The organism is Lysobacter antibioticus (assembly GCF_001442535.1).
Taxonomy (GTDB): domain Bacteria; phylum Pseudomonadota; class Gammaproteobacteria; order Xanthomonadales; family Xanthomonadaceae; genus Lysobacter; species Lysobacter antibioticus.
The window spans coordinates 3,543,028-3,599,978 of the sequence record NZ_CP013141.1 but is presented as its reverse complement, the minus strand read 5'-3'; the positions used below and the strand labels follow the sequence as shown (position 1 = coordinate 3,599,978).

The 56,951-nt window shown below is 68.5% G+C and carries 47 protein-coding genes (2 of these 47 only partly in view); 19 read left to right on the top strand and 28 right to left on the bottom strand.

All coding sequences use genetic code 11. The features are described 5' to 3' along the window. The 4 genes from GLA29479_RS14520 to GLA29479_RS14505 all read left to right on the top strand — a co-directional run. Positions 1-370, top strand: partial view of an AraC family transcriptional regulator gene (locus tag GLA29479_RS14520; RefSeq protein ID WP_144436530.1) — the end only. It extends 668 nt beyond the left edge of the window; only the last 370 of its 1,038 coding nucleotides appear in the window; its start codon lies off the left edge, out of view; its stop codon occupies positions 368-370. 109 nt (positions 371-479) lie between these two features. After that, positions 480-1,373: a type 1 glutamine amidotransferase domain-containing protein gene (locus tag GLA29479_RS14515; RefSeq protein ID WP_057972019.1), complete on the top strand. Its 894-nt coding sequence runs from the start codon at positions 480-482 to the stop codon at positions 1,371-1,373. A 79-nt stretch (positions 1,374-1,452) separates the two neighbouring features. After that, positions 1,453-1,896 carry a nuclear transport factor 2 family protein gene (locus tag GLA29479_RS14510; protein ID WP_082638691.1) on the top strand — a complete coding sequence of 148 codons (444 nt, stop codon included), beginning with the start codon at positions 1,453-1,455 and terminating at the stop codon, positions 1,894-1,896. Positions 1,897-2,167: 271 nt separating this feature from the next. After that, positions 2,168-2,821 carry a glutathione S-transferase family protein gene (locus tag GLA29479_RS14505; protein WP_057972017.1) on the top strand — a complete coding sequence of 218 codons (654 nt, stop codon included), beginning with the start codon at positions 2,168-2,170 and terminating at the stop codon, positions 2,819-2,821. Between the two features lie 335 nt (positions 2,822-3,156). On the opposite strand, the gene GLA29479_RS14500 is transcribed toward GLA29479_RS14505, so the two are convergent. After that, positions 3,157-3,561 (bottom strand): hypothetical protein, encoded by a 405-nt coding sequence (locus GLA29479_RS14500; protein WP_057972016.1) that lies wholly within the window; start codon positions 3,559-3,561, stop codon positions 3,157-3,159. A 57-nt stretch (positions 3,562-3,618) separates the two neighbouring features. Further along, positions 3,619-4,473, bottom strand: coding sequence for a sigma-70 family RNA polymerase sigma factor (locus GLA29479_RS14495; protein WP_057972015.1), 855 nt, complete (start codon positions 4,471-4,473; stop codon positions 3,619-3,621). 202 nt (positions 4,474-4,675) lie between these two features. Here GLA29479_RS14495 and GLA29479_RS14490 point away from each other — a divergent pair, with 202 nt between their 5' ends. Further along, complete coding sequence (locus GLA29479_RS14490; RefSeq protein ID WP_057972014.1) at positions 4,676-5,068, top strand: VOC family protein; 393 nt, start codon at positions 4,676-4,678, stop codon at positions 5,066-5,068. A gap of 291 nt (positions 5,069-5,359) precedes the next feature. Here GLA29479_RS14490 and GLA29479_RS23755 read toward each other — a convergent pair whose 3' ends face one another. The 3 genes from GLA29479_RS23755 to GLA29479_RS14470 all read right to left on the bottom strand — a co-directional run bounded on the left by GLA29479_RS23755 (position 5,360) and on the right by GLA29479_RS14470 (position 8,890). Then, a complete protein-coding gene (locus GLA29479_RS23755) occupies positions 5,360-6,913 on the bottom strand; it encodes an amidase (protein WP_144436529.1) in 1,554 nt (517 codons plus the stop codon). 238 nt (positions 6,914-7,151) lie between these two features. Further along, the gene (locus GLA29479_RS14475; protein ID WP_057972011.1) at positions 7,152-7,793 is read right to left on the bottom strand and encodes a GNAT family N-acetyltransferase; all 642 of its coding nucleotides are present in this window, start codon (positions 7,791-7,793) and stop codon (positions 7,152-7,154) included. A gap of 206 nt (positions 7,794-7,999) precedes the next feature. Continuing rightward, on the bottom strand, positions 8,000-8,890 hold the full coding sequence (locus GLA29479_RS14470) for an AraC family transcriptional regulator (RefSeq protein ID WP_057972010.1): 891 nt from the start codon (positions 8,888-8,890) through the stop codon (positions 8,000-8,002). 137 nt (positions 8,891-9,027) lie between these two features. Here GLA29479_RS14470 and GLA29479_RS14465 point away from each other — a divergent pair, with 137 nt between their 5' ends. After that, the gene (locus tag GLA29479_RS14465; protein ID WP_057972009.1) at positions 9,028-9,783 is read left to right on the top strand and encodes an SDR family NAD(P)-dependent oxidoreductase; all 756 of its coding nucleotides are present in this window, start codon (positions 9,028-9,030) and stop codon (positions 9,781-9,783) included. Here GLA29479_RS14465 and GLA29479_RS14460 read toward each other — a convergent pair. After that, positions 9,771-13,280 carry a PAS domain-containing hybrid sensor histidine kinase/response regulator gene (locus GLA29479_RS14460; protein WP_057972008.1) on the bottom strand — a complete coding sequence of 1,170 codons (3,510 nt, stop codon included), beginning with the start codon at positions 13,278-13,280 and terminating at the stop codon, positions 9,771-9,773. The two genes, GLA29479_RS14465 and GLA29479_RS14460, sit on opposite strands and share 13 nt — an antisense overlap. Before the next feature lie 364 nt (positions 13,281-13,644). On the opposite strand from GLA29479_RS14460, the gene GLA29479_RS25590 reads away from it, so the two are divergent. Both GLA29479_RS25590 and GLA29479_RS14450 read left to right on the top strand, forming a co-directional pair. Continuing rightward, positions 13,645-15,231, top strand: a complete 1,587-nt coding sequence (locus GLA29479_RS25590; protein WP_057972007.1) for a proprotein convertase P-domain-containing protein — start codon at positions 13,645-13,647, stop codon at positions 15,229-15,231. Between the two features lie 413 nt (positions 15,232-15,644). Beyond that, a complete protein-coding gene (locus GLA29479_RS14450) occupies positions 15,645-16,883 on the top strand; it encodes a trypsin-like serine peptidase (protein WP_057972006.1) in 1,239 nt (412 codons plus the stop codon). A 463-nt stretch (positions 16,884-17,346) separates the two neighbouring features. Here GLA29479_RS14450 and rpmG read toward each other — a convergent pair whose 3' ends face one another. The 11 genes from rpmG to GLA29479_RS14395 form a co-directional block, all read right to left on the bottom strand. Next, complete coding sequence (gene rpmG, locus GLA29479_RS14445; protein WP_031370656.1) at positions 17,347-17,511, bottom strand: 50S ribosomal protein L33; 165 nt, start codon at positions 17,509-17,511, stop codon at positions 17,347-17,349. A gap of 13 nt (positions 17,512-17,524) precedes the next feature. Next, a complete protein-coding gene (rpmB, locus tag GLA29479_RS14440) occupies positions 17,525-17,761 on the bottom strand; it encodes a 50S ribosomal protein L28 (protein ID WP_057916198.1) in 237 nt (78 codons plus the stop codon). 447 nt (positions 17,762-18,208) lie between these two features. After that, entirely contained in the window at positions 18,209-18,544 is a 336-nt protein-coding gene (locus GLA29479_RS14435) for a lipid-A-disaccharide synthase N-terminal domain-containing protein (RefSeq protein WP_057916199.1), read from the bottom strand. 8 nt (positions 18,545-18,552) lie between these two features. Beyond that, entirely contained in the window at positions 18,553-19,293 is a 741-nt protein-coding gene (locus GLA29479_RS14430) for a glycosyltransferase family 2 protein (protein ID WP_057972005.1), read from the bottom strand. Positions 19,294-19,629: 336 nt separating this feature from the next. After that, a complete protein-coding gene (locus GLA29479_RS14425; RefSeq protein WP_057972004.1) occupies positions 19,630-20,595 on the bottom strand; it encodes an NAD-dependent epimerase/dehydratase family protein in 966 nt (321 codons plus the stop codon). Beyond that, positions 20,592-21,053 (bottom strand): hypothetical protein, encoded by a 462-nt coding sequence (locus GLA29479_RS14420; protein ID WP_057972003.1) that lies wholly within the window; start codon positions 21,051-21,053, stop codon positions 20,592-20,594. Before GLA29479_RS14420 ends, GLA29479_RS14425 begins: the two co-directional genes overlap by 4 nt. Before the next feature lie 108 nt (positions 21,054-21,161). Continuing rightward, the gene (locus GLA29479_RS14415; protein ID WP_057972002.1) at positions 21,162-21,593 is read right to left on the bottom strand and encodes a hypothetical protein; all 432 of its coding nucleotides are present in this window, start codon (positions 21,591-21,593) and stop codon (positions 21,162-21,164) included. Between the two features lie 350 nt (positions 21,594-21,943). Further along, the gene (locus GLA29479_RS14410) at positions 21,944-22,861 is read right to left on the bottom strand and encodes a ParB/RepB/Spo0J family partition protein (RefSeq protein WP_057916203.1); all 918 of its coding nucleotides are present in this window, start codon (positions 22,859-22,861) and stop codon (positions 21,944-21,946) included. Further along, positions 22,858-23,676, bottom strand: a complete 819-nt coding sequence (locus GLA29479_RS14405) for a ParA family protein (RefSeq protein WP_057916204.1) — start codon at positions 23,674-23,676, stop codon at positions 22,858-22,860. The genes GLA29479_RS14410 and GLA29479_RS14405 overlap by 4 nt, the downstream gene beginning before the upstream one ends. Positions 23,677-23,748: 72 nt before the next feature. Next, positions 23,749-24,462 (bottom strand): 16S rRNA (guanine(527)-N(7))-methyltransferase RsmG, encoded by a 714-nt coding sequence (gene rsmG / locus GLA29479_RS14400; RefSeq protein WP_057972001.1) that lies wholly within the window; start codon positions 24,460-24,462, stop codon positions 23,749-23,751. A gap of 185 nt (positions 24,463-24,647) precedes the next feature. Beyond that, a complete protein-coding gene (locus GLA29479_RS14395) occupies positions 24,648-25,259 on the bottom strand; it encodes a 4'-phosphopantetheinyl transferase family protein (RefSeq protein WP_082638687.1) in 612 nt (203 codons plus the stop codon). Positions 25,260-25,541: 282 nt separating this feature from the next. On the opposite strand from GLA29479_RS14395, the gene GLA29479_RS14390 reads away from it, so the two are divergent. Further along, entirely contained in the window at positions 25,542-26,852 is a 1,311-nt protein-coding gene (locus GLA29479_RS14390; protein ID WP_057973209.1) for an AMP-binding protein, read from the top strand. Between the two features lie 337 nt (positions 26,853-27,189). Continuing rightward, positions 27,190-27,465 carry a GlsB/YeaQ/YmgE family stress response membrane protein gene (locus tag GLA29479_RS14385; protein ID WP_031370668.1) on the top strand — a complete coding sequence of 92 codons (276 nt, stop codon included), beginning with the start codon at positions 27,190-27,192 and terminating at the stop codon, positions 27,463-27,465. Positions 27,466-27,806: 341 nt separating this feature from the next. On the opposite strand, the gene xth is transcribed toward GLA29479_RS14385, so the two are convergent. From xth to GLA29479_RS14370, 3 genes are read right to left on the bottom strand one after another with little or no spacing between them, the layout of a single operon-like run. Next, positions 27,807-28,574: an exodeoxyribonuclease III gene (xth, locus tag GLA29479_RS14380; protein WP_057971999.1), complete on the bottom strand. Its 768-nt coding sequence runs from the start codon at positions 28,572-28,574 to the stop codon at positions 27,807-27,809. 16 nt (positions 28,575-28,590) lie between these two features. Then, positions 28,591-29,928: a hypothetical protein gene (locus GLA29479_RS14375; protein WP_144436528.1), complete on the bottom strand. Its 1,338-nt coding sequence runs from the start codon at positions 29,926-29,928 to the stop codon at positions 28,591-28,593. A 52-nt stretch (positions 29,929-29,980) separates the two neighbouring features. Next, positions 29,981-31,408, bottom strand: a complete 1,428-nt coding sequence (locus GLA29479_RS14370) for a coniferyl aldehyde dehydrogenase (protein ID WP_057971997.1) — start codon at positions 31,406-31,408, stop codon at positions 29,981-29,983. 199 nt (positions 31,409-31,607) lie between these two features. On the opposite strand from GLA29479_RS14370, the gene GLA29479_RS14365 reads away from it, so the two are divergent. From GLA29479_RS14365 to GLA29479_RS14330, 8 genes are all read left to right on the top strand, one after another. Continuing rightward, positions 31,608-32,150, top strand: coding sequence for a gamma carbonic anhydrase family protein (locus GLA29479_RS14365; RefSeq protein WP_057916209.1), 543 nt, complete (start codon positions 31,608-31,610; stop codon positions 32,148-32,150). 65 nt (positions 32,151-32,215) lie between these two features. After that, positions 32,216-32,719: an RDD family protein gene (locus GLA29479_RS14360; protein ID WP_057971996.1), complete on the top strand. Its 504-nt coding sequence runs from the start codon at positions 32,216-32,218 to the stop codon at positions 32,717-32,719. After that, positions 32,719-33,402: an RDD family protein gene (locus GLA29479_RS14355; protein ID WP_057971995.1), complete on the top strand. Its 684-nt coding sequence runs from the start codon at positions 32,719-32,721 to the stop codon at positions 33,400-33,402. Before GLA29479_RS14360 ends, GLA29479_RS14355 begins: the two co-directional genes overlap by 1 nt. Then, positions 33,399-34,415 carry a stage II sporulation protein M gene (locus GLA29479_RS14350; protein WP_057971994.1) on the top strand — a complete coding sequence of 339 codons (1,017 nt, stop codon included), beginning with the start codon at positions 33,399-33,401 and terminating at the stop codon, positions 34,413-34,415. Before GLA29479_RS14355 ends, GLA29479_RS14350 begins: the two co-directional genes overlap by 4 nt. Next, entirely contained in the window at positions 34,412-36,106 is a 1,695-nt protein-coding gene (locus GLA29479_RS14345; protein ID WP_057971993.1) for a DUF4129 domain-containing protein, read from the top strand. The genes GLA29479_RS14350 and GLA29479_RS14345 overlap by 4 nt, the downstream gene beginning before the upstream one ends. Further along, positions 36,103-37,329, top strand: a complete 1,227-nt coding sequence (locus GLA29479_RS14340; protein ID WP_144436527.1) for a DUF4350 domain-containing protein — start codon at positions 36,103-36,105, stop codon at positions 37,327-37,329. Before GLA29479_RS14345 ends, GLA29479_RS14340 begins: the two co-directional genes overlap by 4 nt. Continuing rightward, on the top strand, positions 37,326-38,315 hold the full coding sequence (locus GLA29479_RS14335; protein ID WP_036147966.1) for an AAA family ATPase: 990 nt from the start codon (positions 37,326-37,328) through the stop codon (positions 38,313-38,315). Before GLA29479_RS14340 ends, GLA29479_RS14335 begins: the two co-directional genes overlap by 4 nt. Further along, on the top strand, positions 38,312-39,703 hold the full coding sequence (locus GLA29479_RS14330) for a DUF58 domain-containing protein (RefSeq protein ID WP_082638684.1): 1,392 nt from the start codon (positions 38,312-38,314) through the stop codon (positions 39,701-39,703). The genes GLA29479_RS14335 and GLA29479_RS14330 overlap by 4 nt, the downstream gene beginning before the upstream one ends. 224 nt (positions 39,704-39,927) lie before the next feature. Here GLA29479_RS14330 and GLA29479_RS14325 read toward each other — a convergent pair whose 3' ends face one another. From GLA29479_RS14325 to aroE, 3 genes are read right to left on the bottom strand one after another with little or no spacing between them, the layout of a single operon-like run. Further along, positions 39,928-40,191: a YkgJ family cysteine cluster protein gene (locus GLA29479_RS14325; RefSeq protein ID WP_057971991.1), complete on the bottom strand. Its 264-nt coding sequence runs from the start codon at positions 40,189-40,191 to the stop codon at positions 39,928-39,930. Further along, a complete protein-coding gene (locus GLA29479_RS14320) occupies positions 40,188-40,628 on the bottom strand; it encodes a DUF952 domain-containing protein (protein WP_082638682.1) in 441 nt (146 codons plus the stop codon). The genes GLA29479_RS14325 and GLA29479_RS14320 overlap by 4 nt, the downstream gene beginning before the upstream one ends. Positions 40,629-40,635: 7 nt before the next feature. Continuing rightward, entirely contained in the window at positions 40,636-41,505 is an 870-nt protein-coding gene (aroE, locus tag GLA29479_RS14315) for a shikimate dehydrogenase (protein ID WP_057916215.1), read from the bottom strand. Positions 41,506-41,552: 47 nt separating this feature from the next. On the opposite strand from aroE, the gene GLA29479_RS14310 reads away from it, so the two are divergent. Further along, a complete protein-coding gene (locus GLA29479_RS14310; RefSeq protein WP_057971990.1) occupies positions 41,553-42,467 on the top strand; it encodes a TolB family protein in 915 nt (304 codons plus the stop codon). Between the two features lie 102 nt (positions 42,468-42,569). Here the strand turns inward: GLA29479_RS14310 and hemB are convergent, their stop codons facing one another. The 5 genes from hemB to GLA29479_RS14285 form a co-directional block, all read right to left on the bottom strand. Beyond that, entirely contained in the window at positions 42,570-43,562 is a 993-nt protein-coding gene (gene hemB, locus GLA29479_RS14305; RefSeq protein ID WP_057971989.1) for a porphobilinogen synthase, read from the bottom strand. A 236-nt stretch (positions 43,563-43,798) separates the two neighbouring features. After that, positions 43,799-44,842, bottom strand: a complete 1,044-nt coding sequence (locus GLA29479_RS14300) for a sulfate/molybdate ABC transporter ATP-binding protein (RefSeq protein WP_057971988.1) — start codon at positions 44,840-44,842, stop codon at positions 43,799-43,801. A 20-nt stretch (positions 44,843-44,862) separates the two neighbouring features. Further along, the gene (cysW, locus tag GLA29479_RS14295) at positions 44,863-45,723 is read right to left on the bottom strand and encodes a sulfate ABC transporter permease subunit CysW (RefSeq protein WP_057971987.1); all 861 of its coding nucleotides are present in this window, start codon (positions 45,721-45,723) and stop codon (positions 44,863-44,865) included. Further along, on the bottom strand, positions 45,716-46,582 hold the full coding sequence (gene cysT, locus GLA29479_RS14290) for a sulfate ABC transporter permease subunit CysT (RefSeq protein ID WP_057971986.1): 867 nt from the start codon (positions 46,580-46,582) through the stop codon (positions 45,716-45,718). The genes cysW and cysT overlap by 8 nt, the downstream gene beginning before the upstream one ends. Before the next feature lie 246 nt (positions 46,583-46,828). Further along, on the bottom strand, positions 46,829-56,951 hold the 3' portion of the coding sequence (locus GLA29479_RS14285; RefSeq protein WP_057971985.1) for a non-ribosomal peptide synthetase. Its footprint extends 8 nt past the window's final position; the window shows 10,123 of its 10,131 coding nt (coding positions 9-10,131); the start codon falls outside the window, past its right edge; its stop codon occupies positions 46,829-46,831.

Below are 56,951 nucleotides of genomic sequence, written 5' to 3'. Positions count from 1 at the left end.
GGAGTCCGAGGCGGCCGTGCAACTGCAGGCCCTGGCCGAGTTGATGACGCGCGAGCGGTTGTACCTGGACCCCGCATTGACGCTGCCTCGCCTGGCTCGCCGGCTCGGCGTGCCGCAGACCCGGTTGTCGCAGCTGCTGAACGACAACAACCAGACCACCTTCAAGCAGTACCTGGCGCAACTGCGCGTGGGTGAGGCGAAGGCGCTGCTGCGGCAGCTCCCCCCGAAGCCGCTCGAGGTCGTCGCCGAAGAAGCAGGCTTCCAATCGATGTCGACCTTCCACAGCGCATTCAAAAAGCTGGAGGGGGTCACGCCGGCGGCGTTCCGCGCGACCAAAGCCGACTCCGAAAATCGATTCCAGCACTCCTGAAGCATATTGCAAGACATTGATTTGAAAGCGATTGGGTAGTGTGCAGGCTCCTCCCCGCGAGCTTGCGCTCATGCACCTACCTCGCTTCATCCCATGCGTCTTGATACTCATGTTGTCTGCCTCGCTGGGCGGCGTTTCCAGCGCCCAGGCGGCCCATGCCTTCACCACCGGGCAGGCCCTCACCGGTCAGGCGGTCGTCGACCGTTCGCCGACGGTGGTGCCCACAGAGGGAACGGGCAGGGCCCCGTCCGTCGCGAAGACCGGCCTCCCGGAGCCCGCCCGTGGCAGCCAAGGGCGCATCCTCTTCATCCTCGCCAGCAGCAAGGTCCACGGGGCGTCGTCCCTGCCGGCCAGCATCAGCTTCGGCGAGGTCGTGCATGCGTGGGATACGTTCCAGGCCGCGGGCTATTCCGTCGACTTCGTCTCGCCCGACGGCGGGGCGGTGCCGATCCTCGACCGTTATGTCAGCAAGGATATGGAGCCCCGTTTGAAGGACGGGCGCATCATGGACGGGCTGCGGAACACCGCCAAACCCGCGCAGGTCGACCCGGCCCGATACCGCGCCGTGTACTACGTCGGGGGCAGCAATGCCATCTACGGCGTGCCGGAGCATCCGGTCCTGCAGAACATCGCCATGCATGTTTACGAGCGCAACGGCGGGGTGGTCTCGGCCGTCTGTCATGGCACGGCTGGAATCGTCAACCTCAAGCTCTCCAACGGCCAGGCCTTGGTCGCAGGCAAACGCATCACCGGCTTTCCCGAAGAACACGAAGATCAGGGCGCTGCCTACTTCAAGGAGTTCCCTTTCCTGATCCGGAAAACGGTCGAAGCCCGCGGCGGCTCGTTCCATGCGCTCGATGGCGACCAGCCTTACGCCGAAGTCGACGGCAGGGTGGTGACAGGCCAGAACTACGCGTCCGCGAAGCCCGTGGCGGAAGCCGTGGTCGAGGTACTTCGCAAACTGGCCGATCGACAGCCAGGCCGCGGCGCGGCGAAAAACTGATCTTAACGCTGATCTTTCCGAGCCTCGCCGTCGCCGAGGTCGGACGACTTCCACGCACTCGATACCTCTCAGGACAACCATGAACCTCTCGATCCGGTCGTTCGTTTTCGCACTAGCTTTCCTCCTCGTTCTTCCCACCTCCGTCATGGCGCGAAACAGCGAGCATGACGCGGTGGACCAAGCCATGAAAAAGATGATGCGCGCCTTCGAAACCGGCGACGCCAATCTGGCTTTCGAAGTGCTCAGAAAAGACGGTGCGGTGCTCGGCTACTCGACCTCCAGAGGCCAGGTGGTCACCCAAACCACGGAAGAATGGGCGAAGGGATTCCAGGGCAAGCCGGCCGACGACGAGGCCCAGCGCAAACGCAGCTACGAAATCGTGGATGTGACCGAACACGCCGCGGTCGTCAAATTGACGCTGGATTATCCCGCGTGGAAGGGGCTGGATTATCTTGCGTTGTCGAAGATCGACGGGAAATGGATGATCGTGAGCAAATCGTGGAGCGGTCAACGCAAACCGTAGACACCGCAGGGCGGCTCTCCAACTCACCGCTTCGCGTGCAGGGCGACGCGAAGCGGTAGCCTGTTGCCGGCGTATCCTCTGCGCGACGGCGGGCGGAATGCCTGCCCCGAGTGAAACCGAATCGGGTCCACTCCAGCCGTGTCCGCTCTGGGTCGGAAGCGGACACGCGCTCATGCGCATGCTGCCGACATCGGTCGAATTCCGGTCCGGCCGTTCGCCGTAATGGTGCAGCGGGCAAGCCGCAGCCGGAGTTCACCAGGAGCGCATCACCATGACCATCATCATTACCGCCTTTGAACGGTCGCCCGACGGCGGCAAGGGGCTGGCGCGCGATACGCGCGTGCGTTGGGCGCTGGAAGAAGTGGGCCGACCCTATGAGACCCGCCTGGTTTCGTTCGCCGCGATGAAGGAGCCCGCGCACCTGCGTCTGCATCCCTTCGGCCAGATTCCCACCTACGAGGAAGGCGATCTCGTCCTGTTCGAAACGGGCGCGATCGTCCTGCATCTCGCGCAAAGCCATCCGGGTCTGTTGCCGGACGACGCCGATGCGCGGGCGCGGGCCATCGCCTGGATGTTCGCCGCGCTCAACACCGTGGAGCCGCCGATCCTCGACCTGGTCGTCGCCAAGTTCCAGGAAGGCGACCGCCCCTGGGCCAAGGAGCGCCTGCCTCTGGTCGAAGATCGTATCCGCCATCGGCTGATGCAGCTTGCGACCCGTCTGGGCGATGCCGACTGGCTGGACGGTGCGTTCAGCGCGGGCGACCTGATGATGGTGTCGGTGCTCCTCAGATTGAGGCCGTCGGGCATCCTGGACGAATTCCCGCGCCTGGCCGCCTACGTTGCCCGCGGCGAAGCGCGGCCCGCCTACCAGCGTGCCTTCGCCGCCCAATGGGCGGTCAACGCCGCCAAGCCGCAAGCCGGCTGAGGGTTTCGTTGCTGGCAGGAACTGCGACCCGGAGGGGCGGCGGGCTTTGGGCCAGCAACGGATATCGAAGGCAACCGCGAATGCGCCACGCTTGCAGCTTGAGTACCACCCGATCCAGCGCCGCCACCGCGCTGGTGTCCCAGAAGTGCGTCACCCAAGCAAGGTTGCCGTCGGCCTAAAGCGGCCATTCGGATTGCCGTGTCGCTCGTCGCGGCCAGGCCCAGGGATGTACGCGACTGCATCTACGCTTCGAGTTAGCGTTCTAGCCAGGCGTCGAGGGTGAAGTCGAGCCATAGCCGGCCTGCTCGGCAAGCCGGACGACCGCCGCTGCGGGCTCATGCATAGCGCGCCGCCGCCATGCAAATCACAGTGATCGCCAACAGGCCGGCAGCTAGGCGGGCGACCAGGGTCGCGCGCGTCTGCGCGACCGCTTCTGGTAACGTTCCTTGCGCGAGTTGCCAGCGAGTACGCACGTCGACGCCGACCTGCACAGTGAAGGCCAACAGGGCGCAGGCGATGCCGAAAGCGAGAACCGTTTCCGGCCCACCGAAGGCCGCGCCGTGCACGACGCGCCAGAGATAGCCGCCGGTGAGAATGGTGACGATCGCGGCCCCAAACATCGGCGCGCGCAAGCGCGGACCGCCGACGCCGTGGAGGCGCGCGAGAACGAAGGTGCCCCCGGCCCAGAGCACCGCGGCCAGAATGTGCAAGGACAAGACTATGATCAAAATCGTCTGCATCGACTGCTCCTGACTATCGAGAATCAGTTATGGACGTCGTCGCGACACGCGACCGCGCTAACCCTCCAGGACGGTCAGATCCAGTTGGTTGAGCCGCTCAGGGTCACGCACGATGTTGATCTCGGTAATCTTCCCGCCGCTGACGGTGAAAGCCATGATCGCGAACGGCTTTCCTTCGAGCATGGCGACGAGGCCTGCGGCGCCATTGACGAGCACCGGGCACCTGAGCAGGCCAAGGCGCGAGAAAGTCTGCGCTTGGCGAGCCACTTGCTCCGCACCGCGTACCTCGGTGGACGCAACGTCGGCTCGAAGAAGTACCTCCGGGTCGAGGATGGCGACAAGCCTGCGGAAGTCGCCGTCTTGCGCAGCCGCGATGAAGGCGTCGACAAGGTTTCGTTGAAGCCGCATGTCGGCATCGGGAGCGGCGTTCCTCGCCTGGAGCCGGCGGCGTCCGCGGCTGGCAAGTTGGCGAGCTGCAGCGGGGGTACGCTCGACGATCGGTGCGATTTCCTCGAATGGCATGTCGAAGATGTCGTGCAGCACAAAAGCAACGCGCTCCGCCGGTGCGAGGGTCTCGAGCACCACCAGCAATGCAAGGCCGATACCGTCCGCCAGCAGTACCCCGTGCTCAGGACTCGCTCCATCGGCGCGGTCGATGATCAGATCCGGTAAGTGGGTCTCGCCTCGCGTCTTGCGCGAGCGGAGAATGTTCAGCGAGATGCGTGCGACGACGGTCGTCAACCACGCGCGAAGATCGTCGACCTCTCGGTAGGCTGTTTCGCTGAGCCGGAGCCAAGCTTCTTGGACAGCATCCTCGGCCTCGCTCAGCGAGCCAAGCATGCGGTATGCGACGGCCCGCAGACGGGGCCGCTGCTCCTCGAATCTTTCCCCAAGCCATTCGTGCTTATCCATCGCTCACGTTCCTCTGCTGTGCGGTGCCATGCATGTAAGACCCGCGACGCACGACTGATGTGACGGCAGGCGTCGCCGAAGATGTGACGAGCCATCGATTCGTCACATCCCTAGCTCGCCGCGTGTCTTATGGGTGCCACGCCTTTGACGGCTCGGCACGAGCAAACAAACCGATGCCATCGCGAACGAAGGAGAAAGAACAATGCTAGAAAAAATCGTATACACAACGGTGTTCGTCAGCGACCAGGACAGAGCCCTCGACTTCTACACGAACATCCTCGGCTTCAAGAAGCGGGCTGACAACCCGACTGCGGACAACTCGACACCCGATAGCCCGCGATTCCTGGCCGTTGGGGTGAAGGATCAGGATTTCCTGCTGGTCCTGTGGCCGGGAACGCCCGGACAGGGCCATCCGGTACAAGGCCGTATTCCGGCGGCGTACACAATCGAGACGCGCGATTGCCGGGGTGCGTTCGAGGCGCTGGTCTCGCGCGGCGTACAGTTCGAGACAGGAGTGCTTGAGTATCCGTGGGGATACGTTGCGGTATTCCAGGATCCCGATGGCAACCGGCTGCAACTTCGAGAAAGTCGCTAGCGCGGCGGCCCTCATCCAATCCTGGTTGCAGAAACCTGATGCAGGCGATATTCGTCCCGGTCCAGCCCGAGCAATCGTACGATGCCCTGTATGCGCTGCGGTCTCTGCCCTGTCGCCAGTGGCGAGCGTAAGTGCAAGTAGTTGGAAACTATCGATTGATGTCGCGTCTGGCCACGGTGCCGATGACTTCGTCGAATAGTTGTGCGTGGCGAGCTGCAGCGCCAGTCGGAGTGCCGCGTTGGGTCTGCGAGTGTTCGCTTCCGGGGAAATGTAGACGCTCGGCCGTGGGCGTCAAGCCCCGAAACCAGGCGGTGCTTGAAAACCGCCAAGCTCTTGTGCGATCAGTCGGGCCACCTCAATGGTGGTCCGATCGCCATATTCCGGGCCGATGATCTGCAGGCCGATCGGCAGCCCATCGTTCGACAATCCGCAGGGAAAAGCAGTGCTCGGCAAATAGGCGAGGGTCGCAAGGCCTATCCAGAAGTAATGCTCGTAATGCGAAGTCGGTACCGTGTCGACCGCGAGAACTCTTTCCAGCTTGGGCCGATGATCGTGTCCGTAGGCCGCGGTTGCGGAAATCGGGCAGATCACCACATCCCAATCGTCGAAGAAGGCGCGCCAGCGTAGTCGGTAGTTGGTGCGCGCTTCATCGTGATCGGACCAGCTTCGATGATCCAGTACGCGGGCACGCGTAACTACCGCTAACGGCGAATCATCGTTCGCATCGAACTGTGCAGCCGCCGCTTGAGCAACGGAATAGTATTCATCGGGAAGGTTGACCAGTCCTGTCGACGCCAGCAGGTTCAAATAGGTGCTGTGCGCTTGCCGTGGAGAGATTTCAGGGCGCGCCCGATCGGAGATTACCGCGCCCGTCTGAGCCAGAATTTCTCCGACCTGCTGCACGCGATCCGATATCTCGACAGAGGTAGGAACGAACTCTTCCTTCGGCCAAATCGCAACGCGCAAGCCGCGTAAAGTGCGCGCCTTCGGTGGTGGAAGCACCAGTCTCCAGCCCGGTGACCGGAACCGGTCAGGGCCCGCAACGACATCCAGAGCCAGCTCCAAATCTTCCGCGCTTCGCCCCATTGGCCCGACGACATTCAGATCCGGCGCAGATACGACGCCGAGAGGATTGTGGCCAAGCGTTGGAACGATGCCATAAGTGGGCTTGTGTCCATACACGCCACAGAAGTGAGACGGATTTCGTATCGACCCGGCGATATCGGAGGCAAATTCCAGGCCGGTCAAACCGGCCGCTAGCGCGGCGGCCGACCCGCCGGAAGATCCGCCCGGCGACCTCTCCCTATTCCAGGGGTTGTTGGTCGGTCCGTAAATGTCGTTGTAGCTCTGCCAGTCCGCGAGTCGCAGCGCGACGTTCGTTTTCCCCATGAAATGGGCGCCAGCTGCCTTCAGGTGTTCGACAACCGTTGCGTCGTTCTGGGCGAGGTTGTCGCGTTGCTCCGGCACGCCCCACGTAGTGGGCAATCCAGAAACATCGAAGGCTTCCTTGATCGTCATCGGGACGCCGTGCAGCGATCCCAATCGGTGTCCGCGAGCAAGAGACGCATCGGCCGACTTCGCCGCTTCCAGTGCGCGTTCGAAATCCCGCACCACGACAGCATTCAACAGTTTATCGAACTGCTCGATACGTTCGATGTAGTACTGGGTGAGTTCGAACGAGCTGACTTGTTTTCGCTGGATCAGCTGCGCCAGGTCGGCCGCTGATGAAAAAGCCAGCTCTCCCGATGCGAAGCCGCTGTGCGCAGATGTAATGGAAGGGCCGCAGGATGAGACTGAAGTGCCGCCTGGCGCCCCAGGAAGGTCAGGCCTGGAAATCGGATTCATGATGGCCCTGTCTGTAGGTGGGCGGTCTTCAATCAAGGGTGTTTAAGCCCCTGATTTCTACTTGCTTGTCCTGCAAGGCCCGAATTCTAGCGGAAACAGGTGGCCGCAACGGGCCGGAAGCGGTCGTTTCGGGCTTGCTGCAAGGGGGTAATGGCCTTGCCTGGGCGGGGCACGGTAAGCCCGATATTTCTACCGGGACCAAGCATGGCCAGACTGCAAGATCAGCCCGCCCGTAGCTTCAACCTTCCGGAATGGTCGCGGCAGCGAACGGTGCCAGCACGGTCCAGCCCAGGTTCGCATACAGGCCGCGGCCGTCTTCGGTCGCGACCAACAGTGGTTGGCTTGCAAGGGATCTCTTCGCGGCGCCAAGCGCGCTCATCACCGCGACGCCCAGTCCTTTGCGGCGGTGATCCTGCGCGGTTTCGATTCGATCATAGATGAAGGCGTCTGCGGTTTCCGCCGCGCATCCGGTTGCGGCCAGGTCGCCATTCGGCGCGATGACGCTGGCCCGGGTGACGGGCCCGGCACGATGCAGCTCCATCCTGTACCCGATCGGCAGGGGCTTCGTGTCGAGGTCGGCTACGGACGTCGTCATCAGATAGTTCGCTGGTTGAATCTCCCAGCGGGCGGGCAGTGCGCTTCGCAGTTCCTCGTCGGTGCCGCACAGCTTCAAGTAGTGCCGTGGCGCGGTAATGTCGTCGGCGATTTCGCGCAAGCCATCGCATAGTGCCGGGAACACCCAGCGTTTCACTTCTTTTTCCGAGTGGGTGTCCACACGAAAGCCGCCGCGGTCGTGCACGGGAACCGGGGAGCCGCGGGCGACGGAATGCGCGGCTTGCCAGGCGAACAGGAGCTTTGGGTCGATGTGGGATGCGGTCATGGCGGACGTCGATGATGCTCGGAGGGTGGAGGGACATTCTCCGACGACCGCAGGTGCTGCGCCATCGGCTCTCGGCGATAAGGTCCCGGTGACTTCGCACTAGATCATCGCCCTGTCGCAGGAACTAAGACGACGGCGATAGGGCAGGACGAAAGGCCAGAACGAAGGTCGGGCAAATAGCCCGCACAACGCAGACGCGCCGCAACTCACTGCAGCGTCCGCGCCTTATTCTTCGCCGACTGCGTGTCCCGCACCGGCGGCAGGCCGAATACGCGGCCGTATTCGCGGGTGAACTGCGGGACGCTTTCGTAGCCGACCGCGAACGCGGCGCTGCTCGCGCTGACGCCTTCCGACAGCATCAGTCGCCGGGCTTCGATCAGGCGCAGCTGTTTCTGGAATTGCAGCGGCGACAGCGAGGTCACCTCGCGGAAGTGTTGGTAGAACGACGAGGCGCTCATGCCGGCGGCCGCGGCGAGACGTTCGACCGGCAGCGGTTGGGCGAATTCGGCGCGCAGCACGGTCACCGCCCGCGCGACGCGTTGGGCGTTGCTGTTGGGCCAGCCCAGGCGGCGGATCGCGGCGCCGTGCCGGCCGAGCAGCAGCCAGTAGTGCAGTTCGCGCAGCAATTGGGTTTGCAGCACCGGCATCGCGGCGGGGCGGTCGAGCAGGCGCATCAGGCGCAGCGCCGCATCGGCGACTTCGCTGTCGGTCGGCTCGATCTGCACCGGGAAATGCTCGGCCGTCGGCGCCGCCTGCATTTCCGTCGCCAGGTTGGCGATGACGGCGGCATCGAGCTCCATCACGAAGGAGAGGTAAGGCGCGGCGGCGCTGGCCTGGGTGATCTGGCTGACCGTCGGCACGTCGGCGGCGATCAGCAACGAGTCGCCGGCGCCGAAGGCGAAAGTCTGCGTGCCCATCGTGACCTGCTTGCTGCCCTGCAGGACCAGGCAAACCAGCGGCCGCGAGATTTCGTGCAGCAGGCCGCTGGGTGCGGTGGCGCGGATCGCGGCGAGGCCGGGGATCGGGGTGCGGGCCAAGCCGGCCGGGTCGGCATGGGCCTGGGCGTAATGGCCGACGGTATCGAGAAGAGTGGTCACGGGGCGAGCCTACTCCGTCGCTGCGGCGGCACGGGCCAGCCTGGAGGATCAGGCAAACAACGCCGAGATTCCAGCAACCGGCGGCGAGTCGCCGGTCCGATAGTGGCGCCCTCCTCACTCCACCCAGGTTCCAGACCATGAGCAAGATCGCCCTCGTCACCGGCGCCAGCCGCGGGCTCGGCCGCAACACCGCGCTCAACATCGCCCGCCAGGGCGGCGATGTCGTGCTCACCTACCAACGCCGGGCCGAAGACGCGGCCGCCGTCGTCGTCGAGATCGAGGCGATGGGACGCAAGGCGATCGCCTTGCCGCTCGATACCGGCGAGGTCGCCGCGTTCGCGCTGTTCGTGCAGAAGCTGCGGACCGCGCTGCAGGACACGTGGCAGCGCGAGACCTTCGATCATCTCGTCAACAATGCCGGCCACGGCGATAACGCGCCGTTCGAGCAGACCAGCGAGGCGCAGTTCGACCGTCTGGTCGACGTCCACTTCAAGGGCGTGTTCTTCCTGACCCAGGCGTTGCTGCCCCTGATCGCCGACGGCGGCCGCATCGTCAATCTGTCGACCGGCCTGACCCGTTTCTCGGCGCCGGGCTGGTCGGCGTATGCGGCGGCGAAGGGCGCGATCGAGGTGCTGACGGTGTATCTGGCGAAGGAACTCGGCAGCCGCGGCATCGCCGTCAACACGGTGGCGCCGGGGGCGATCGAGACCGATTTCTTCGGCGGCGCGGTCCGCGACACGCCCGAGTTCAACCGCCACTTCGCCGACATGACCGCGCTCGGCCGGGTCGGTTTGCCCGAGGACATCGGGCCGATGATCGCCAACCTGCTGTCCGAGCAGAACCGCTGGATCAACGCGCAACGGATCGAAGTGTCGGGCGGTCAGGCGATCTGAGGCGGCGGCCGCAGCCTGACCTGCGCCGCCTGTTTCTGCGCCGCCAGGAACGCGCGCAGCGAAGCCGGCTTGATCGGTTTGGTCAGCACCCGGCAGCCGCGCTCGCGGGCGGCGAGCTTGAGCGCGTCGCTGCCGTCGCCGGTCAGCAATGCGGCCGGCAACGCGATGCCGAGGCGTTCGCGCAGGGCATCGATGGTGGCGAGGCCGTCGAGCCGGTCGTGCAGGTGGTAGTCGACCAGGGCGACGTCGGGGTTCTGATCGAGCAAGGCCAGCGCATCGTCGACGGTCGCGGCGAGCAACGCGGTCGCGCCCCATCGGTCGAGCAGGGCGCGCATGCCGTCGAGGATCTCGCGGTCGTTGTCGATGCACAGCACGCGCAGGCCGGACAGCGAGTCGGCCGCCGACGAGTTCGCCGGTTCGACGACGGGTTGGGTGTGCAGCGCCTGCCCGCGCGGCACGAAGATCGAGAACACGCTGCCGCGGCGGATCTGCGAGCGCACGCGCAGCGGGTGGTCGAGGGTGCGGGCGATGCGCTGGCAGATCGACAGGCCCAGGCCGAGGCCGCGTTCGCCGCCGCTGCCGGGCTGATCGAAGCGGCGGAACTCGTCGAAGATCTGTTCCAGGTGGTGCTCGGGAATGCCGGGGCCGGTGTCCCAGACCTGCAGTTCGATGCGGCCCGGCTGCGAGGGATCGTGATGCGGGCGCAGGCGCGCGGCCATCAGCACGCCGCCTTCGCGGGTGTAGCGCAGGGCGTTGGCGAGGAAGTTCTGCAACGCGCGGCGCAACAGGCGACGATCGCTGCGCACCGGCATCGAGGCCTGGGCCAGGCGCACGCGCAGTTCCAGGCCGCGCCCGGCCGCGCTCGGCGCGTACTGCGCGGCGAGTTCGCGCAGCAGTTCGCCGGCGTCGAAGTCGGTCAGCTCGGGGCGCAGCGCGCCGGCGTCCAGGCGCGAGATGTCGAGCAGGCCGTCGAGCAGGTCTTCGGCGGCGCGCAACGAGGCATCGACGCGCTCGGCCAGGCGCCGCTGTTCGCCGATGTCGTCGCTCTCGCGCAAGGCGGTGGTGAACAGGCGCGCGGCGTTGAGCGGTTGCAACACGTCGTGGCTGACCGCGGCGAGGAAGCGGGTCTTGGACTGCTGCGCCGATTCGGCTTCCTGGGTGCGTTGTTCGACCCGTTGTTCGAGGTTCTCGTTGGCTTCGCGCAGCGCTTGCTCGGCGCGCTTGTAGTCGGTGACGTCGCTGTAGCTGGTGACGTAGCCGCCGCCGATCAGCGGGCGGCCGACCATCTCGATGACCTGGCCGTTGGCGCGCACGCGCTCGAACACGTGCGGGGCGCCGGCGCGCAGGTGGGCGAGGCGGCGGCTGACCAGTTCGTCGATGGCGCGTTCGTCGAGCGGGCCGGTGCCCATCTCGCCGCGCTCGGCGTTCCAGCGCAGCAGGTCGCCGACCGGCCGGCCGACGTAGAGCATGCCGTCGGGATAGTCGAACAGTTCCTGATAGCGCCGGTTCCACGCGACCAGGCGCATTTCCGGGTCGACCACGCTGACGCCCTGGCTGATGTTCTCCAGCGTGGTCGACAGCACCTGGCGATTGAAGCGCAGCTCCTGGTTGGCCTCGTCGAGCAGGGCCACCACTTCGCCGAGTTCCATGCCCGAGCCGCGCAGCGCGCTGGTCAGGGTGAGGCGCGCCGAGGCGGCGCCGATGGCCGAGGCGAGTAGGCGTTCGGTGAACTGGGCCAGGGCGCGGTCGGCCGGTTGCAGCGGCTGCCATTCGCGGCCTTGCTGGTGGGCGTAGTCCTCGAAGGCGCGGCGCGCATGGCGTTCGCCGACGATGCGTTCGGCCAGGGTGAGCAGTTCGCCGCTGCGCACGCTGCCGGCCCAGCCGCCGGGGCCGAGCGCGGGGCGGCGCACGTAGGGATCGAGGAAGGGTGCGGCGAGCAACTGGTCCTGCAAGCGCGGACGTTGCCGCACCGAGATGAACAGGAAGGCGCCGATGTTGAACAGCAGCGACCAGAAGGTGCCGTGGGTCAGCGGGTCCCAACCGACCAGGCCGAACAGTTGCTCCGGGCGCAGCCAGACGATGTCGAGCGGGCCGGTCGCGAGCCAACCGTCGGCGATCCAGCCGCCGCGCGCGAGTGCCGGCAACAGCAGGGTGTAGATCCACAGCACGGTGCCGGCGAACAGGCCCGAGAAGGCGCCCGAACGGCTGGCGCCGCGCCAATACAGACCGCCGATCAGCGCCGGGGCGAATTGCGCGACCGCGGCGAAGGCGAGCAGGCCGTGTTGGGCCAAGCCGTTCGCGCCGAGCGAGCCGCGGTGATACGCGTAGGCCATCAGCGCCAGCATGACGATGGTGATGCGTCGCACCCACAACACCTGGCGGTCGATGCCCTGGCTTTCGTTCAAGGCGCCGCTGCGCAGCAGCAGCGGCACCACCAGGTCGTTGCTGACCATGGTCGACAGCGCGACGCTGGAGACGATGACCATGCCGGTCGCGGCGGAGAAGCCGCCGATGTAGACCATCAACGCCAGCGCCTGCTGGTCGAACTGCAGCGGCAGCGCGAGCACGTAGGTGTCGGGCGAGATGCCGCTGCCGGCGAGCACGGCCTGGCCGGTCAGGGTGATAGGCACCACCAGCACGGTGATCAGCGCCAGATAACCGCCGAACAGCCAGCGCGCCGCACGCAGATCGTTCGGGTCCTGGCACTCGACCACGGCGACGTGGAACTGGCGCGGCAGGCAGATGATCGCGGTGAAGGCGAGCAGGGTCTGGGTGACGAACCCGGCCGGCAGACCGGGCTGGATCACCACCTGCGCGGCCTGCTGGATGCGCTGCGGGAAATTGCCGAGGCCGGGCAGGTGCAGCAGGGCGAACACGCCGATGGCGATGAAGGCGATCAGCTTGACCAGCGACTCCAGCGCGACCGCGAGCACCATGCCGTGATGGTGTTCGGTGGCGTCGATCTGGCGCGTGCCGAACAGGATCGCGAACACCGCCAGCATCATCGCCACGTAGAACGCCGGGTCGGCGAGCAGGCCGCCGTCGGACGGCACCCCGGCCAGCACTTCCACGCTCATCGCCACCGCCTTGAACTGCAGGGCGACGTAGGGCACCGCAGCGGTCAGCGCGACCGCGGCGACCAGGGCGGCCAGGCCCGGTGCGCGGCCGTAGCGCGAGGACAGGAAGTCGGCGATCGAGACGATCCGGTGCTCGCCGGAGATCAGCACCAGGCGTTCGAGGATGCGCCAGCCGAACGCCAGCATCAGCAGCGGGCCGAGATAGATCGGCAGGAAGCCCAGGCCGGTGCGCGCGGCGGTGCCGACCGCGCCGTAGAAAGTCCACGACGAGCAATAGACGGCGAGCGCGAGCGAGTACACCGCGGTGCGCAGCCAGCGCGCGCGCGGCGTGCGTTCGCGCTGGTCGCCGTAATAGGCGACCGCGAACAGCAGGCCGACGTAGCCGGCCGATACCAGCAGCAGAATCCAGCCTGGGATCAAGGGCGCGGGTTCGGAATCGGTGAAGTCGGACGAGTGTACGGCCTGGGCGCGCGGGCCGGACCGGCGCCGGGCTTCGACTTTGGCCGCGGGTCGGGCCAGGCCGGCGGGAACCGGCGCTGGGCCGCCGGCACGCTCGCGCTGAGGCCGCGGTCAAGATTTGGCGATACGGGCGCGGAGGGAACCACTGCGATCACGGTTTCGGCCGGGGCGATCTGAGAGCGTGCTGCGGCGCCGGCCCGTCGCCGTGCGCTCCGACTCATCACCCCCGGCGTCTGCACCGCGACGCTGCGCCGCCGTCCGCACGGCGGCCGACCGCCGTTGCGACTGCTTTGTGCGCCATCGCCGCTCCAGGAGGGAAACCGCAATGAAGTCCGGAACCACGAAATTCTTCGCGCCCACGCTGCTCGCCATCGCCCTGACTTCGGGCCTGGCCTTGTCCTTTGCCCCCGAAGCCGTCGCCGCCGATCCCGCGCCGGCACCGCTCAAGATCGCCGAGCAGCGCAGCACCGATCTGCGCCTCGGCGCCGGCGGCAAGGCCGCATTCGAGCCAGTCGAGATCCGTACGCCCGACGCCGCCTTCATCAAGGTGCATTTCGAGCGCTTGTCGCTGCCCGAAGGCGTGATGCTCGAAGTCGCCAGCCCCGACGGCCGCGAGGTCTATCGCTACGGCAACACCCAGCGCGACCGTTACACCGTCGCCAAGGACCTCGGCCAGGACGGCCGCCTGAGCTTCTCGGCGATGTCGATCGGCGGCCCGGTCGCGGTGTTGCGCCTGGTCGGCACGCCGCGCGAGCCGTGGAATTCCGGACACGGCGTGGTGGTGACGCGTTATCTGGAAGGCTATCCCGAAGCGATGCTCGGCGAATTGCAGGACGCCAGCCTGCTCGGCGGCCAGGTCGGCACCAAGTCGATCTGCGGCGTCGACGACAAGAAGGCCGCGGCCTGTTATGCCAGCAGCGACGCCGCCGCCTTCGATCGTTCGCGCCCGGTCGCGCGCATGCTCAGCAGCGGCGGCAGCCTGTGCACCGCGTGGCGCGTCGGTCCCGACAACCGCATGTTCACCAACAACCACTGCATCAACACCGCCGCGGCGGTGGCTGGCGCCGAGTTCTGGTTCAACTATCAGCTCAGCAGTTGCGGCGGCGCGCAGGGCACGGTGACCAAGGTCGCCGGCGACCAGATGCTGCGCACCGACGCCACGCTCGACTACACGCTGTTCACGGTCAAGAACTTCGCGACCATCTCCAGCTTCGGTTATCTCGGTCTGGACGTGCGCGCGGCGACCGCGGGCGAAGGCTTGTTCATTTCCGGCCACCCGGGCGGACGCCTGAAGGAACTCAGCGTCGTCGACGACCGCAACGGCGGCGGCAGCTGCCGCGTCGATTCGGCCAACGTCAACGGCAACGGCACGAATACCGACATCGGTTATTACTGCGACACCGAAGGCGGCAGCTCGGGCTCGCCGGTGATCGCGCGCTCCACGCGCAAGGCCATCGCCCTGCATCACTTCGGCGGCTGCCTGAACTCGGGCGCGAAGTTCTCCTTGATCTGGCCGCAGGTGTCGACCCACTTCGGCGGCGTGGTGCCGGACGGCGACGACGGTGGCGGTACCCCGGCGCCGCGTTTCGAGAACACCACCGACTATGCGATCAACGACAACGCCACCGTCGACAGCCCGGTCACGGTCAGCGGCATCAGTGGCACCGTGTTGTCGGTGAGAGTCGAGGTGGCGATCGTGCACACCTACCAAGGCGATCTGAAGGTCGACCTGGTCGCGCCCGACGGCACTCTCTACAACCTGCACAACCGCACCGGCGGCAGTGCCGACAACATCAACAAGGTCTATACCGTGCCCGTCAGCGAGCTCGCCAACGGTGTGTGGAAGCTGCGCGTCAACGATAACGCCGCGCAGGACGTCGGCAAGATCGACCGTTGGGCCTTGCAGTTCTGAGCCCACGAAGTAAGTCTGAAACGACGTGAGAGGCGCGGCCCGCCTGCGGGCCGCGCTTCGCGTCTTACGTTTCATCTGTAGGAGCGGCGTGAGCCGCGCCACGGGGCTTGCAGTCGCGTCGTGTCTGGAGGTGACGCGGTCGCGGCTCGCGCCGCTCCTACCCTGAAAGCACTGCACGAAATTCGACGCCATCCGCCACCGCGCCGCGTTCAGCTCATGCGCACACCCGCGATGCGCGTTCGATCCAAGTTCCGAACATCCGCCAATCGAATCCGATCGCGGTCACGTTTGCGCGCGATTTCCGCGTCGTGCGATGCCTCCGTGCAGCGCCGCCGCTGTGCAAGCTCATGCACGGCGCATGCGTGCCGTTCGCAGTCGCGTAGAGAGCGCCGGATCGCAATCCAGGAGACGACATGACTATCGCAAGGATTTCGCCGCAGGCGTTCGGCCTGCTGATCGGCGCCTGCCTGTTGACCGGCACGGCCTTCGCCGCCGACCCTCGCCCGGCGCCGCTCACCGCCGGCCAGACCCGCGCCGCCGACCTGCGCCTGGGGCCGCATCTGGGGCTGTCCAAATCGGCATGGTCGCAGCCGGTGCGGATCAGCACGCCCGATGCGGCCTTCATCAAGGTCCACTTCGAACACTTCGACTTACCGGCAGGCGTGACCCTGCAGGTGTCGAATCCGCAGGGCACCGAGGTCTATCGCTATCGCCAGGGCGACCTGGGTCGCCATACGGTCGATGCCGCGCTCGGCGAGGACGGCAAGACCCGTTTCGGCGCGATGTCGATCGCCGGCAACACTGCGGTGCTGCGCCTGGTCGGCACGCCGACCGAGCCGTGGGCGCCGCGGCACGGAGTGCGCGTGAGCCGTTACGACGAGGGCTTGCCGCAAGAATTGATGGGCGAGTTGAGCGAGGCCGGCCTGCTCGGCGGCGACGTCTCGGGCAAGTCGATCTGCGGCGTCAAGGACAGCCGCCCGGTCGCCTGCTATGCCGGCACCGACGCCACCGCGGTCGCGCGCTCCAAGCCGGTCGCGTTGATCCTGCTCAACGGCACCAAGTGGTGCACGGCCTGGCGCGTGGGCGCCGACAACCGCATCTTCACCAACAACCACTGCCTCGACAGCGCCGCCGACGTGGCCGCGTCCGAGTACTGGTTCAACTACCAGGCCACCACCTGCACCGGCACCACCAGCGGCACCTTGACCAAGGTCGCCGGCGACAAGTTGCTCAAGACCGACCAGACCCTGGACTACAGCCTGCTGACGGTGAAGAACTTCGCCGCCATCTCCAGCTTCGGTTACCTCAGCCTGGAGGTGCGCAAGCCGGTGCTCGGCGAGGAGATCTACATCAGCGGCCATCCCGCCACGCGCATGAAGGAGTTGTCGGTGGTCAGCGATCGCGAGGGCGGTGGGCGCTGCAAGGTCATCGACGCCGATGCCGACGGTTACGGCACCAATACCGACGCCGGTTATTACTGCGATACCGAAGGCGGCAACTCCGGCTCGCCGGTGCTGGCGCGTTCCTCGCACAAGGTCGTCGCGCTGCATCACTTCGGCGGCAACTGCAATCTGCAGGCGCCGAACCGCGGGGTGAAGATGCAGTTGATCTGGCCGCAGGTGAAGTCGTTCTTCAACAACGTGGTGCCCTGAGCCGCGTCTGACCGTACAGCCGTGCGGATCGCCGCACGGCTGTGCGCGAGCGGCTGCGGCGGTTGGAAGAGTTACTGCGTCATCCACCTACCGTCGCTCCCGCGAAGGCGGGCTCCGCTTTACTTGGGCGAAGCCGAACACGCAGGGGTATTGCGCTGAACGCCCTGGCGTTCATGGATGCGCGAGCCACTGGCTCGCGCATCCATGCACTCCGCCTGCGCGGGGATGACGGCCGAGAGCGTTGGTCTCGACGGCGCGCGTGAGAATCACCGATTCCCGATTCCCGATTCCCGATTCCCGATTCCCGATTCCCGATTCCCGATTCCCGATTCCCGATTCCCGATTCCGGCCAAAAGAAAACCCGCCACGTGGGCGGGTTCTCTTCTGAAGGCCTTGATCCCCGCCTACGCGGGGATGAGGCAATGGCACAAGCGTTCGCGCTAAGCGCGGACGCGCCATTGCATCACTTGATCTTGCCTTCCTTGTAGATCACGTGCTTGCGAACGACGGGGTCGTACTTCTTGACCTCCATCTTCGCCGGGGTGTTCTTCTTGTTCTTGTCGGTCGTGTAGAAGTGACCGGTGTTCGCCGTCGAGATCAGGCGGATCTTGTCGCGCTTGGAAGCCATGGGTCAGTCCTCCTCAGATCTTTTCGCCGCGGGCGCGGAGCTCGGCGAGAACGGAGTCGATGCCGTTCTTGTCGATGGTGCGCAGGGCATGGGCGGAAACACGCAGCTTCACCCAACGGTTCTCACTGGCGACCCAGAAACGGCGCTCGTGCAGGTTGGGGAGGAAACGGCGGCGGGTCTTGTTCATGGCATGCGAGACGTTGTTACCAGTCGTCGTTCGCTTGCCCGTTACTTGGCATACGCGGGACATTACGCACCTCGAAAAGGTCTGTGCTTCCCTTGGCCAGGGAGGCGGCGGCCCCGATGCCGGCATTCGATCGAATGCGCGCACCACGCGACACGGGTCAGGATTGAAAACCGCTGCACCATGGCGGGCCGGAATCGCGTTTCCGGGTCCGCCCGGTCGCCCCTAGGGGCAAGCCGGACGCAGCGAGCCGCGCATTATGCCGGCAAATGCAAGCCGGAACAAGCACTTGGGGGGCGGGGATGAGCGAAACCGCCGGCCAGCTCCCTGGGTAGGAGCGGCGCGAGCCGCGACCGCGGGCTGGCAGATCGCGGCGGAGGGGCCCGTTGGAGGTTCCAAGGGCGGATGGAGCCGCAGGCTAGGAGTGGGGACGCGGTGGTCGGGGTGGCGTTGTCGCGGCTTGCGCCGCTCCTACCCTTGAAAACCCGCGTGTCGCACGAAGGCTTGAGACGCCTAGTGGCCGTTGCGGTCGCGGTGCCAGCCGCGGTGCTTGATGTCCAGGTACAGGCTGTAGGCGGCGGTGAAGGCCGGGAACAGGTTCTGGATCACCCCGACCGAGTCCTGCTTCTGCGAGAACACGAAGTAGCTCAGGGTCATCACGCTGCCGACCAGGCTCATGTACCAGAACGCGCGCGGGATCACCGGCTTGCCGTGGCGCTTGCTGGCGACGAACTGGACCAGCCAGCGGCCGCCGAACATGAAGGCGCCGACCAGGCCGATCAGTTTCCACGGCGACATGTGCAGGCCGGTCCAGGCCAACCACGTAATCGGGGAGTTCATGAAGTCCATGCCCGGCCTCAGCGTTCGACGATGGCGGTGACCTTGGCCCGGCGGATCAGCCAGGCGACGCCGCGCAGGTCGGCGATGCCGACCAGGGCGCGGTTGAGGTTGTTGTACTTGGATACGCCGGTGCTGCGGGCGCGGTGGTTGACCGGCACGCTGACGGTCTTCCAGCCGGCGCGCTGCATCAGCGCCGGCAGGTAGCGGTGCATGTGGTTGAAGTACGGCAGTTCGAGGAAGGCGGCACGCTCGAACAGCTTGATGCCGCAGCCGGTGTCGGGGGTGTCGTCGCGCAGCATGCGGCTGCGGATCGCGTTGGCCCATTTGGAGGCCCAGCGCTTGCTGCCGGAGTCCTGGCGGTTGACCCGCCAGCCCGCGAACAGCTTCACTTCGGCGGCGGACTCGGCGCGCTTGGCGAGCAGCTTGGGGATGTCGGCCGGGTCGTTCTGGCCGTCGCCGTCGAGGGTCGCGATCCAGGCGCCGCGCGCGGCCTTGACCCCGTTGCGCACCGCCGTGCTCTGCCCGCTCTGGGTGACGTGGTGCAGCACGCGCAGCTCGGGCACGCCGGCCTTCAGCGCTTCCAGCGCGGCCAGGGTGCCGTCGCGCGAGTGGTCGTCGACATAGACGATCTCGAAATCGCCGCCGTCGGACGGCGCGCGGCCGCGCAGCGCGGTGGTGATTTCCTGGATCAGCGGGGCGACGTTGTCCTGTTCGTTGAACACCGGTACGACGACGGACAGTTGTGGGCTTTGCGTCATTGCTTGGAACTCGCGATGGATTCGATGCGATTGCGCCCTGGAGCGGACAGGCAGGGGCGGGCGCGATGCGGGCGAGTGCATACGCGGCCGCCGGTACGCGACGGCAGCTCGCTCCCCGATACGGCGGAGCGGCCGGGCGCCCGGTCTTTCGGGCTGCCTCCCCCGAGGGGAAGGGAACTGCAGAGGGGTTGAGTTTTACTGCCGGACCCGACCGCGGCTGCGATGGGGCCCGGGTAGTGTGTCATCGCGGCGGCGAGCCGGATCTTCACATCGTCACGGTGCCGCCGGGAAGCGCCGGTCCGGCCGGCCGCGGCCGCGCCACAACCGGCGATGGGCTCAGGCGCGGTCGCCGAAATAGCTGCGGCACCAGTCGACCACCCGCGGCAGGCCGAGCTCGATCGCGGTGCTCGGCTTGAAGCCGAACGCCGCCTGGGCGCGGCGGGTGTCGGCCATGGTTTCGATCATGTCACCCGGCTGCATCGGCTTGTAGACCTTCTCGGCGTTGCGGCCGGCGGCTTCCTCGATAACCGCGATGAAGCGTTCGAGTTCGACCGGGGTGTGGTTGCCCAGATTGAACACCCGATGCGGCGGGTCCTGCTCGGAGGGGTGTGCGAGCGCGCCGAGTACGCCGGCGACGATGTCGTCGATGTAGGTGAAGTCGCGGCGCATCTTGCCGTGGTTGAACACCTCGATCGGGCTCCCGACCAGGACCGCGCGCGAGAACAGCAACGGCGCCATGTCGGGGCGGCCCCAAGGGCCGTAGACGGTGAAGAAGCGCAGGCCGGTCGCGTGCAGGCCGTACAGGTGGGCGTAGGTATGCGCCATCAACTCGTTGGCGGCCTTGGTCGCCGCGTACAGCGAGCGCGGCTGGTCGATGCGCTGGTCTTCGGAGAACGGCGGCGTCGCCGAATCGCCGTACACCGAGGAGGAGCTGGCGTAGACCAGATGGCGCACGTCGCGGTGCCGGCACAGCTCGAGCAGATTGACGAAGCCGGCCAGGTTGCTGTCGACGTAAGCGTGCGGATGGGTCAACGAGTAACGCACGCCGGCCTGGGCGGCGAGATGGATCACGCGCTCGGGCCGGACCTCGTCGAACAGCGCGGCCAGGCCGTCGCGATCGCCGAGGTCGATCGCGCGGATATCGACGTCCGGGCACAGCGCGGCGACGCGGTCGCGCTTGAGTTGCGGGTCGTAGTAGTCGTTGTAGTTGTCGAGGCCGACCACCGCCTGGCCTTGCGCGCGCAGGGCGCGGCAGACGTAGGCGCCGATGAAGCCGGCTGCGCCGGTGACGAGGATGGTCATTCGAATTGGACCCGGCTGAGGATGCGGAGACTATCGTCGAGTTCGGAGAAACTGCGTGCGTTGATCCAGATATGCACCGTTCTCGCGTACGCGCGCTTGGGGGTGGGCAAGACGATCAAGGTTTCTCTCGCATAAGGGTTGCGAGGCCTGTCGTCACGGCTGCGATGCCTGTTTGCCGCGTACCAAAGCACCGGAAACCTGCCGACACGGCCGATTTCGCCGCCGGGCCGGGGGCGTCTGTCGAAGCCCGAAAAATTTCCGAGGTAAACGCTGAAGGCCGCTTCGCGATCAGGATCGTTCTGATCGATCGGGCCGCGTCCGGCGTAGCAAAGCTCGAAATCCGGGCCTTGCTGATGGAGCCAACGCAAGCCGCTGGCGGGAGGCAGCGGCGGACAGACCGCTCTGGCTGCCGTCGCCCAGGCATCGGCCGGAATCGCCAGCGCGAGCAGCAACGACAATGCAGCAGATCGGATCATGCGGGCCTAGGGCGATGGCGGGCGGTCATTATCCGCTCGCTCCGCGGCGCGCGCATGGCGCGCGTGCCGCGGTCGCGAGTTTCGTTGCGCTCAGTTCACCGCGATCTGCTTCGACAGGCCGAAGGCCTCGTCGAGTTGTTCCTGGCTGCTCGCATCGATCCAGACATAGACCTTGACCTTGCTCTTGGGCTTGGCGCCCGGCAGGTTGATCTGGGTTTCGCGCGAATACGGCCGCGCGTTGTTGACGGTGGCCTTCTTGAACCAGGTCACCGCCTGGGTGCCGACCGTGCCCTTCTCGGCGCGGGCCTTCTTGCCCGGCTTGAAGCTGCGCTGGCCGAGGTACACGCCCAGGCCCGAGCCGGCGCCGAGGCTCGACGGCAGTTCGAGGTAGCAGATGGTGTAGTTGGCGCCCTGGCGCTCGCCCCATTTCAGGCTGGGGTCGCTGAGTTCGGGGCAGGTGCCCGACTGTGCGAAGGCCAGGGCCGGTGCCAGCAACAAGGTGGCGGCGGCAATCCATTTCATACGAATCTCCTTTCGGTGGTGTCGGTATTGGCGGTCGAACGGCGGGCGCTCGAACGGCGGTGCGATGCGGCCGGCCAAGATGGACGGAGCATTTTAGTGGATCGATCCGGCCCTGCCGCCGTAAAGCGTCACAGGACGGCCCCGGCTCGTCCCCGCAGGCTATGCCGGACGAATCGAGCCCGTGCTCAGCTTGCCGCGGCGCAGCCAGGGGCGCGGCATGGGCTCAAAGGGTAGGAGCGGCGTGAGCCGCGACCGCGAACCCGCCGGTCCGATGCGAGCGTCGAGGTCTCGGGGCCTCGCCGAAGTCGGGCCGGACGCCGCTTGTGCGGCAGTGTGCCGGTAGTCGCCGCTTACGCCTCGACCTTGCCGCGCAGCCGTTCCAGCACGCCTTCGAGCGAATCCAGGTCGGTGTAGTGGATGACCAGGCGGCCCTTGCCGCCGCGGCCGTGCAGCACGTTGACCTTGGTGCTCAGCGATTCCGACAGCTCGCGCTCCAGGGTGACGATGTCGGCCTGCGGCTTGGCCTTGGCCGGCTTGGGCTTGCCCGATACCGGCACCTTGCCGGCGGCGAGCTGCTGCACGCGGTGTTCGACATCGCGCACCGACCACTGGTTTTCGGCGGCCTGGCGGGCCAGCGCGATCGCCGCCTGCGGGGCCAGCGTCAGCAGGGCGCGCGCATGGCCCATCTCGAGGGCGCGGGTTTCGACCAGGATGCGGATCTCGCTCGGCAGTTCGAGCAGGCGCAGCAGGTTGGACACCGCCGCGCGCGAACGGCCGACCGCTTCGGCGGCCTGGGCGTGGGTGAGGTCGAATTCGTCGATCAGCCGTTGCAACGCGGTGGCTTCTTCGAGCGGATTGAGGTCTTCGCGCTGGATGTTCTCGATCAGCGCCATCGCGACCACGGTGCGGTCGTCGACTTCGCGGATCACCACCGGGATCACGTCGAGCCCGGCCAGGCGCGAGGCGCGCCAGCGGCGCTCGCCGGCGATGATCTCGTAGGTCTTGCCGCCCTTCTCGCCGATCTCGCGCACCACGATGGGCTGGATCACGCCCTGGGCCTTGATCGACTCGGCCAGCTCGGCGAGCTTGTCCTCGTCCCAGTGCTTGCGCGGCTGGTACTTGCCGGGGCTCAGCGAGTCGACCGGCAGGTTGCGCAACAGATCGCCGGGCTGGGCTTCGACCAGGGTCGGCGCTTCGGCGGCGGCCTTGGGGCCGAGCAGGGCTTCGAGGCCGCGGCCGAGGCCGCGCTTCTTGGCAGGGTGACTCATGCCGGGGTCTCCGCAGTGACGGCGCGCGCGGCGGTCTTGGCGGCCTGGTCGCGTTCGCGCTGGCGACGCAGCACCTCGCCGGCCAGGCCCAGATAAGCGATGCCGCCGCGGCTGGCCTTGTCGTAGCCGACGATGCTCTGGCCGTGGCTCGGGGCCTCGGCCAGGCGCACGTTGCGCGGCACGATGGTCCGGAACACGCGGTCGCCGAAGTGATTGGTGAGTTCGGCCGAAACCGCGTTGGCCAGGTTGTTGCGCACGTCGAACATGGTGCGCAATACGCCTTCGATTTCGAGTGAAGGATTGAGGTTGGCCTTGAGCGCCTCGATCGTGTCGACCAGCGCGCTGAGGCCTTCCAGTGCGTAGTACTCGCACTGCATCGGCACGATGATCGAGTCGGCTGCGGTCAGCGCGTTCAGGGTCAGCAACGACAGCGCCGGCGGGCAGTCGATGATGATGAAGTCGTAGTTGCCGCGCAGCGGCGCCAGCGCGCGCTTGAGCCGCTGCTCGCGCGCGTCCTGGCCCATCAGGGTGATCTCGGCCGCGGTCAGGTCGATGTTGCCGGGCAGCAGGTCGAAGTCTTCGGGCGCGCGCACGATGGTCGCGGCGGCGTCGGCTTCGCCGAGCAGGACATCGCAGACCGAGTCCTCGAGCTGGCGCTTGTCGATGCCGCTGCCCATGGTCGCGTTGCCCTGCGGGTCCAGGTCGACGAGCAGGACGCGCTTGGGCGTGCGCGCGAGCGCGGCGGCGAGGTTGACCGCGGTGGTGGTCTTGCCGACCCCGCCTTTCTGGTTGGCGACGGCGATGATGCGGGCCATGCGGCTCGTCCCCTGCGGTAACGGTGAGATGACATGAAGGAGGACGGCGCCTGGCGCCGGCCGGACTGGGGATTATGCCCCAGGGCGGGAGTCGGGGAGGGGCCGGGGATCAGGAAGCGTCGGGGCATCGCCGCTGCGCCCGACCACGACCATATGCCGCTCGGCGGCCAGGCCGGGCACCCGCATCGGTTCGACCGAGCGCAGGCTCCAGCCGGCCGGCAGGGCGGCGATCTCCTCGTCCGGGCGTACGCCCTTCATCGCCAACAGCACGCCGCCGGGCTTGAGCAGGTGGCCGCCGAGTTCGAGGATCAGCGGCAGGGTCGCCAGGGCGCGCGCGGTGATCGCGTCGTAGGCGCCGGGCTCGGCGAAGGCCTCGATTCGCGACTCGGCCACGCGCGCATCCTTCAGGCCCAGCTGGCGCAAGGCTTCGCGCATGAAGCGGGCCTTCTTGCCGTTGCTCTCGACCAGGGTCACGCGCAGGCCGGGTTTGACGATGGCCAGCGGAATGCCGGGCAGGCCGGCGCCGGTGCCCAGGTCGGCCAGGGCGCCGCCGCGGCCGGCGAGTTCCTCGACGTAGGGGTGCATGGCCAGCGAGTCGAGCAGGTGCTTGCCGACCATCTCGTGCGGGTCGCGCACGGCGGTCAGGTTGTAGGTGCGGTTCCAGCGCGCGAGCAGGGCCAGGTAGTCCAGCAGGGGCGCGGCCAGGGCCGGATCGAGGGCGAGCGCGGACAGGCCGGCTTCGAGCTCGCTGCGCAGCCCGGGCGGTAGGGAGACGGGGGTATTCATCGACGACAGTATCGCCGATGGGCCGAGTCGGGCGCAGCCATGAGCGGTCAGCGCACGCCTGGGTCGGGTCGCTTGCGGGTAGAAGCGGCGTGCTACTGGATTTCCTGCGGTCCCGAGCCGCGAGCGTCATCGCACCGACGACGAAACCCGAGGTCGCGGCTTCGATGCCGATCATTCCGCGCCGCTTATTCCGCCAACGGCCGCCATGCCAACGCGCCCAGATACCCCGGGGCCGGCTCGATCTCGCGCAAGGTCCACTGCTCCGCCCGGCCCAAGGCCGGATCGCATTCGACCAGGCGCAGCTTGTCGTCGCGTTCTTCGAAACGCAGCTTGTCGAGGCCGAACGACAGCCCGTGGCCATGCGCCTTGAGCACCGCTTCCTTGGCGCACCACAGGCGCAGGAAGGCGCGGTCGCGATCGGGGTGCGCGCGCAGCCAGTCGGATTCGCGATCGGTGAAAAAACGCGCCGACACTTCCAACGCGCGCGGCCGCCGTTGCAGGCGCTCCAGGTCGACGCCGACCCGGGCCTGCAGGGCCAGCGCGACCAGCAGGCGTTCGCCGCTGTGGCTCCAATTGCAGTCGTAGCGATCGTGCGGCGGATCCAGGTGCGGACGCTGGCGGCCGTCGCGGGTCAGCGACAAGGCCGGATCGCCGAGCTGCCCGGCCAGCCATTCGCGCGCTTCCGGTTCGGCCGGTCGGCCGTGCCGGTGCGGCAGCCAGGTCCAGCGCACACCGTGGCCGTCGGAGCGTTCCGAATACGTATCGACTGACGAAGGTGAACGGCCGGACAGGGACATGAACAGGTGTGCTTTGGCCTCCGATAGGCCGGTCAGCGTAAGCTAAACCCCGGGGTACGGGTTCTTGGCGACGGCACAGCGCGGGGGCGCGGTGCGATCGCATCGAAAGGCCGCGAGGGTCCGAAGGGACCGTCAGCTGCCGATCAGGCGGGCCCGGGCAAGTTGCAACACATTGGAAGCGGCCCTCAGGTCGCGGGAAATCTATTGATGTCAGCGGTTATCGATCCGAGCCTTGTTCCGTTCAGCCAGGATCCTGCGTCGCCCGGCGGCGAGTCGTTCGCGCTGGTCGCGGGCGCGCCCGGGCGCGCCTTGGCGTTCGGCCCCGACGGCGTCGTCGACCGCGCGAGTTTCGAGGCCGAAGTGCGGGCGCTCGCGGCGACGCTGCCGGCGGCGCAATACGCGGTCAACCTGTGCGAAAACCGCTATCGCTTCCTGGTCGCCCTGTGCGCGGTGGCCTTGCGCGGGCAAGGCAATCTGCTGCCGCCTTCGCGCGCGCCGGCGGTGGTCGACGATGTGCTCGCGCGTTATCCCGACAGCTACTGCATCGGCGATCTCGCCCTCGATCCGCTGCCGCCGCGTTATCTGCGCTTGCCGACCGAACTGCCGCGCGACGCCGGCGAGGCATTGACCGCGCAGACCGCCGCCTTGCTCGCGATCGGTTTCACCTCCGGCAGCACCGGCCAGCCCAAGCCCAATGCCAAGACCTGGCAGGCCTTTCGCACCAGCACCGCGCAGAACCTCATCGCACTGGGCGACTTGTTGCGTGCCGACGAGGTCACTTATCTGGTCGCGACGGTGCCGCCGCAGCACATGTACGGCATGGAAATGTCGGTGTTGCTGCCCTTGCTCGGCCCGGTCGCGGTGCACGCAAATCGGCCGTTTTTCCCGGGCGATGTCGCGCTTGCGCTCGCCGATGCGCCGACCCCGCCCTTGCTGGTGACCACGCCGGTGCATCTGCGCGCGCTGGTCGAATCCGGCGTCGAATTGCCGCCGCTGGCCGGCATCGTCTCGGCGACCGCACCGCTGCCGGTCGAACTCGCGGTGGCGGCGGAAACGCGCTACGGCTGCGAAGTGCGCGAAGTGTTCGGCTCGACCGAGACCTGCGTGTTCGCCCGCCGCCGCACCGCGCGCGAGGCCGCGTGGACGCCGTTGCCGGGCGTGCGCATCTGCCCGCAACCCGACGGCACCGCCATCCATGCGCCGCATCTGGCCGAGCCGGTGGTGCTCGCCGATCTGATGGAAGTCGAGGCCGACGGGCGTTTCGTGGTGCGCGGACGCGCCGCGGACCTGTTGGAGATCGCCGGCAAGCGCGCCTCGCTCGGCGACCTCACCCGCAAGCTGCTCGCGATCGAAGGCGTGCTCGACGGCGCCATGTTCCAGCTCGATGCCGCCGACGCCTTCGGCGTGCGCCGCATCGCCGCCCTGGTGGTCGCGCCCACGCTCGACGAAGCGTCGATCCTGCAGGCCCTGCGCCAGAGCATCGACCCGGTGTTCCTGCCGCGTCCGTTGCGCCGCGTCGACGCCTTGCCGCGCAACGAAACCGGAAAGCTGCCGCGCCACGCGGTCGAGGCGATGCTCCGCGACGCCGAGTGATCGCGCTGCAAGACGCCGCGGCGCGAATGCGAAAACCTTCATGCCGGCTTCGCGCGGAGCCGATGCGGGCCATGCCGGATCGATACCGACCATCGGCGAATCGCGACGTTCATCGGGAGAAGCGCAACGCCGCTGCCGTAGCCCTGTGAACCATACCCAGGCGCAGTGTGCTTTTTGCCTTGTAGTGCAGCGTTTTCTTCACATTCCTAAGTGCGGTTTCTGACGTCGCCGTCACGTGCGCCGATTCATGCTGCAACTGCCCCCGAACGAGGGACAGCGATTCGCACCATGCGCATCGTGTCGCCTTGGGCTCATCAGAATCGCTAGGAGAACGCACATGCTCGGTATCATCATTTGGCTGGTAGTAGGCGGCATCATCGGTTGGATCGCCAGCATGATCATGAAGACCGATGGTCAGCAGGGTCTCTTCCTCAACATCATCGTCGGCATCGTCGGCGCGTTCCTCGGCGGTTGGCTGGGCGGCGTGCTCGGCATCGGCGCCGGCACCATCAACAGCGGTGCGTTCAGCCTGTCCGGATTGTTGCTGTCGCTGGTCGGCGCGATCGTTCTGCTCGCGATCGTGAACCTGTTCCGTCGTGGACGCGTGCGTTAAGCGCTGCGCGTTGCCGCAATAAAAAAAGCCCGGCTTCGGCCGGGCTTTTTTGTTGTGGCGGGAGTGGGGAATCGTGAGCGGCGACGTCGAAGCGAATGCTTGCAACAGCGCACAAGCCTCTTATGCTTTTCCCGATTCCCGATTCCCGATTCCCGATTCCCGATTCCCGATTCCCGATTCCCGATTCCCGATTCCCGATTCCCGATTCCCGATTCCCGATTCCCGATTCCCGATTCCCGATTCCCGATTCCCGATTCCCGATTCCCGATTCCCGATTCCCGATTCCCGATTCCCGATTCCCGATTCCCGATTCCCGATTCCCGATTCCCGATTCCCGGCCCTCAGGCCAACTCCACCCAGGCCGGGGCGTGATCGCTGGGGCGGTCCCAGGTGCGCGGTTCGCGGTCGATGCCGGCAGCGATGCAGCGGGCGCGCAGCGAGTCGGAGATCAGGGTCAGGTCGATGCGCAGGCCGAGGTTGCGGCGGAAGCCGGCCTGGCGGTAGTCCCACCACGAGAACTGGCCTTCTTCCTGGCTATGCAGGCGGTAGGCGTCGTGCAGGCCGAGGGCTTGCAGGCGCTGCAGGGCTTCGCGCTCGGCGGTCGAGGTCAGGATGTGGTGTTCGTTCCACACCGAAGGGTCGTGGGTGTCGCGCGCTTCCGGTGCGATGTTGAAATCGCCGAGCACGATCAGGTCCGGATACTGCGCGAGTTCGTTCTGCAGCCAGGCGTGCGCGGCGTCGAGCCAGCGCAGTTTGTAGGCGTACTTGTCGGTGCCGACGTCCTGGCCGTTGACCACGTACAGATTGACGATGCGCAGGCCGGCGACGGTGGCGGCGATGACGCGCTTTTGCTCGTCGTCGAAACCGGGGATGCCGATCTGCACGTCGCTGGCGCTTTCGCGCGAAAGGATGGCGACGCCGTTGTAGGTCTTCTGCCCGGCGAACACGCTGCGGTAACCGGCGCCGACCAGCGCGGTGTCCGGGAAGCGCGTGTCCTCGAGCTTGGTTTCCTGCAGCGCGACGATGTCGGGAGCGAACGTGCCGAGCCACTGTTCCAGATGCGGCAGGCGCACGTTGAGCGAGTTGACGTTCCAGCTGACGATTTTCATGGCGGCAAGTGTAGCCTCAGCGCCGCTCGCTGTCGGCGTCGGCGGTCTCGCTGGTGCCGGCGCGGTGATGGTTCGCGTCCCCGCCGTCGGCGGTCTTTCCGGTCTGGGCCAAGCCGTCGGGCGGGCACAGGGCCTGATGGATGCGCGTCGCGGCGGCGATGCGCGCGGCCGAGTCTGCGACCGTCGGCTGGCGTTCGGATTCGCTGAGTTCGAAGACCGCGCAGGGTTTGCGCGCATGCTCGGAGCGGCGCGGGTCGGCACCGGCCTCGCGCAGGGCGTCGACCAGTTCCGCCGGCACCGCCGGGTCCGGGCCGCGGTCGAGCAGTTCGGACAATTCATAGCTCAGGTGCGACAACGCATCCGCGCCCTCGCTTCGTCCCTCGCTCAACATCGCCGCGAACTCCGGGTCGGCGGCGGTGAGTTGCTGCAGCATCGGCTTGGAGCGCACCGCGCGCAGGGCGAGATCGCGCTGTTCCTCGCTGAAGCCGAAACCCGCCTGCAGCCATGCGCGCAGGCCGGCGTCGTGCCAGCGCTTGAGCACGGTGTCGGCCGGTTCGCGCGCGGCGCTGCAAGTGCCGGTGTCGCCGCGGTAGTCGGACGCGAGCAGCGGGATGCGCGCGGCATCGGGCTGTTCCAGGGTGCGGCGCCACAGGCCGGCCCAGCGCGGGAACAGCGCGGGCTCGTCGCGTTCGCTCAGGTAATGCAGCAGCACTAACAGCGTCGCTTGCTTGTCCTGGCGCGGCCAGGCGCCGTCGACGATGGCCGCGGCGGCTTCGAGCAGGTCGGCGCTCGGCAGGGCTTCGCCGTAGGCGTGGTCGTCGAACCATAGCCAGCGTTCGAAGGTGTAGGTGGCGCCGCCGCCGAGCGCGCACAGCGCTTTCGGCGCGCTGAAGCCGTCGGGCAAGGCCAGCAGCGCTTTGCGGATGCGGGCGTGGTCGTGGCTGCGCACGGTCGCGACGAACTCGGCGTAGCGCGCCTTCTTGTCTTCGAAGGCCTGGGTACGGCGCGCATGGACCAGGTGCAGGCTGAGCGGCAGCGCGAGCACCGCGATGACCGCGCCGATCGTCACGCCGAGCAGGGCCTGGCCGATGCGCCGGCTCAGGCCGCCCCAGATCAACACCGGCAAAGGCACCAGCAAGGCGACGATGGCGCCGGTCAGGACGGCGTCGGAGTAATCCCAGACATCGGTCGCTTCGGTGCCGCGGGTCAGCACCACCCAGATCAGCCAGGCGAGGGCGGCGAGCGGATACGCCGCCAGCGCGACCCAGAACACCGTGCGGTTGCTGCGGGGCCCGGTCGGCCCCGGCGATGAGGGCGGCAGGTCGTTCGATGCGGGGGGTGTTGAGCCGGCCATGGCGTGCGATCCGTTGTGGGCTCCGACCCGGCATGGGTCGGAGCGAGGCTGGCTATTTCGCCAGCCAGCGGATCATCGCATCGATCTTGCCGCGGTACGGCGGCTTGAGCAGGTCGCTGGCGGCAAGGCGGCGCTGATGGAACACCGGCAGCAGCTTGCTGAAGGTGTCGAAGCCGTTGCGGCCGTGGATGGCGCCGATGCCGCTCGGGCCGATGCCGCCGAACGGCAGGTCGTGGGCGCCGAAATGCAGCAGGGTGTCGTTGACGGTGACGCCGCCGGCCAGGGTCTGGGCGAGGATCCGCTCGATCTGGGCACGGTCGTGACCGAACGGATACAACGCGAGCGGCCGGTCGAGCGCGTTGATGCGGGCGATGGCTTCGTCGAGCGTGCGGTAGGACAGCACCGGCAGGATCGGCCCGAAAATCTCGTGCTGCATGACCTGGGCGTCGGCGCCGGGCTCGATCACCAGCGCCGGCGGAAAAATGCGTTCGGCCACGCGCTGTTCGCGCGGCGCGCTGTCGGCGAAGGGCTCGACCACCTCCAGGCCGCGCGCGCGGGCGTCGTCGAGATAGCCCGACAGGCGCGCGAACTGGCTGGCGTTGATGATGCGGGTGTAGTCCTGCGGCGCGACCAGGTCGCCGTAGCGCGCTTTCAGTTGCTTGAGCAGGGCCGCGACCAACTCGTCGCGGCGTGCCGCATCGACCAGCACGTAGTCGACGCCGATGCAGGTCTGGCCGGCGTTGAACCATTTGCCGCTGGCGATGCGCGCGGCGGCGCGTTCGATCGGGTAGTCGGCGCAGATCAGCGCCGGCGCCTTGCCGCCGAGTTCCAGGGTCACCGGGGTGAGGTTAGGCGCGGCCGCGGCCATGACCTTGCGCCCGACCGCGGTCGAGCCGGTGAACAGCAGGTGGTCGAACGGCAGCGCCGAGAACGCCGCGCCGATCTCGGGGCCGCCGAGCGCGACCGCGACGCGGTCCTCGGGGAACACCTCGGCGAGCAGGTCGCGCAAGAACTGGGCGGTGCGCGGCGTGTGTTCGGATGGCTTCAGATAAACGTGGTTGCCGGCGGCGATGGCCGAGACCAGCGGCACCAGGGCCAGGTTCACCGGGTAATTCCAGGGCGAGAGGATGCCGACCACACCGACCGGTTCCGGGCGGATCTCGGCGCGCGCCGGCCAGAAGCGCCAGCCGACCGCGGCCCGGCGCGGCCGCATCCACCCGCGCAGATGGCTCAGGGCGTGATCGATCTCGGCCAGGGTGATCATCGCCTCCGAGAGCAGGTTCTCGTGGCTGGAGCGATGGCCGAAATCGGCGCGGATCGCCGCGTCCATCGCCGCGCTGCGGGCGCGGAAGGCGTCGCGCAGCCGCAACAGGTCGGCGCGGCGTTGCGCGTAATCGGGCTTGCGCGTCTGCCAGGCGGCGCGCAGGCGCTCGCGGGTGGCGGCGAGTTCGGTCGGGGCGGTGTCGGCGATCGTATCCATACGCCGCAGTCTAGTCGGGTTGGGGCGCTCAGCGTGCGGGCGGCAGGGGACAGCCGAGGGGGGCGGATCGGCCGAAGCGTGTTGGCGGGTTCGCACGGCGCATCCGCTTGCCGTACCGCATGTGGCGGCTGCGTATCGTCGGCGCACCGGCGACGTCCGGCGCGCCGTGTCCGGGCCCGCGAGCGCCTACAATGCGCGCATGAGCCTACGTCCTTATCTCGACAAATTTCCCGTCCTCGGCGAGCGCGTCTACGTCGACCCGGCCGCGACCGTGATCGGCGAGGTCGACCTCGGCGACGACGTCTCGATCTGGCCCGGCTGCGTGGTCCGCGGCGACGTCAATTCGATCTCGATCGGCGCGCGCACCAACGTCCAGGACGGCACCATCGTCCACGTCACCCACGAAGGCCCCTACACCCGTCCCGGCGGCCTGCCGACGGTCATCGCCAACGACGTCACCATCGGCCACGGCGCCATCGTCCATGCCTGCACGATCGACGAGTTCGCCCTGATCGGCATGGGCGCCAAGCTGCTCGACGGCGCGCGCGTGTCGCGCTACGGCTTCGTCGCCGCCGGCGCGGTGCTTTCGCCCGGCAAGATCGTCGGCGAAGGCGAGCTGTGGGTCGGCAATCCGGCCCGCCTCGCGCGCCGCCTCAGCGACCGCGAGATCGAACAGCTGCAATACAGCGCACAGCACTATGTGCGGCTCAAGGATCGCTACCTGGGCATGCTGTCGGGCTAGTCAGGGCCGATGGCCGCGTTTACAGTCGCGGCAGGGGAAAGCAGGACTCAGGGAGTCAGGGCTACATGGAAGAAACGCAGAATCCGTACGCCGCGCCGAATGCGCCGGCGCTGCCGAATGCCGAATGGCAACAAACCGTACGCGCCGACCGCGGCATGCGCCTGGTCGCCCGCTTGATCGACGGCGGCCTGTATCTGGTGTGTTTCCTGCCGATGTTCATCGCCGTCGCGATCGATCCGGACAGCAAGGAACCCTCGGCGATCCAACTGGCCATGATGGGCCTGAGCTTCCTGCTCATGCTCGGCCTGTTCGTTTACAACATCGTTTTGCTCAACGAGAGCGGCCAGACCCTCGGCAAGCGCTGGATCGGCATCAAGATCGTGCGCACCGACGGCACCCCGGCGTCGCTCGGCCGCATTCTCGGCCTGCGCATATTCGTGATCGCCCTGATCGAGGCGATTCCCTGCCTCGGCAGTGTGTTCGCCCTGGTCAACGTGCTGTGGATCTTCGGCGAAGACAGCCTGTGCCTGCACGACCTGATGGCGGATACGAAGGTCATCAACGCCTGATGCTCGACACGTACCGCCAGGTGGTGACGCCGGAGGGCGTGGCCTTGCACCTGCGCGCGGCCGGAGCGGTGCCGCGCGCGCTGGCCTGGATGATCGACCTGGCCTTGCGCGCGGTCATCTACGTGGCCTTGTTCCGCGCCTTGGTCGGCCTGTTCGGCGAGGCCGGCAACGCCATCCTGGGCCTGGCCGTGTTCGTGATGACCTGGTTCTACCAAGTGCTGTTCGAGGTGCTCATGCAGGGCCGCACGCCCGGCAAGTGGGCGCTGGGCCTGCGCGTGGTCGCCGCCGACGGCGCCCCGGTCGGCTGGATGGCGTCGTTTACCCGCAACCTGTTGCGCGTCGTCGATGCGCTGCCGGTCTGCTACGCGGTCGGCCTGATCACCAGCCTCATTGATCCCTGGGGCCGCCGCCTCGGCGATATGGTCGCCGGCACCCTGGTCGTGCACGCCGCGCGCCAGACCGACATCCGCGCCGCCGCGGTCAGCCCGCCGCTGGCGCCGTCGATGGTGTTGCTGCCGCACGAGCAGGCCGCGGTGGTCGCGTTCGCCGAGCGCGGCCCGAACCTGACCGCGGCGCGCCAGGCCGAACTCGCCGATCTGACCGAAGCGCTGACCCAGGCCCGCGGCGAAACCGCGGTGATGCGTCTGTACGGCATCGCCAACTGGTTGCTGGGGCGGCGATGAGGCAGGAGCATTTCGTCGCCCGTCATGAGGCGGAATGGCGCGAACTCGAGCGCTGGCTGGAGATGCGCGCCTCGAGCGCACGCAACGCCCGCAGCCATCGTCGCGACTGGACCGGCCTGCGCGACGACAAGATTCCCGAGCGCCACCGTCGTCTGTGCCAGCAACTGGCGCTGGCGCGCCGGCGCGGCTACAGCGCGGTGGTCACCGACCGCCTGCAGCAACTCATGCAACGCGGCCACAGCGTGCTGTACCGGACCAAGCCGGTGCATTGGCGGCGTTCGGTCGAATACTTATTGGCCGGTTTCCCGCGCCTGGTCCGCGCCGAGTGGCGCTGCATGCTGGCTGCGGCGCTGCTGTTCTGGCTGCCGCTGATCAGCATCTTCGTCGCCATCCAGGTCCGCCCGGAGCTCGCCGCCGGCCTGTTCGACGCGCAGTCGCTGGTCCGCTTCGAGCAGATGTACGACCCGGCCAGGCCCGACAGCGCCCTGGGCCGCACCAACGAAGACGATCTGCAGATGTTCGCCCACTACATCGGCAACAACGTCGGCATCGGTTTCCAGACCTTCGCCAGCGGTCTGGTGGCGGGGCTCGGCACGGTGTTCGTGCTGATCTTCAACGGCGTGATGATCGGCGGGGTCGCCGGGCATCTGCAGGCGGTCGGCCACGGCGAGCCGTTCTGGCGCTTCGTCGCCGGCCATTCGGCGCCCGAGCTCACCGCCATCGTCATCTCCGGCGGCGCCGGCCTGCGTCTGGGCCTGAGCCTGATCGCACCCGGACAGCGCCGGCGCATCGATTCGTTGATCCATGGCGGCCGCCGCGGCGCGCTGATCTGCATCGGCGTGTTCGCGATGCTGGTGTTCGCCGCGTTCGTCGAAGCGTTCTGGTCGTCGATCGGCAGCGTGCCATCGTCGATCAAGTACGGCGTCGGCCTGGCGCTGTGGGTGCTGGTCGGCCTGTGGCTGCTGCGCGGCGGGCGTAACGCCGTCCACCGCGACGACGAAGACGCGGCATGAAGCTCGAAGCGCTGACCGTTTCGCTGCGCCCGCGCACTGCCTGGGAAGCCTGCGAGCTCGGCATGGCCCTGGTGCGCAGCCATGCCGGTGCGATCTGGAAGCCGTGGCTGCTGGTGACCTTGCCGATCCTGGTGCTGCTCAATGCCGCCGGCTGGGCCCTGGACCTGCTGTGGTTGTCGGGCCTGCTGATGTGGTGGCTCAAGCCCTGGTTCGACCGCATCCCGCTGTTCGTGATTTCGCGCGCGGTGTTCGGCGAAACCCCGAGCACGCGCCAGACCGTGCGCGCGCAACTGCGCTGGGGCGCGCGCTGGTGGCTGCCGTACCTGACCTGGCGCCGGCTCAGCCCGGCGCGGCCGTTGTACCTGCCGGTGGACCTGCTCGAAGGCGGCGACGGTGCCGAAGCGCGCCAGCGCCGTTCCGCGCTCGGCGCGCCGGTGTACGGCGTGTGCGCGTTGCTGACCCTGGTCTGCGTGCATTTCGAGTTCGCGATCATCATCGGCAGCGTGCTCGGCGGCCTGATGTTCGTGCCCTTCGATTACCTGCCCGACACCTTCAAGTCGTTGATCGAAGCCATCGGGGTCGAGCCGCAATGGCTCAGCGCCTTGTTCAACGTGCTGGCCTGGGGCGCGGTCAGCGTGATCGAGCCGTTCTACGTCGGCGCCGGTTTCGGGCTGTATCTCAACCGCCGTACCCAGATCGAAGGTTGGGACATCGAGATCGTGTTCCGCCGCCTGCGCGCGCGCCTCACCGCCGCGGCCGCGCCGATGCTGCTGGTGCTGTGCGCGATGATCGGCTTCTCGCCCGACGCTGCCGCACAAACGCCGCCGCCCGCGGCCGAGACGAGCGTCGCGGCGAGCACGGACACGCCTACGGACACAGCTACGGACTTGGGCGAGGACCTCGCCGCTGCCGGCGACAGCGAAGACGAGGAAGCGGAAGAGGAAGCGCCGACCGAGGCGCCGATCCGCGATTACGTCGACGACGCCAAGAAAGCGCGCCGCCTGCCGTCGACGCTCGGCGAGGTCTACCACGACGGCCGCAGCGACGACCGCGGCCTGCGCGATGCGGTCGCCCAGGCGATGAAGGATCCGACCGTCGCCCCCACGCGCAAGCAGAGCGTATGGAAAGCCAAGTCTGAGAGCAGCAAGAAGAAGCCCGAGGACAAGCGCGACCAAGCCATCAACGAAGGCCTGTTCAAGGGCCTCAGCAGCGGCGTGGCGGGCTTCCTGCAGGTGCTGATGTGGGGCGTGGTGGCCTTGATCGTCGTCGCCCTGCTGCTGACCGCCTCGCGTTGGCTCGGCTGGTTCCGCGACGGCGGCATCGAAGAGGACGAGGCGCCCGGCGACGTGCGTAACGCGCCGCTGCCCGAGCACGAGCCGCTGCCCGACGATATTCCGACTGCGATCCGCCGCCTGTGGCAGGCCGGCCGCAGGCGCGATGCGCTGGCCTTGATGTACCGCGCCGCGGTCGAATCGATGGCGCAACGCGCCGACATCGTATTGGTGCCGGGCGCGACCGAGGCCCAGTGCCTGCGCGCCTCGCGCAAACTGGCCTCGGCCGAGGACCGCGAGGCCTTCGCGCGCGCGGTGCGCACCTGGCAGTACGCGGCCTATGCCGAGACCCTGCCGAGCGGCGACGACTTCGACGATCTGGTCGGCCAGCTGAGCCGGCGCTTCGGGTGGGCGGCATGAACCGCGTCGGCCTGATCCTCACCGGTGCCGGCGCGGCCCTGCTGATCGTGCTGGTGCTGATCGTCGGCGCGCTGTGGCGCCGCGACTACCACAAGGTCGAGGAAACCGTTGCCGCCGCGCGCAGCGGCGAGGCCGCGAGCAACCCGCTGTACGTGCTCAAGCTCGCCCTGCAGCGCGACAAGGTCAAGGTCGTGGCGCGCCAACGCCTGCAGCTGTCGACCCACCCGCTGCAGACGCGCGACACGGTGCTGATCTACCGCGACCCGCGCACGCTGGCCGGCAGCGAAGCCGAGGCCCTGCTCGGCTGGGTCGAGCGCGGCGGTCATCTGATCGTGCGCACGCCGCCGCTGCAGGACCAGGTCGGCGATTCGCCGCTGCCGGTGCTCGATGCGCTCGGCATCACCCTGCTCGACGCCAGCGACGCCGCCGATCCGGAATACCTGCGCAACGAATGCGCCGGCCTGTACGAGCGCGGCCTGGAGCCGCAGCAGGTGTTCTGCTCGGCGCGCCGTTTCTATTTCTACAACAGCGACGCCGACCCCGTTTACGCCTGGGGCGGCGAGGACAGCGCCTACGTCTACGTGCGCTTGCCGCGCGGCAAGGGCCATGTCGACGTGCTCGCGGACCTGGATTTCCTGTCCAACCGCACCGGCACCGGCAATCCCTTGCTCGACAGCGTCGGCATCGGCGAGGACGAGATCGCCGCGCCGGCCAAGGCCGCGTTCGCGCGCCAGGTGCTGGCGCCGAACTACCGCGCCGGCACCGTGCACCTGATCTACGCGGCCGAAGTGCCGAAGCTGTGGAAGACCCTGTTGCGCGACAGCTGGATGGCCTGGTTGCCGCTGCTGCTGTGTCTGCTCGGTTGGCTGTGGCAGCGCACCCAGCGTTTCGGCCCGCTGCGCCCGGCGCCGGCGCTGGAGCGGCGTTCGCTGCTCGAACACATCGTCGCCAGCGGCGAGCACGTCTATCGCTACGGTTACGGCCCGCGCTTGTACGAATCGGCGCGCCGCGCCTTCATCGCCCGCCTGCGCCGCCGCGATCCCTACGCCGCCGCGCTCGACGGCGAGCCGCAGATCGCCCTGCTGATCGAGCGCTTCAAGGCCGATCCGGCGCCGATCGCCGCCAACGACATCCGCGACGCCCTCACTCCGCCGCCGGCACGCGACCACGCCGCGTTCCGCGCCCGCATCGCCACTTTGATCCGCATGAGAAACCGCTTATGAGCCTCGACGCCGCTCCGCTCGTCCCGATCACCGGCACCGCGCTGGCCGAACGCGCCGCCGCCGTGCGCGACGAAGTCGGCAAGGCCTTCATCGGTCAGGCCGACGTGCTCGACCAGATCCTGATCGCCCTGCTCGCCGGCGGCCACGCGCTGCTCGAAGGCGTGCCAGGGCTCGGCAAGACCCTGGTCGTGCGCGCGCTGTCCAAGGCCCTGGATTGCGGCTACGCCCGCGTCCAGTTCACCCCCGACCTGATGCCCAGCGACATCAGCGGCCATGCGGTCTACGACCCCAAGACCGAGAGCTTCAACATCCGTCGCGGCCCGGTGTTCACCAACCTGCTGCTCGCCGACGAAATCAACCGTGCCCCGGCCAAGACCCAGTCGGCGCTGCTGGAGGCGATGCAGGAGCTGCAGGTGACCATCGAAGGCCACAGCTTCGAGTTGCCGCCGCCGTTCCTGACCCTGGCTACGCAGAACCCGGTCGAACAAGAAGGCACCTATCCCTTGCCGGAGGCGCAGCTCGATCGCTTCCTGCTGAAGATCCTGATCGGCTACCCGACCCGCGCCGACGAAAAGCGCATGGTCACCGCGGTCAGCCTGGGCCGCAGCGCGTCGGACTTCGATCTGTCGCAGGTGCGGCGCGTGCTCGGCCCGGAAGAGATCGTCGCGATGCAGCAGGGCACCGCCCTGGTGCGCGTCGACGAGACGGTGATCGACTACGTCGTGCGCATCGTCGGCACCACCCGCGACTGGGCCGGCATCGCCCTCGGCGCCGGTCCGCGCGGCAGTCTTGCCCTGGTGCGCGCGGCGCGCGCGCAGGCGGTGCTGTCGGGGCGCGATTTCGTCACCCCCGACGACGTGCGCGAGATCGCCAAGCCGGCCCTGCGCCATCGCATCGCGCTCGCGCCCGAGCTGCAGATCGAAGGCCAGTCGCCCGACGACGTGTTGCAGGCGCTGTTGGCCAAGGTCGAAGCGCCCCGGCAATGAGCCGCGCCGTGCCACCGCCGTTGCCTGTCGCCGCCGCCAGCGCCGGCCTGACGGTGCCGCGCGACCGCGCCCTGCCGCGTCGCGGTTGGGCACGGCCGGCGCCGCGCTGGATCTGGCTGGCGCTGCCGTGGTCGACGCTCGGACTGGCCGCGAGCGTGGGCTGGCTGCAGGCCGCGGCCTGGCAGGTGGCGACCCTCGCCATCGTCCTGCTCGCGATCACCGATCTGCTGCGTCTGCTGTACGCGCCGACGCCGCGGGCGAAACGCAGCATGCACGACACCTGGGCGATCGGCGTCGAACGCCCGGTCACTCTCGAGTTCGAAGCCGATCGCCGGCAACGCCTGGATGCCTTCGACTTGCATCCCGGCAACTGGAGCATGCGCAACCTGCCGCGCCGGATCGACCTGCGTCGCGGCGAGAGCGCCAGCTTCGAGTACGAACTGCGCCCCGGCATGCGCGGCGATTTCCAGTTCGACGGCGTGCAACTGCGCCTGCACTCGCCGTGGGGGCTGTGGTGGCAGTCGCGTATCGGCGGCGAGATTCAGCGCGTGCGCGTGTTCCCCAACTTCGCGCCGCTGGCCAAGTTCGCGATGTTCAGCGCCGAACAGGCCTCGCGCCTGGTCGGCGCGCACGTCAAGCGCCGTCGCGGCGAAGGCACCGACTTCCATCAGATGCGCGAATACCGCGTCGGCGACAGCCTGCGCCAGATCGACTGGAAAGCGACCGCGCGTGCGCGCCGGCTGATCTCGCGCGAGTACCAGGACGAACGCAATCAACAACTGGTGCTGATGCTCGACACCGGCCGCCGCCTGATGGCGCGCGACGGCGAGCATTCGCATTTCGACCACGTGCTGGACGCGGCCCTGGTCGTGGCCTACCTGGCTTTGCGTCAGGGCGACGGCGTCGGCCTGCTCGCCAGCGGCGGCGAGAGCCGCTGGGTGCCGCCGCAGCGCGGTGTCGGCGCGATCGACAACCTGCTGCGCGCCAGCTACGCCCTGCAGCCGCAGCCGGTCGCCACCGACTTCCTCGCCGCGGCGACCGAACTCTCCCTGCGTCAGCGCCGCCGCTCGTTGGTGATGCTGGTGACCAACCTGCGCGACGAGGACATGGACGACCTGCTCGCCGCCGTGCGCATGCTGCGCGGCCGCCATCTCGTCTGCGTCGCCAGTTTGCGCGAAGGCTCGCTGGATCAGGCGCTCGCCGAAGAAGTCGCCGACCTGTCCGGCGCGATCCGCGCCGGCGCCACCGCGCAATACCTCGAACACCGCGTCGCAGCCCACGAAGCCCTGCGCAATCATGGGGTGATGGTGCTCGACGTCAGCTGCGACCAACTGGCGGCGTCGTTGGTCGAGAAGTACCTGGCGGTGAAGCGCGACGGCTTGCTTTGAGGGCCGCGCGCTGAGCTGAGCCAACAGCAACAGCAAACCCCCCACGACCGCTGCGCGGTCGTTCGCCCCCTTTGTCAAAGGGGGCAATGGCCGGGGCGTCTGAGCAAGACTGCAATCGCGACACCGCCGCTGTTCCCCCCTTGGAAAAGGGAGGGAGGGGGGATTTGCTCTGTCGCCCTTTTACCTCGACCCACCCCGCAGCCGCGAACGCGACACCCAGCCGCTCATCCCGGCCGGGTCTGCGCTTCCAGCCAATCCAACCACTGCATCGCCTGCCCGCGGTCCTCGCCGCACATCTCGCGCGATGGCTGCAGCGATCCGCAGAACGCCGGTCGCTCCGGCTTGCCGAACAAACGGCAACGCAGTTCGTCGTCGAGCTGCACGCAGGGGATGCCGGCCGGTTTGCCGTGCGGCATGCCCGGGATCGGCGAGCTGATCGAAGGCGCGATGCAGCAGGCGCCGCAATGGCTGCGGCAGGCGAAGCTCATGGCGGCGCCGCGAACGGCTCGACCGCGCGTACCGCGTCCAAGGGAATCGGCGCGTACACGTGCGGGAAATAATCGCCGCTGCGTTCGCTCCAGTCGTAGCGCAAAGCCGCGCCGAGCGCGGCCGCGTCGATGCTCAATCGAAGCAGGGCGCCGCGCCCGCGTTGATGGCGTTCGATGACGCCGTCGAGTTGCGCCTGGGTCGCGCAATGCACGAAGCCTTCGCGGGTCCAGCCGTCCGGGGCATAGGCGCCGGATGCCTGCGCCCGCTGCCAGTCGGCGGGCGTGGCGAAATGAAAGATCGTGTCGGGGCCGGGGTGGGTGCCGGCGAAGTCCGCTCGCGCCGCCGGCTTGCGCTGGTCGGCGCCGGAAACGGTCGCGGCGCCGGAAACGGTCGCGGCGCCGTGCTCGGGCGCCGCGTCGCGATCGATCGCGCTCATCGCCGGGTCAGTCGGCGGTGACCAGGGCGTCGGCGCGTTCGCGCAGCATGGCGTAGACCGGATCGGTGTCCGGGCGCTTGCGGTGCCAACGCTCGAAGCTCTCGGCGGCCTGTTCGACCAGCATGCCGAGCCCGTCGATGCGGTCGTGCGCGCCGGCGACCTTGGCCCAGGCCAGGAACGGAATCGCCACTTCGCCGTAGCTCAGGTCGACCGCGGCGGTGCGCGGCGTCGCCAGGCTCATCGGCAGGGTCGGCATGGCGTCGTCGCGCGCGGCCGAGGTGGCGTTGACGATCAGGTCGAAGTTGCCGAGGGTGCCGACATCGGCGAGATAACGCGGGTGCACGCGGCCGGGCATGCCGAGCGCGTCGGCCAGGGCGTCGACGCGTTCGCTGGTGCGGTTGACGATATAGAGATCGCCGATGCCGGCATCGAGCAGGGCCGGCGCCACGCCGCGCGCGGCGCCGCCGGCGCCGATCAACAGGGTGCGGCGCGAACGCAGGTCCAGGCCGTGACGCTCGGTGAGGTCGCGGATCAGGCCGGTGCCGTCGGTGTTGTCGCCTTCCCAGCCGGTCGCGCTGCGGATCAGGGTGTTGACCGCGCCGGCGCGTTGCGCGCGTTCGCTGAGGTGGCTGCAGATGCTCGCCGCGCGCGTCTTCAGCGGCAGGGTGATGTTGGCGCCGAGGCCGCCTTCGGCCGCGAACGCGGCGAGGGCGACGTCGAACTGCTCCGGCGCGGCGTCGATCGCGGTGTATTCCAGGGCGATGCCGAGCTGGCGCCCGAACGCGGCGTGGATGCGCGGCGACAGCGAGTGCGCGACCGGATGACCGAAGACCGCATAGCGAAGGACAGGGCTGGACGAACTGGAATCGATCGACATGGACGCGCCTCGTTCTAGACTGGTGACCCTAGTTCGGGAGACGCACGATGCGGCACGCCAGGGTCCGGTTCGGCCTCAGTCTACTCCTCGCCTGCGGGCTCGCCAGCACGGTCCAGGCGGCCCTGTCCGAATTCGGCATAGAAGGCATGGGAGTCGTATCGACCGTGCACAGTGAGGTGCGCGCGGCCGTGTCTCCCGACGGACGGCGCATCGTCTGGGGCAGCACCGACCGCAGCGGCGGCGCCGGCGGCTGGGACCTGTGGCAGGCCAGTCTGATCGATGGCCGCTGGCAGGACGCGAAGCCGTTGCCGCTGAACGCCAAGGCCAACGATTTCGACCCCGCCTTCTCTGCCGACGGGCGCTGGCTGTACTTCTTTTCCAACCGCCCCGGCGGCCACGGCGGCGACGATCTCTATCGCGCCGCGGTGCGCGACGATGGCGGCTACGGCCCGGTCGAAAACCTCGGACGCGGCGTCAACGGCCGCGGCGACGAATGGGCGCCGACGCCGAGCCGCGACGGCCGTCATCTGCTGTTCGCCAGCGACGGCTTCGGCGGCAGCGGCCGTCACGATTTGTTCGTCGCGCAATGGAACGGCCAGGCCTTCGTCGACCCCAAGCCGGTGCCCGGGGTCAACAGCGCCGACGACGAGTTCGATGCCGCCTGGCTCGGCGACGGCAAGACCGTCGTGTTCGCGCGTTCCAAGGACGCGGAGAAGCAACCGATCCGCCTGTACGTCGCCCACTGCGACGGCGCGCGTTATGCGCAGGCCGCGCCGCTCGCGCTGTCGTTCAATACCGAAGCGGCGCACACGCTCGGCCCGGCGATCGACTGGAACAAGCCCGGCGAGCTGTTGGTCACCGGTTCGGCGAAAGCGCCGCGCGCCGGCAAGATGGACCTGTATCGGATGAAGGCGCCGGCGGCGACGGGCCGGGACGGTTGCGTCGCGAGCGCGGCGCGCTGATCGGCGTGCGCGTTCAAGCCGAGGCGACACGCTTGCGCTACGAAACGCAGCAGGCGCTATCGCGCCGATGCTGCGTTCCGCTGCCCGGTATCGCTTGAGGCCTCAGCGGGCCTCGCGCATCCACTGCGCCGCATCGAGCGCGAAGTAGGTCAGCACGCCGTCGGCGCCGGCGCGCTTGATCGAGGTCAGCGCTTCCATCACGCAGCCGCGTTCGTCGAGCCAGCCGTTCTGGATCGCCGCGCGCAGCATCGCGTACTCGCCGCTGACCTGGTAGACGAAGGTCGGTACGCCGAATTCGTCCTTCACCCGGCGCACGATGTCGAGATACGGCATGCCCGGCTTGACCATGACCATGTCGGCGCCTTCGTCGAGATCCAGCGCGACTTCGCGCAAAGCCTCGTCGCTGTTGGCCGGGTCCATCTGGTAGGTGTATTTGTTGCCCTTGCCGAGCGCGCCGGCCGAGCCGACCGCATCGCGGAACGGGCCGTAGAAGCTCGACGCGTACTTGGCGCTGTAGGCGAGGATGCGGGTGTGGATGTGGCCGTCGAGTTCGAGCGCGTTGCGGATCTGGCCGATGCGGCCGTCCATCATGTCGCTGGGCGCGACCACATCGGCGCCGGCGGCGGCGTGCGACAGCGCCTGCTTGACCAGGGCTTCGACGGTCTCGTCGTTCATCACGTAGCCGTTGTCGTCGACCAGGCCGTCCTGGCCGTGGCTGGTGTAGGGGTCGAGAGCGACGTCGGTGATCACGCCGAGCTCGGGGAAGCGCTGCTTGAGCGCGCGGATCGCGCGTTGGCACAGGCCGTCTTCGTCCCAGGCGGCGACGGCGTCGAGCGACTTGGCCTCCGGCGCGGTGACCGGGAACAAGGCCAGCGCGGGCACGCGCAGCTCGCTGGCGCGTTCGCCGACGCGCAGCAGTTCGTCGATCGACAGACGCTCGATGCCGGGCATGGAGCCGACCGGCGCGCGGCCGTCGAGTTCGTGGACGAAGACCGGATAGATCAGGTCGTCGGCGGTGAGGACGGTCTCGCGCATCAGGCGCCGCGAGAATTCGTCGCGGCGCATCCGCCGCGGGCGCGAATAGGGATAGGTCATGGGCGCTAGTTTACCCCCGCCGGTCGCGCCGGCCTGCGACCGGCGGTCGCGCCGGGATGCGGACGCTGCGTTCTGCCAAACGGAGAGACGTTCGGCGGCGCGGGTGCCGAAGCCGGGGAATCCGGCCGGATTTGCCTGTCCGGGCCGAATACACGCACTCAGCCCGTGGGGCTCGGGAGGCCGACGCTGGCGGCCGCGTGCTTCGGCGGCAACTCGCATTGCCCGCCGGCTGCGGCTCAGTCCGAATACACCCGATAGCGCAGCGGGCGCACGTGGACGGTGCTGCCGGGGGCCGGGGTGACCGCATCCGGGGTCGCGACCAGGTCGAGTTCCAGCGGGCGGTGCTGGCCTTCGACCTGCAGTTCCAGGGTGATGCGCTCGGCCAGACGATGCGCGGACAGCACCCGGGCCGGCAGGCCTTCGCCGTCGGCGACCAGGGCCATGTCGTGCGGGCGCACGTACAGGCGCGCGCGGCTGCGGCTGCGGCTGTCGACCGGCAGTCGCAGGGCGTGGCCGTTGACCGAGAGCTGGCCGCCTTCGGTCTGGCCTTCGATGACGTTGGCGCGGCCGATGAAGTCGAACACGTAGGCCGAGGCCGGCGCGCTGTAGATTTCGTCGGGGGTGCCGACCTGTTCGATGCGGCCGTCCTTGAGCACGACCACGCGATCGGCCAGTTCCAGCGCTTCTTCCTGGTCGTGGGTGACGAACAAGGTGGTCTGCCCGGTCTGGTCGTGCAGGCGCCGCAACCAGCGGCGCAGTTCGATGCGGACCTTGGCGTCGAGCGCGCCGAAGGGTTCGTCGAGCAACAGCACGGTCGGGTCGATCGCGAGCGCGCGGGCCAGGGCGACGCGCTGCTTTTGCCCGCCCGAGAGCTGTTCCGGATAGCGCGCGCCGAGTTCCGGCAACTGGATCAGGTTCAACAGCTCCTGCACGCGCTGGGCGATGGTGGCCTTGTCGGGGCGGCGCGAACGCGGCCGGCTGCGCAGGCCGAAGGCGATGTTCTCGGCCACGCTCATGTGCTTGAACAAGGCGTAGTGCTGGAACACGAAACCGACGTTGCGTTCGCGCAGGCTCAGCCTCGTTGCGTCCTGGTCGCCGAACAGCAGGCGGCCCGAGTCGGGCTGCAGCAGGCCGGCGATCACCCGCAGCAAGGTGGTCTTGCCCGAGCCGGAAGGCCCGAGCAGGGCGACCAGTTCGCCGGAGGCGACATCGAGGTCGACCGAATCGAGCGCGGCGACGGTCGCGTAGCGCTTGGCGATGGCTTGAATGTGCAGATCCATGTCGGGCGGTTACCTGTGAATCAATGTCGGCGATGCGAACGCGCGAGCGCGTCGCCGTGACGTGCCTCGAGCCAGATCTTGAACACCAGCGTGACCAGGGCCAGGCCGGCGAGCAGGGAAGCGACGGCGAACGCGGCCGCGGCTTCGCCGCCGAGTTGTTTGTACAACACCTCCACGTGCAGCGAGAGCGTGTTGGTCTTGCCCATGATGTTGCCCGACACCACCGTGACCGCGCCGAACTCGCCCATCGCGCGCGCACTGCACAGCAGCACGCCGTACAGCAGGCCCCACTTGATGTTCGGCAGGGTCACGCGGAAGAACATGGTCCAGGCACTGGCGCCGAGCGAGCGCGCGGCGAGTTCTTCGTCGCTGCCCTGCTGTTCCATCAGCGGGATCAGCTCGCGCACCACGAACGGGAAGGTCACGAACATGGTCGCCAGGACGATGCCAGGCGTGGCGAACAGGATCTTGATGTCGTATTGGTTCAACAGGTCGGCGAAGTAACCGTGAGTGGGGCTGAACAACAGCACCAGGCACAGGCCGGCGACCACCGGCGACACCGCGAACGGCAGGTCGATCAGGGCCAGCAGGGTGCGTTTGCCGCGGAACTCGAAACGGGTCAGCGCCCAGGCCATGAACACGCCGCAGATCGCGTTGACCGGCACCACCACCGCCGCGGTCAGCAGGGTCAGGCGCAGCGCCGACAAGGTGTGCGGCTCGGTCACCGCGGCGATCCAGACCTTGAGCCCGCTGCCGAACGCGGCGCCGAGCAGCATCAGCAGCGGCAGCACCAGCACCAGGGCCATGATCGCGACTGCCAGCGCGATCAGGGTCCAGCGCACCCAGGCCGGTTCCTGCAATTGGTCGCGCGCGTCAGCCATCGCGGCGGCTCCCGTGCGCGAACAAGGCCGAGGCGGCGTTGATCGCGACCAGGCAGGCGAAGGACATCAGCAGCAGCAGGGTCGCCAGCACGATCGCCGCGGTCACGCCGCCTTCCTCTTCCAGGCGGATGGTGATCAGCAACGGCGCGATCTCGGTCTTCATCGGCAGGTTGCCGGCGATGAAGATCACCGAGCCGAACTCGCCCAGGCCGCGCGCGAACGCCAGCGAGAAGCCGGTCAGCAGCGCCGGCAGCAGCTCGGGCAGGATCACCCGCCGCAAGGTGGTCAGGCGCGAGGCGCCGAGCGAGGCCGCGGCCTCTTCCTGTTCGCGGCCGAGCGCTTCGAGCACCGGCTGCACCGTGCGCACCGCGAACGGCAGCCCGATGAAGATCAGGGCGATGACGATGCCGGTGGTGTTATTGACCAGTTTGATGCCGAGCGGCTGCAGCAACTGGCCGACCCAGCCGTTCTCGTCGTAGATCGCCGCCAGGGTGATGCCGGCGACCGCGGTCGGCAGCGCGAACGGCAGGTCGACCAGGGCGTCGAGCAGGCGCCGGCCGCTGAAGCGGTAGCGTTCCAGCACCCAGGCGATCAGCGCGCCGGCCAACAGCGAGACCACCGCGGCGATGAAGGCGGTGGCGAAACTGACCTTGAGCGAGGCGATCACCCGCGGATCGCCGACCGCGCGCAGCCAGCCGTCCAGCCCGAGCCCGCCCGAGCGCAGGATCAGCGCCGCCAAGGGCAACAGCACGACCAGGCCGAGCCAAGTCAGGCCCAGCCCCAGGCCGAGCCCGAAACCGGGCAACGGCCGGCGCCAGCGAACGGCGGAGGTCGGTAGGGGCAGGGCGTGCTCGCTCATGTGGCGTGGGCGGCCGTCTGGATAGGGACAGAGGGGTGGGACGCTATCCCAGCGGCCCGCGCCTAGGGAAATGCGCGTTGGTTGTTTCGAGGTGCGAGATGGCGATATGGGCAGGATGGCGTGGCCCGGATTCGCGGCGGGTGAAGCCGCGCAGCCCTGGCGCGGCGGCGGCCGGCCCTGCGCCGCCGGTCGGATCGGGCCGGCGCGATAGGCCGGCCCGGCTGGATCGCGAGAGGGCTCTGGCGCTCAGCCCCAGTCGATGACGCCGCCGCGGCTGCGGCCCAGCAGGCCGTGGCCGCGATCGATTGCGTGGACGATGGCGGCGACCTGCGCCGGCTGCCGGCTGACGAAATAATGCCCGCCGTCGGCCAGGACGATGGCGTGGACCCGCTCCGAGCAGGCCCGCCAGCGCCGGTATTTGCTGCGATGGCCGCGGGTCAGCGGGTCGTCCTCGCTGTTGATGTTGAACAGCGGCGCTCGGATCCGTGGCGGCGGCCGGCGTTTGAGGTGGGCCGCGGCCAGGCGGGCGTCCTGGCGGAAGCCGGCGCTGAGGCGCCGCAGCGCGTCCTCGTGCAGGCCCTCGGTCGACCCGCCCCAGGCCCGGATCAGTTCGCGCAGTTGCGCATCGCTGGTCGACTTCCAGGGGTCGCGCCCGAGTAGCCATCGCGACAGCCTCGACAGCGGCAGCACCCCGCCGACGCAGACGAATTTCACGGGTCGCCCGGCCGCTTCCAGGCGACGGGCGATTTCCAGCGCCAGCACGCTGCCGACGCAGTGGCCGTACAGGCCGATCTCGCCGTCGGTCTTCGCCAGCAGGCGCTCGACGCAGAGCGCGGCCAGCGCGTCGAGGTCGCTCAGTCCGGCGCCGGCCTCGATGTCGTCGCGGCCCGGTATCGCCACCGCATACACCGAGATGCGTTCGTCCAATGCGGCCAAGTGCTCGGCGAGCGGTTGGAACATGGTCGCCGAGGCGCCGGCATAGGGCACGCACAACAGCGACAACTCGCAGCGGCTGCGGCTGGCGAGCAACTGCGGCACCGGGTCGTAGGGCGCGGCCTGTGCGACTTGCAGCGACTGCGCCAAGGCTTCGATGGTCGGCTGCGCATAGAAGGCCAACAACGATAGCGAATGGCCGTCGAAGGCCTCGGCGACGCGCGCGACCAGATTGATCGCCTTGAGCGAATGACCGCCGAGTTCGAAGAAGTGATCGTGGCGGCCGACGCGTTCGAGTTGCAGCAGGTCGCACCAGATCTGCGCGAGCCGGGTTTCGACTTCGCCGCGCGGCGCTTCGAAACGACGCGCGGCCACGGCCGACAAGTCAGGCGCCGGCAAGGCCTTGCGGTCGAGCTTGCCGTTGGCGGTCAGCGGCCACTGCGGCAGGTGCACATAGGCCGCCGGCAACAGGTGCTCGGGCAAGCGCGCCTGCAGCCGCGTGCGCAAGGTTTCGGCCGGCAGCGACGGGCCGGTGTAATAGGCGATCAGGCGTTTCTCAGCGGGACCATCTACAGCAGGACCGTCCTCGCTGGGGCCGTCGTCGCGCGCGACCACCACCGCTTGTTCGGTGCCGGCGACCTCGTTCAAGGCCGCCTCGATCTCGCCCAGCTCGATGCGGAAGCCGCGGATCTTGACCTGATCGTCGTTGCGGCCGAGGTATTCCAGGCTGCCGTCGGGCAACCAGCGCCCCAGGTCGCCGGTCTTGTACATGCGCGCGTGCGCCGCCTGCGGCCAGAACGGGTCGTCGAGAAAGCGCTCCGCGGTCAGCGCCGGCCGATGCAGATAACCGCGCGCGACACCGGCGCCGGCCACGTAGAGCTCGCCGATCGCGCCGATCGGCAGCGGTTGGCGCTGGGCGTCGAGCACGTAGACGCGCAGGTCGGCGAGGGCGCGCCCGATCGGGCTCGCGCCGCCGCGCTCGGCGTCGGCCGCGCTCAGCGCGCGATAGGTCACGTGCACCGTGGTCTCGGTGATGCCGTACATGTTGACCAACTGCGTGCCCGCGTTGTCGGCGCGCCGGTACCAGGGGGCGAGCATGTTCGTCTGCAGCGCTTCGCCGCCGAAGATCACCACGCGCAAGCGGTGCCGGCTGCGGCTCTGCGCGGCGATCAGATGGCGGAATGCGGTCGGCGTCTGGTTGAGCACGGTCACGCCTTCGCGGCACAGCAATTCGTAGAACTCTTGCGGCGAACGGCTGGTCGGCCGCGACACCAGCAGCAGTCTCCCGCCGTGCAGCAAGGCGCCCCACAGCTCCCAGACCGAGAAGTCGAAGGCGAAGGAATGGAACAGCACGCCGACGTCGTCGGCGCCGAACCGGAACTGCGCCGCGGTCGCAGCGAACAAACGCGTGACCTGGCGGTGTTCGACCATCACGCCCTTGGCTTGCCCGGTCGAGCCCGAGGTGTAGATCACGTAGGCCAGATGTTGGGGCCCGAGTGCAGGCAACTGCGGGTCGTGGGTCGGCAGGTCGGCAAAGGCCTCGGCGTTCAGTTCGAGCAGCGGTACCGAGCTCGCGCCCAGCGCCTCGTGCATCTGCGACGGCGCCAGCACCGCCACCGGCGCGCTGTCGTCGAGCAGATAGCGCAGCCGTTCGGCCGGATAGGCCGGGTCCAAGGGCACATAGCCGGCACCGGCCTTGAGGATGCCGAGCACGCCGATCACCAATTCCGGCCCGCGTTCGGCGCACAGGCCGACGCGATCGTCGGGCGCGATGCCGAGTGCGAGCAGGCGGTGGGCGACCTGGTTGGCGCGGGCATTGAGCTCGGCGTAGGTCAGCGTGAAGCCCTCAAAGCTCAACGCGACCGCGTCCGGTCTGCGTGCGGCCTGCGCCTCGAAGCGGCGATGCAGGCAGTCGTCTTGAGTGGCGTCCATCTGCGGCGTGTTGAAGCCGACCAGGACTTGCTCGCGTTGCGGCGGCGGCAAGACTTCGAGACCGAGCACCGGCGCGTGCGGCGCGTGTTCGAGCGCATCGGCCAGGGATTCGAGCGATTGGCGCAGGCAGGCGCAAACGCGCGCGGCGTCGATGCCGGCGCGGGTGCGTACGCCGAGAGCCAAGCCCGTACCCAGGTCGTCGACCGCCACGGTCAGTGGATAATGGGTGCGTTCGCCCGCGGCCGAGTCCAGGGCCTCGATGCCGGGCCAGGCGGCCTCGGCGCCCGGCGCGCTGTGGCGGTAGTTGAGCAGACTGTTGAACAGCGGCCGTGGCGCGGCGACGCCGCTGCAGGCTTGGGCCAGCACCAGGGGCGCGTGTTCGTGTTCCAGCAACGCGGCAAGGCGTTCGTGGGTGGCCTTCACCGCTTCGCGGACGCCCGCGGTCAGCGCGACGCGCAAGGGCAAGGTGTTGATGAACATGCCCAGGGCGCGCTCCGAGCGTGCCGCGCCGTGCAAACGGCCGAACAGCACCGTGCCGAACACCACGTCGTCGCGTCCGCTCAAGCGTCCCAACACCTGCGCCCAGGCCAGGTGCAACAGGCTCGCCACGCTGACCCCGAGTTGCCGCGCCTGCGCGCGCAGGCGCTGATCGAGTTCGCTGTTTACTTCCTCGTGGGCTTCGTCGTCGCCTGTGGCTGTGCCGTGTGCGGTGAGTCTGTCGTGGCCCTGGGCCGCCGATCCGTCGATGCCGAACGCGAGGGTCGGCTCGTCGACATCGCCGAGCAGGTCGCGGAAAAAAGCTTCGTGCGTGGCGTGGACTTGCGCCAGGGTCGCCTGCACCACGTAGTCGCGGTACGGCACCGGCTCGGGCAGGCTCGCCATTTCGCCGTGCAGGAAGGCCTGCATCTCGCGTTGCACCACCTCGAGTGCGGTGTGGTCCAGGGCCATGTGGTGAAACTGCAGCGCACCGACCCAGCTGCCGTCGGCGCCGTCGCGTGCGCAACTCAAGCGCAGCAACGGCGCGCGACGCACGTCGAGCCGATGCGTGCGCGGATCGACCTGGGCTTGCAACTGCGCAGCGATAGCGCCGGCCGCCGGGTCCAGGGCGATCTCCTCGATCGGCAGCTGCGCGCGTCGCCACACCACCTGCACCGGTTCGGCCAGGCCTTCCCAGGCCATTGCGGTCCTGAGGATGTCGTGGCGGTCGACGACCGCCTGCAAGGCGTCGCGGAACGCGTCGAGGCGGGCGCGGCTATCGAAGCGGAACAGCGATTGCAGCAGGTAAGGATCGCCGGCCTGGGCGGTGCGGTGGTGATACAGCAGCCCCTCCTGCAAGGGCGCGAGCGGGTAGATGTCCTGGACGTTGCCGGCGCCGCCGGGCACTTCGGCGAGCAGGCGGTCGATCGCGGCCTGACTCAGGTTCGCCAGCGGCAGCATCGACGGCACGATCGCGGTGCAATCGGCGGGGATCGCGTACGCCGGCACCTCGGGCTGCGCGCGATCTTCGCTGGCCGCGGTTTCCACCGAGGCGGCGAAAGCGGCCAGAGTCGGTTGAGCGAACAACTGGCGCACGCGCGCGATCAGCCCGGCCTGGCGCATGCGTTCGATCAAGCGCACCGCCAACAGCGAATGCCCGCCGAGCTCGAAGAAGTGATCGTGGCGACCGACCCGGGGGCGCATCAGCAACTCCCGCCACAGCGCCGCGATGATCGGTTCGACCTCGCCGCGCGGCGCCTCGTAGTGTTCGGTCGCGGCCGCATCCAGCTCGGGCAACGGCAAGGCGCGGCGGTCGAGCTTGCCGTTCGGCGTCAACGGCCAGCGTTCGAGGACGACGAAGACCGCCGGCAGCATATGCTGCGGCAGGCGCAACGCGAGCCGGCGCCGCAGCGCCGCGGTGTCGACGTTATCGGCGACCAGATAGGCGACCAGGCGCGTGTGTTCGTGCGGGCCTTCATGCGCGAGAACGGTGTTGTGCGGGAAACCGGCGTCGGCCAGCGCGGCTTCGATCTCGCCGGGTTCGATGCGGAAACCGCGCAGTTTGAGCTGGCGGTCGGCGCGGCCGAGGAATTCGAGCTGACCGTCGCGTCGCCACCGCGCCAGGTCGCCGGAGCGGTACATGCGTTCGCCGGGCGCATCGGGGTCGGCGACGAAGCGCTCGGCGCTCAGGCCGGGACGATCGAGGTATCCGCGCGCGAGCCCGGGGCCGCCGATATACAGCTCGCCGGGCACGCCGACCGGCACTGCGCGCAGGCGCGCATCCAACACCTGCAGGCGGCTGCCGCGCACCGCGCGCCCGATCGGCACGCGCTCCTGCGATGCCACGGCGTCGCCCGCCAGCGGTGCGGTCATGCTCGCGCAGACCGTGGTCTCGGTCGGGCCGTAGGCATTGATCAGGCCGCGGTCTTGCGCCCACACCTGGGCCAGCGCCGGTGCGCAGGCTTCGCCGCCGACGATCAGCCGACGGCAGTCGGGCAGGTCGTCCGGGTGCAACAGCGACAACACCGCCGGCGGCAGCAGGGCATGGGTGATGCGATGCGCGCGCATGGTTGCGGTCAGGGCCGGGCCGGGCAGCAGGCGCTCGGACTCGGCCATCACCAGTGCGCCACCGGACAGCAGCGCCATGCAGAGCTCCCAGAACGCGGCGTCGAAACTCAGCGAGGCGAACTGCAGCACGCGCGCATCCGCGCCGATGGCGAGCGGTTCGACGCCGCTTTCGATCAGGTTGGCGATGCCGGCGTGAGCGACGACCACGCCCTTGGGCCGGCCGCTGGAACCGGAGGTGTAGATGACATAGGCCGGGTGCTGCACCCGCAGCGCGCTCACACGTTCGCGATCGCTCGGGTTGTGCAGCGGGCTGTCGCCGATCGCGGCGAGGTTGGCCTCGTCGTCGAGACCGAACCAGGCCGCGTCGGCCAGTGCCGGCAAGCGGGCGCGGCCGGCGCGGTCGCCGATGCTCAGGCGTGGGCTGGCGTCGTCGAGCATGTAAGCGAGGCGATCGAGCGGATACTCCGGGTCCAGCGGCACGAAGGCGGCGCCGGCCTTGAGCACGCCGAGCACCGCGACGATGGTGTGCGGCGAGCGCCGCAACACCAGCGCGACCCGGTCTTCCGGGCCGATGCCGCGGCCGATCAGCGCGTGGGCGAGGCGATTGGCGCGGCGGTTGAGCTCGGCGTAGCTCAGCACGCTGTCGCCGAATATCAAGGCCGGCGCGGTTGGCGTGAGGGCGACCTGGCGTTCGAAAGCCGCGTTCACGGTGATCGGCGCAACAGCCTCGTCGCCGCGGCCGCTTGCGAGCAGCCGTTGGCGTTCGTCTTCGCCGAGCAGGCCGATGCCGCCGATCGGTTGGCTGGGGTCGACCGCGACCGCGCGCAGCAGGCGCTGCAGTCGTTCGACGATGTCGCGCGCGGTGGCGTCGTCGAACAGATCGGTGGCGTACTCGATGCTGCCGTCGAGTCCATCGGGGCGGCCGTCGCGGTCGCGGCATTCGCTGAAGCCGAGGCTGAGGTCGAACTTGGCGATGTCGAGGTCGAAGCTCTGGCTGCGCAGGCTCAGCCCGGGCAATACCAGTTCGGCATCGGTGCCGATGCCGTTCTGCAGGCTCAGCATCACCTGGAACAAGGGGTGATGCGACAGCGAGCGCGCCGGGTTCAAGGCCTCGACCAGATGTTCGAACGGCAGGTCCTGGTGCTCGTAGGCGGCGAGGTCGACGCGGCGCACGCGGTCGAGCAGGTCCTCGAAGCTCGGGTCGCCGGAAGTGTCGCTGCGCAGCACCAGGGTGTTGACGAACAGGCCGATCAAACCGTCGAGGGCCGGATCGACACGGCCGGCGATCGGCGTGCCGATGGCGATGTCGTCGCCGGCGCCGAGCCGGCTCAGGGTCGCGGCCAGGGCGGCGTGCAGGGCCATGAACAAGGTGGCGTTGCGGTCTTGCGCCAGCGCGAGCAGGCGCGCGTGGGTGGCGGCGTCGACGGCGAACGACAGGCGCCGGCCGCGATGGCTCGCCGCCGGCGGGTGCGGTCGGTCCTGCGGCAGGGCGATGCGCTCCGGCAGTCCGGCGAGGGCCTCGCGCCAGTAGCCGATCTGCTGCGCGATCGTGCTGTCCGGGCGTCGTTCGTCGCCGAGCCATTGCCGTTGCCAGAGGGTGTAGTCGGCGTACTGCACCGGCAGCGGTATCCATGCCGGTGGCTGGCCTCGCAACCGCGAGGCATAGGCGCAGGCGAGGTCGCGCGCCAGCGGTGCCAGCGAGGCGCCGTCGCCGGCGATGTGGTGCAGCAACAGCAGCAGGGCGTGCCGTTGCGGAGCGAGCCGGAACAACTGCGCGCGCAACGGCAGTTCCCGGCTCAGGTCGAAGGCATGGGCGACCGCGGCATTGAGCGCCGCCGGCAAGTCGGACTCGTCGAGTTCGGTCGTCGCCAGACGCAACTCGGCGCGATCGAGCACGCACTGTTGCGGCGTGTCGGTCAGCGGGACGATGCTGCGCAGGCTTTCGTGACGGGCGATCAGATCGTTGAGGGCGCGTTCGAGCGCGTCCGCATCGAGCTCGCCCTGCAGATGCAAGGCCAGCGGAATGTTGTAGGTGGCGCTGGGGCCCTGCAGCTGGTGCAGAAACCACAGGCGCTGCTGCGCGAACGACAGCGGCAGCGTCGTCGGTCGCTGTTGCCGTCGCAGCGGTGGGCGCATGCGTGCGCCGCTCGCGAGACGCTGGGCCAGGGCCGCGACCGTAGGCGCCTCGAACAGGCTGCGCAGCGCGATTTCGCTGCCGAGCTCGGTACGGACTCGGCCGAGCAGACGCGTGGCCAGCAGGGAATGCCCGCCGAGGGCGAAGAAGTCATCGTCGATGCCGACCCGCTGCACGCCGAGAACTTCGGCGAACAGCGTGCACAGAGCCTGCTCGCCCGGGTTGCGTGGGCCGCGGCCGCCGGCCGCAGTCGCATCGGGCGACGGCAGGGCGCCGCGGTCGAGCTTGCCGTTCGCGGTCAGCGGCAGGCGATCGAGCACCACGAAGGCGGCCGGCAGCATGTATTCGGGCAATTGCGCGGCGAGCGCGCGGCTCAGGCGTTCCGGTCGGTCGCGATCGAGCCGCTCGCGGTCGCCGACCAGATAGGCGACCAGTCGCTTCTGCCCCGGGCGATCTTCGCGGGCGACGACGAGGTTATGCGGGCAACCGGCGCGAGCGAGCGCAGCCTCGATTTCGCCGAGTTCGATGCGGAAGCCGCGGATCTTCACTTGTTGGTCGATGCGGCCGACGAACTCGATGCGGCCGCCGCGCCAGCGCACGCGGTCGCCGGAACGGTACATGCGCCGGCCGATCGCGAAGGGATTGGCAAGGAAGCGTTCGGCGCTGAGCGCGGGGCGACGCAGATAGCCGCGCGCCAGGCCGGCGCCGGCGATGTACAGCTCGCCGGGCACGCCGGTCGGCACCGGCTGCAGCGCCTCGTCGAGCACGTAGACCTGCATATTGTCGAGCGGCGTGCCGATCGGGACGTTGTGCGTGTGTTCGTCCAAGGCCGCGATCGCGCCGCTCACTGCGAAGGTGGTGGTCTCGGTGGGGCCATAGCAATGCACCAGCTGCAGATGCGGATGCCGCGCCTGCAGGCGCCGCACCGTATCGACCGACAGCACTTCGCCGCCGGTCCAGACCTGGGCCAGGCCGGCGAACACGTCCGGCGCGGACTCGGCGAACTCGTGGAACAGGCCGGTGGTCAGCCACAAGGTCGACAGGCGATGGCGGGCGATGAGCCGACGGAAATCGAGCGCATCGAGCGCACCGGCCGGCGCGACCACGATGCGTCCGCCGTTGAGCAGCGGCACCCATAGCTCGTAAGTCGAGGCGTCGAAGGCGTGGGTCGAATGCAGCAGCACGGTCTCGTGGCCGCTGGCGAAGCGGCGGTCGCGGGCGAACTCGACCACGTCGCGCTGGCGCACCGCCACGCCTTTCGGCACCCCGGTCGAGCCGGAGGTGTACATGACGTAGGCCAGCTGCTCGGGATGGATCGTGGCTCGGCGCGTGCGCGGTTCGTTGCGGCTGAAGTCGAACGCATCCAGGCGCAACGGATCCGCCAGTGCGATCGATCGTCCGTCCAGGCTGGCATCGGCGATCAGCAGTGCCGCATCGGTTTCGGCCAGCAGCTGATTCAGGCGCTCGTCGGGATGCTGCTCGTGCAGCGGCAGGTAATAGGCGCCGGTCTTGAGCACGGCCAGCACCGCGACGACCAAGTCGGGCGAGCGTTGCAACAGCAGGGCGACGCCGCGTTCGGCAGCGGCGCCGCGACGGCGCAGTTCGTGGGCGAGCGCTTCGGCGCGGCGGTCGAGCTCGGCGTAGCTCCACTCGATACCGTCGCCGAGCACGGCGATCGCCTGCGGGTTCGACGCGACCTGGCGCTCGAATGCGGCCGCGACCGATTCGAGTTCGATGGTGTGTGCGGTGTCGTTGCCATCGCGCAGCAGACGCTGGCGCTCGGCCTCGTCGAGCAGCTCAACCGCACCGATCGGCCGGCTGTCGTCTTCGGCGATCGCGACCAGCATGCGCTGCAGCCGCAGCGCGATCGCCTCGGCGGTGGCGGGGTCGAACAGATCGCTGGCGTATTCGAGCGCGCCGTCGAGGCCACCGGCCTGGCCGGTGTCGTCGAAGCGTTCGCAGAAGGCCAGGCTCAGATCGAACTTGGCCACGTCGAGAGCGAATTCGGCCGCGTGAGCGCGCAGGCCGGGCAGGTGCAGCTCGGCCTGTTCGGTGTTCTGCAGCACCAGCAGCACCTGGAACAGCGGGTGGTGGCTCAGGGAGCGCTCGGGTTTGAGCGTGTCGACCAGTTGCTCGAACGGCAGGTCCTGGTGCTCGAAAGCGGCCAGGTCGGTCGCACGCACCCGCGCCAGCAACTCGCTGAAGCGCGGGTTGCCGCTGGTGTCGGTGCGCAGCACCAGGGTGTTGAGGAACAGCCCGACCAGCTCGTGCAGAGCCGCGTCCTGACGGCCGGCGACCGGCGTGCCGATGGCGAGGTCGGTGCCGGCGCCGAGCCGGGTCAGGGTCGCGGCGAGCGCCGCCTGCAACACCATGAACAAGGTCGCGTGATGGCGTCGCGCGATCGCGCGCAAGCGCGCATGGGTGTCGGCGTCGAGGGCGAAGCCGCATTGGCCGCCGCGGTAACTCGCCCGCGGCGGGCGCGGCCGGTCGCTGGGCAGCTCGATCTGTTCGGGCAGGCCGGCCAGGGTGTCGCGCCAGTAAGCGACCTGCGCCGCGATCAGGCTGTCGGGGTCATTCTCGTCGCCGAGCAGCTGTTGCTGCCACAAGGTGTAGTCGGCGTACTGCACCGGCAGCGGGGCGCGGATCGGCGCGCCGCCGTCGAGGCGCGCGGCATAGGCCTCGGCCAGATCGCGCGCGAGCGGCGCCAGCGAGGCGCCGTCGCCGGCGATGTGGTGCAGCAACAGCAGCAGGGCGTGTTGTTGCGGGCCGAGCCGGACCAGGGTCGCGCGCAGCGGAATCTCGTGGCGCAGGTCGAAAGCGTAGGCG

Bases quoted from the DNA above. Each gene is read 5' to 3' on its own strand.
- GLA29479_RS14310 (WP_057971990.1), top strand. From the start codon at position 41,553: ATGCGGCACGCCAGGGTCCGGTTCGGCCTCAGTCTACTCCTCGCCTGC.
- GLA29479_RS14375 (WP_144436528.1), bottom strand. From the start codon at position 29,928: ATGGCCGGCTCAACACCCCCCGCATCGAACGACCTGCCGCCCTCATCG.
- rpmG (WP_031370656.1), bottom strand. From the start codon at position 17,511: ATGGCTTCCAAGCGCGACAAGATCCGCCTGATCTCGACGGCGAACACC.
- GLA29479_RS14385 (WP_031370668.1), top strand. From the start codon at position 27,190: ATGCTCGGTATCATCATTTGGCTGGTAGTAGGCGGCATCATCGGTTGG.
- GLA29479_RS14395 (WP_082638687.1), bottom strand. From the start codon at position 25,259: ATGTCCCTGTCCGGCCGTTCACCTTCGTCAGTCGATACGTATTCGGAA.
- GLA29479_RS14490 (WP_057972014.1), top strand. From the start codon at position 4,676: ATGCTAGAAAAAATCGTATACACAACGGTGTTCGTCAGCGACCAGGAC.
- GLA29479_RS14500 (WP_057972016.1), bottom strand. From the start codon at position 3,561: ATGCAGACGATTTTGATCATAGTCTTGTCCTTGCACATTCTGGCCGCG.
- hemB (WP_057971989.1), bottom strand. From the start codon at position 43,562: ATGACCTATCCCTATTCGCGCCCGCGGCGGATGCGCCGCGACGAATTC.
- GLA29479_RS14475 (WP_057972011.1), bottom strand. From the start codon at position 7,793: ATGACCGCATCCCACATCGACCCAAAGCTCCTGTTCGCCTGGCAAGCC.
- GLA29479_RS25590 (WP_057972007.1), top strand. From the start codon at position 13,645: ATGAAGTCCGGAACCACGAAATTCTTCGCGCCCACGCTGCTCGCCATC.
- GLA29479_RS14320 (WP_082638682.1), bottom strand. From the start codon at position 40,628: ATGAGCGCGATCGATCGCGACGCGGCGCCCGAGCACGGCGCCGCGACC.
- GLA29479_RS14450 (WP_057972006.1), top strand. From the start codon at position 15,645: ATGACTATCGCAAGGATTTCGCCGCAGGCGTTCGGCCTGCTGATCGGC.
- aroE (WP_057916215.1), bottom strand. From the start codon at position 41,505: ATGTCGATCGATTCCAGTTCGTCCAGCCCTGTCCTTCGCTATGCGGTC.
- GLA29479_RS14300 (WP_057971988.1), bottom strand. From the start codon at position 44,842: ATGGATCTGCACATTCAAGCCATCGCCAAGCGCTACGCGACCGTCGCC.
- GLA29479_RS14350 (WP_057971994.1), top strand. From the start codon at position 33,399: ATGAGGCAGGAGCATTTCGTCGCCCGTCATGAGGCGGAATGGCGCGAA.
- GLA29479_RS14425 (WP_057972004.1), bottom strand. From the start codon at position 20,595: ATGACCATCCTCGTCACCGGCGCAGCCGGCTTCATCGGCGCCTACGTC.
- GLA29479_RS14415 (WP_057972002.1), bottom strand. From the start codon at position 21,593: ATGAAATGGATTGCCGCCGCCACCTTGTTGCTGGCACCGGCCCTGGCC.
- cysT (WP_057971986.1), bottom strand. From the start codon at position 46,582: ATGAGCGAGCACGCCCTGCCCCTACCGACCTCCGCCGTTCGCTGGCGC.
- GLA29479_RS14405 (WP_057916204.1), bottom strand. From the start codon at position 23,676: ATGGCCCGCATCATCGCCGTCGCCAACCAGAAAGGCGGGGTCGGCAAG.
- GLA29479_RS14515 (WP_057972019.1), top strand. From the start codon at position 480: ATGTTGTCTGCCTCGCTGGGCGGCGTTTCCAGCGCCCAGGCGGCCCAT.
- GLA29479_RS14430 (WP_057972005.1), bottom strand. From the start codon at position 19,293: ATGACGCAAAGCCCACAACTGTCCGTCGTCGTACCGGTGTTCAACGAA.
- GLA29479_RS14365 (WP_057916209.1), top strand. From the start codon at position 31,608: ATGAGCCTACGTCCTTATCTCGACAAATTTCCCGTCCTCGGCGAGCGC.
- xth (WP_057971999.1), bottom strand. From the start codon at position 28,574: ATGAAAATCGTCAGCTGGAACGTCAACTCGCTCAACGTGCGCCTGCCG.
- GLA29479_RS14465 (WP_057972009.1), top strand. From the start codon at position 9,028: ATGAGCAAGATCGCCCTCGTCACCGGCGCCAGCCGCGGGCTCGGCCGC.
- GLA29479_RS14335 (WP_036147966.1), top strand. From the start codon at position 37,326: ATGAGCCTCGACGCCGCTCCGCTCGTCCCGATCACCGGCACCGCGCTG.
- GLA29479_RS14355 (WP_057971995.1), top strand. From the start codon at position 32,719: ATGCTCGACACGTACCGCCAGGTGGTGACGCCGGAGGGCGTGGCCTTG.
- GLA29479_RS14510 (WP_082638691.1), top strand. From the start codon at position 1,453: ATGAACCTCTCGATCCGGTCGTTCGTTTTCGCACTAGCTTTCCTCCTC.
- GLA29479_RS14325 (WP_057971991.1), bottom strand. From the start codon at position 40,191: ATGAGCTTCGCCTGCCGCAGCCATTGCGGCGCCTGCTGCATCGCGCCT.
- cysW (WP_057971987.1), bottom strand. From the start codon at position 45,723: ATGGCTGACGCGCGCGACCAATTGCAGGAACCGGCCTGGGTGCGCTGG.
- GLA29479_RS14505 (WP_057972017.1), top strand. From the start codon at position 2,168: ATGACCATCATCATTACCGCCTTTGAACGGTCGCCCGACGGCGGCAAG.
- GLA29479_RS14360 (WP_057971996.1), top strand. From the start codon at position 32,216: ATGGAAGAAACGCAGAATCCGTACGCCGCGCCGAATGCGCCGGCGCTG.
- GLA29479_RS14410 (WP_057916203.1), bottom strand. From the start codon at position 22,861: ATGAGTCACCCTGCCAAGAAGCGCGGCCTCGGCCGCGGCCTCGAAGCC.
- GLA29479_RS14345 (WP_057971993.1), top strand. From the start codon at position 34,412: ATGAAGCTCGAAGCGCTGACCGTTTCGCTGCGCCCGCGCACTGCCTGG.
- GLA29479_RS14370 (WP_057971997.1), bottom strand. From the start codon at position 31,408: ATGGATACGATCGCCGACACCGCCCCGACCGAACTCGCCGCCACCCGC.
- GLA29479_RS14435 (WP_057916199.1), bottom strand. From the start codon at position 18,544: ATGGACTTCATGAACTCCCCGATTACGTGGTTGGCCTGGACCGGCCTG.
- rsmG (WP_057972001.1), bottom strand. From the start codon at position 24,462: ATGAATACCCCCGTCTCCCTACCGCCCGGGCTGCGCAGCGAGCTCGAA.
- GLA29479_RS14495 (WP_057972015.1), bottom strand. From the start codon at position 4,473: ATGGATAAGCACGAATGGCTTGGGGAAAGATTCGAGGAGCAGCGGCCC.
- GLA29479_RS23755 (WP_144436529.1), bottom strand. From the start codon at position 6,913: ATGAATCCGATTTCCAGGCCTGACCTTCCTGGGGCGCCAGGCGGCACT.
- GLA29479_RS14340 (WP_144436527.1), top strand. From the start codon at position 36,103: ATGAACCGCGTCGGCCTGATCCTCACCGGTGCCGGCGCGGCCCTGCTG.
- GLA29479_RS14330 (WP_082638684.1), top strand. From the start codon at position 38,312: ATGAGCCGCGCCGTGCCACCGCCGTTGCCTGTCGCCGCCGCCAGCGCC.
- rpmB (WP_057916198.1), bottom strand. From the start codon at position 17,761: ATGTCCCGCGTATGCCAAGTAACGGGCAAGCGAACGACGACTGGTAAC.